Source organism: Methylotuvimicrobium sp. (assembly GCF_050611805.1).
Classification (GTDB): Bacteria; Pseudomonadota; Gammaproteobacteria; order Methylococcales; family Methylomonadaceae; genus Methylotuvimicrobium.
In genome coordinates, this window is sequence record NZ_JBNGHF010000001.1 from 115343 (window position 1) to 173013 (window position 57671).

A 57671-nucleotide genomic window follows, 5' to 3' on the forward strand; every position below is an offset into this window, starting at 1 on the left:
CGGTAGGGCTTACGCTATTCACGGCATTTAGCCGAATGAGCCCGCAAAACGACAGTAACTATGCCTTGTCATACTCTGACTTTATCGAAGACATACGGGCCGGCGTCGTTGCTGAAGTCACGATTAACGGCGAGGAAATCAATGGTCGCCGGCGTAACGGGGAAAGGTTTATGACCTATAACCCTAACGATGCCAAGATGATCGACGAATTGTTGGAATACGGCGTCAAAATCAAAGTCACATCACCGCCGAAACAATCGATGCTGATGCAGATATTTATCTCATGGGCACCCATGTTACTGTTGATCGCAGTCTGGGTTTATTTCTTCCGAAGACAGCAAGGCGGCGGTATGGGCGGCCAGATGAATTTCGGTAAAAGCAAGGCGAAGTTGCTTGAGGAAAACCAAATTAAGGTCAAATTCACTGATGTTGCCGGCGTTGAAGAAGCCAAGGAAGACGTCGTCGAGATGGTCGATTTTCTGAGAGACCCCGCCAAATACGAATTCCTCGGCGGTCAGATACCGCGTGGCGTTTTGATGGTCGGTCCTCCGGGAACCGGTAAAACGCTGCTGGCTCGAGCCATTGCAGGTGAAGCGGGTGTGCCGTTCTTTTCGATATCCGGTTCGGATTTCGTTGAAATGTTTGTCGGTGTCGGTGCTTCTCGCGTTCGCGATATGTTCGAACAAGCCAAGAAACGCGCGCCGTGCATCATCTTCATCGACGAGATCGATGCGGTCGGCCGTCATCGCGGCAACGGCATGGGCGGCGGCAATGACGAACGCGAACAAACTTTGAACCAATTGCTTGTGGAAATGGACGGCTTCAACGGCAACGAAGGTATCATCGTTATCGCCGCGACCAACCGCGCCGATGTACTTGATAAAGCCTTGCTGAGACCCGGCCGATTCGACCGACAAGTCACGGTTGGCTTACCCGATATTAAAGGACGCGAGCAGATTCTCGGTGTACATATCAAAAAAGTACCGCAAGCTGCAGATGTCAACATCAACGACCTGGCCCGAGGCACGCCCGGCTTTTCCGGCGCGGAACTCGCGAATCTGATCAACGAAGCGGCTTTATTTGCGGCGCGTAAAAACAAACGCGAAGTGAACATGGAAGATCTCGACAAAGCCCGCGACAAGATGCTCATGGGTGCCGAAAGAAGAAGCATGATGATGCGCGAAGAAGATAAGTTGATGACAGCCTATCATGAAGCCGGTCATGCCATCGTCGGCCGTGTCGTTCCGGAGCACGATCCGGTTTATAAAGTTAGCATTATGCCCCGTGGCGGTGCATTAGGCATCACGATGTTCCTACCGGAACGGGATTCCTATAGCGCTAGCCGGGATAAGTTGGAAAGCCAAATAGCCAGCCTATTCGGCGGCCGCGTTGCCGAAGAAATCATTTACGGTAAGAACAAAGTAACCACCGGCGCTTCCAATGACATCGAGCGTGCCACTCAATTGGCCCGCAACATGGTAACTAAGTGGGGTCTCTCCGATCGCCTCGGACCGATGGATTATGGACCGGATCAGAATCAAGGCTATTTCGGTCCGCAAAATAAAGCGATGTCAGAACAAATGGCGCGATTAATCGACGACGAAATTCGATCGCTTGTCGACAAAAACTATGAGCGTGCCAAACAGATTCTCACCGATCGCATGGACATCCTCCATAACATGGCTGATGCATTAATGCAGTGGGAAACCATCGATAAGTTTCAAATCGATGATTTAATGAATGGCAAAAAAATTGCCCCTCCGGTACCGGAAGATGATGACAAGGACGAACAACCCCCTGTCACGGTGACGCCGGATACAACGGGCGGCAGCAATATCGGTCAAAGCGGCCTGGCAACCTAGCCGCTGACAATGTCCTCCTCTATAAAGTCCTCCTGCTCGGTTCTTTCAGGTGGACTTTTTTTTAAGGATTTGGTGATAAATAATTTCCCTTTTTTATGGAAGGTTTGGTAACTCGATTGGCAGGTGTCGGCGGCAGGGCAGATTTTTGCTCCTCGGCAACTGCTGAGTTACAAGGATGTAACGAATGCAGAAAATGCAGGAGCATTTTTCTGCCCTGCGTTGCTCTAATACACGCCATCCATGGCGTAATGCAAAATCTGCATTCATGTCATCCATGGCAATCAGATTCCGCCGTCAAGCCTACATGGACGTATTCACGGCATCCTGCCAAGCGATTTACCGAACCCTCGACAAAGCTAATAACTCCAGGAAGTTATTGTTCACGAAACCCTAAGGATAATCTCATGAATAGTTTTGCAACAAAAAGCTTAACCAGCTTCAAATATGCGTTGGAAGCTAATTATTATGTCTCTCTGGCCGTCAGTATCGCAGCAGCAACCCTATCCTTTACGACTAACCAAGCATTTTTCGAGCTCAATACCGACCTTTACGGCCCTTTGAGTAATAACATCAAAATCATGATGATTTATATTGTACTAGCGGAATTATCGATGTTCGCCTATTGTTTCATGAAGCAAAGCTATAAAGAATTGACAGCCGCCGGTCTTTTTTTGATTTTGTTGAGTGGTGCTCTCGAGTTTTATGGTCGCGTCAATCACATTCCGATCGATCATACTTATCGACTGTTTTTTCTCTATGCCGGCCTTTCACATATCGCTTATGGTTTATTATCATTCCTACCCGTAAAACAGGAACACGACGATCAACATGTCGAGGAATCTCGATAAACAAACCGGCTAAATTTGTTGTTGCCACTCTCACTACGGAGCCCGAGTCATGAATAAATACTTCGCACGGCCACATTTGCGGCTTTCTGACGCGTTCTTTTGTCCGATAGCTGTGTTGCGAAAACAGTTACATAGCTTGCTATGCGCCTGTTTTCGCGCCTTGCTACCGAACAAAATAACATTGCCATTAAAACCGCAAATATGACCATGCGAAGTATATTACTAACAGGCGGCACCGGTTTTATCGGAACTCTTTTGACCAGACAATTGAGCGGTCAGGGTCACCAACTTACGGTACTTAGCCGGAACCCCGAACGCGTTCCGTTAATTTGCGGCCCCGGCACAAAAGGCCTGGGCAAATTCGAAGACATCACTCCGGACCAACGATTCGACGCAGTCATTAATCTAGCCGGCGCGCCAATTTTCGACAAACGATGGACCGAGGCGCAAAAACGTATTATATGGGATAGCCGCGTCTTATTGACGGATCGTTTGTTTGAAACACTGGAACGATTGGCAATAAAACCGGAAGTCTTGATAAGCGGTTCGGCGATTGGCTATTACGGCAATCAAGGCGACACGGTTCTCGATGAAGAGACGCCCGCCAAAGACGATTTTTCACATCGATTATGCTCGGCTTGGGAAAACAGTGCGCTTCAAGCCGAGCAACTCGATATCAGAGTTTGTTTAATACGAACGGGTTTGGTTCTAGGTCACGGTGGGGGACTGCTACAACGTATGCTCCTACCCTTCAAGCTTGGCCTGGGCGGCCGAATCGGCGCAGGCAACCAATGGATGTCTTGGATACACCGGCAAGACTGGATCAACATCGCATGCGCCATGTTGAACGACGAATCGATGCGCGGCCCATACAATGCTACGGCACCTAACCCCGTCACCAATCGAGAGTTCACCGAAACGCTGGCCGCCTACTTGAAACGTCCTGCCTTACTGCCGATTCCCGCTTGGGCTTTGAAGTTACTGCTCGGTGAAATGTCGGAACTAGTACTTGGCAGCCAACGCGTCATGCCATTAAGACTCATTAATGAACTAGGCTTCAGTTTTGAATATAACGACTTGCAATCGGCACTTACCGAGGCCTTGTCATCCCACCGTGATTGAATACTCTTTTTTGATCGAGAAGCCGTCTTAGAATAAGAAGTTATTTCAATGACTTATTATGCCTATGCAAATCACTACTAAGCAGGACGGGGTTTACAACCCATGCGCATCAAGCTAAAAACGGCCAACCCGCACCACGCTCTTTCCCAAGCTCCAGCTTCCTGAACAGGTTACCGAAGCTGGAGCTTGGCTACCAGCATATTTTCGCCTTTTTGACCTCGATGCCATTTAATGTAACTTGGTATTCTCGGCCGTCCCTCACCTAATGCTAGGTGAGGGAAGATCAGGGTATCCATCCACTGCTTGTGTCGGGCAATTTTTTTGCCTGACTATACCCGACTTTCAAGCGGCCAATTGATTGTTCGCTATCAGAAATGGTGAACTTGACCTCATTCTTTGAATTCTGTCACTTGACGCGCATACCCGGCACAGCTCCTTGATCCGGACTCAGCAACCAAATGTCCTTGCCGCCGGGCCCGGCGGCCAGCACCATGCCTTCGGATAAGCCGAAACGCATTTTCCTCGGTTTTAAATTGGCGACGACCAGTGTCAATTTGCCGACTAGGTCTTCCGGCGCATAGGCCGATTTGATGCCGGCAAAGATATTACGTGTTTCATCGCCGATATCGACGGTCAATTGCAACAACTTGTCCGCGCCTTCGACATGTTCGGCATTGACGATGCACGCGATGCGAAGATCCAGTTTGGCAAAATCGTCGAACTCAATCGCCTCGGCGATCGGGTCGAAACGTTTCGGTTTCGGCTCCTCGAATTTTTGCAAGTTTTCCTTTGAGGCTTCAACTACCGCAGCGATCTTGTCAGAATCGACCCGGATCATTAGCGGCCGGAACACGTCGATCTGATGATCAAGCAACGGCTCGGCCTTATCCGGCCAAGCCTCCGGTTCCAAGTTCAGAAAAATCTCGGCTTGATGCGCCATTGCCGGCACTACCGGTTTTAAATAGACAATCAATAATCTAAACAAGTTGATGCCCATCGAGCAAATTTCATGCAGCTCCTCGTCGCGGCCTTCCTCTTTCGCGATCAGCCAGGGTTTTTTCTCGTCGATATACTGATTGGCCCGATCTGCGAGTGCCATGATTTCGCGCATTGCCTTGCCGAATTCGCGCGCTTCATAACACCGTGCAATGCCTTCATTAGCCTCGATGAAATGATCGAACAGGTCTGGCTCCACGCAATGTTTCGAGAGCAAACCGTCAAAACGTTTATGAATAAAACCGGCGCAACGGCTGGCTATATTGACGACCTTACCGACTAGGTCGGAATTAACGCGCTGGGTAAAATCGTCGAAGTTTAAATCGATATCGTCGACGCCGGAACCGAGTTTCGCTGCAAAATAATACCGCAGATACTCTGGATTCAGGTGATCAAGATAAGTGCGCGCCTTAATGAAAGTGCCGCGCGATTTAGACATCTTTTCGCCATTCACTGTCAAAAAACCGTGCGCGAAGATTGCGCTCGGTGTTCTAAAGCCTGACCCTTTCAACATTGCCGGCCAGAACAAGGCGTGAAAATAAATGATGTCCTTGCCGATGAAATGATACAACTCGGCATCGCTTTCCTCGGCCCAAAAATCGTCGAAATTCAAGTCTTCCTCGCGCTCGCATAGATTTTTAAAACTAGCCATGTATCCGATCGGCGCATCGAGCCAGACATAGAAATATTTGCCTGGCGCATCCGGTATTTCGAAGCCGAAATAAGGCGCATCGCGCGAGATATCCCATTCCTGCAGACCATTTTCGAGCCATTCGTTCATTTTGTTGCCGACTTCATTCTGTAAATGGCCTTCGGCTATCCATTCTCGCAACATGTTCTCAAAATCCGGTAACTTGAAGAAATAATGTAGCGATTCTTTTTCGATCGGTTTTTCGCCGGAAACGACCGATACGGCATTTTTCAATTCAGTCGGCGAATAGGTCGCGCCGCACGTCTCACAGCTGTCACCGTACTGATCCTTTGCACCGCATTTCGGACAATCGCCTTTAATGAAGCGATCAGGTAAAAACATGTTTTTGACCGGATCAAAAGCCTGCGTAATGCTACGCGATGAGATATGTCCACCCTCGCGCAAACGCTTGTAGATCAACTCGGCGAGCGACTTGTTTTCTGCAGAGTGCGTACTATGAAAATTGTCGAACGCAACGCCGAATTCGGTAAAATCGGCCAAATGCTCTTCGGCGGAGCGGGCAATTAATTGTTCGGGTGTGATGCCTTCGCTGTCAGCCCTAAGCATGATCGGGGTGCCGTGCGTATCGTCGGCACAGACAAAATAGCATTGCTGATGCCGTTGTTTCTGAAACCGTACCCAAATATCGGTTTGAATATATTCGACCATGTGTCCTAAATGAATCGGACCATTGGCATAAGGTAGGGCACTGGTAACAAGAATTTTTCTGTCTGACATGGCTTTAACCGGCGAAAATATGATGAAAACAAACACGCTATTATGGCATAAAACCTGGTTTTATTGGGACTTGCAAAACGATCAAAGCAAGATACACGTTTTATACCTTTCGCATTTCAAATTTGGGCGATGGTTCGATGCTTAAAGAGGCGCCGGTGTGATCGGAAAAGGTTTTGCTACAATGCATGTATTAACGGCGTCCTTTGACGGGCACCCCGGTGCCGAATTTCAATCTACGATGGGTGTAACCTAACAAAGAGTAGTTGGCAATGGTGTAAACCGTTCGTGCCGAGTCAAGTCGAAGCGTGAAGGATTTACAACATTTTCACCAGCTTGGTAAAGCCCCAAATGCTCTTTTTAGATTTAATTGTTAATTACTTGGATAATCTAGCCAAAACCGCTAACAGTTTTGACGTGTGATATTTCCCGCATGTCCAATTTCGTTATTGACGTATAGAATGACAGGGGCCCGCGATCCGAGTCTCGACGGATACATCCATTTGGATGTTTTTAATCGAATTATCGTAAACTGCATTACACTTGTCTCAGTAACGACTTGCATTTATTCCGCTTTATGAATCAGCCTACGACGAATATCGATGTCCTTTGCGTAGGACAAGCCACTTATGACCTTATTCTTTCGGTACCGGTTCACCCCGGCGCCGATGAAAAAGTGTTTGCCGATCGCTTTGCCGGCTGCGGTGGAGGGCCTGCCGCTAATGCCGCGATAACGGTTGCTCGGCTCGGTTTCAATGCGGCTTTTGCCGGTTATTTAGGCGATGACTTATTCGGTAACAAACATTGGCAAGAATTGCTCGATGATGGCGTCGAAACCCGTTTTGTTTTTAGAGGCAAGGCACCGACACCACTGTCTGCAATACTGGTCAAACCCGACGGCCGACGCGCACTGATCAATTACAAAGGCGCAACCCAACCCTTGCCCGCCGGTGCGATCGATTATTCGAACATCGAAACCAAGGTTATGCTGTTTGACGGTCACGAACCGAATATTTCCTTACAACTGGCGCGCTATGCAAGATACAACGGTATTCCGACCGTGCTCGACGCAGGCTCGGTACACGAGGGCAGCATCGGCTTATTGGACTTATCGGATTACTTGGTTGCTTCGGAAAAATTTGCGCTGCAATACGCCGGGGGCATACCCGCCGCATTGAGTCGACTGGCGGAAATATCACCGGCTGTCGTGATCACCTTGGGCGAAAACGGCTTGATTTGGAAACGCCGTAATGAACAAGGCGAGCTGCCGGCCTATCCTGTGATCGCGATCGATAGCACAGGTGCCGGCGACGCTTTTCACGGCGCATTCGCCGCCGCATTGGCCGCAGGTCAAGACTGGCCGGATATTTTGAATTATGCCAGCGCGGCCGGTGCGCTATGTTGTACCAAGACCGGTGCCAGACCCGGATTACCGACGCAGGAAGAAGTGCAAGATTTCTTACGTTAGATTTGCTTTATTCGTTATAGCTGGATTAGCTGTTTGACATCGCTTTTTTTAAATCATAGCATGCCCGACATGCACAATCTCCGTGTCAAACGAATGCTTTCCATCCACTTTACCGATGCGAGCAGCACATGAACAAACCCGTTCTTGCCACGATTGCCCTATCGGTTCTCACGGCGCTTATTTTCATTTTTTACTGGAAAAACGAGGACTCGGCACCAGCCTTCGTCGAAACCGGTCGGCAATCTTCCGAAGAACGACAAAACGATGGTCGCCGCGGCGCCTTGGTCGACCAGATCGTCTTTACCCAGCAAGGTGATATCGGACAGGTGGTCAACCTGATCGAAAGCGGCAGCCATCATATTTTCACGCAGGCTATCACCAGCACCACGGTTTTTCAGCGTCTTCGCGATTCGAAAAACGCCGACTACGATATTTCCTACGGCAGCTCGGTGGAACTGACCCTCAATCCGACAGGTCCGCATTTCGCCAATGGCGAACTCAATCCCTTTCATGTTCCGGCGATACGCGAAGCCCTCAATCAACTGATCAACCGCCGCTATATTGCCGAAGAAATCTACGGCGGATTGGCTGTCCCACGTTTTCTCCCACTGAGCACCGCATTTCCGGACTATGCGCATTTGGCCGACGTTGCCAGAGCTTTAGAACTGCGTTATCAACACGATCCCGAAGCCGCCAAACACATCATCGATAGGGAAATGCAGTCTTTGGGCGCTCAATTCGAACAAGGCCGCTGGTGGTATCAAGACCGGCCGGTACGTTTGCGTCTATTGATCCGAACCGAAGATGCACGCAAAAATATCGGCGACTATATTGGCGCGCTGCTCGAGAATCTCGGGTTCGAAATCAGCTACCTCTATCGCACCGCCGGCGAAGCTTCACGCATTTGGCTTGCCGGCGATCCCCATGCCGGCCATTGGCATCTGTACACTGGCGGTTGGGTTGCCAGCCGGATCGAGCGCGATCTAACCGATAATTTCAGCTACTATTACACCTCCAAAGGCCGCGCCGACCCTTTATGGCAGGCTTATCGCCCTTCGGCCGAATTCGACGAGATTGCCGATCGTTTGCAACGCCGCGATTACCGCACTTGGCCTGAGCGTCGGGCTTTAATGAGCCGGGCATTGCAATTAGCGCTGGAAGATTCTGTACGGGTATGGCTGGTGGATCAAATCAATGCCTGGCCCCGGGCTCATAATGTGAGATTGGCGGTCGATCTAGCCGGCGGTGTTTCCGCCTCTGCACTGTGGCCCTATACCTTACGATTCGACGATCAAGTCGGCGGAAACATGGTCATCGGCTCGCCCGGCTTGTTAACCGAACCTTGGAATCCAGTCGCCGGCAGTAACTGGATCTTCGACCAAAAAATCATCCGCGCCCTGCAAGACCCGCCTTTGTTGCCGGACCCATTTACCGGTCTGTATTGGCCCCAGCATATCCAGTCGGCCGACGTCACAGTCCAATATGGCGTACCATTGATCATCAGTCACGATTGGCTGACGATACACCGAGCCGAAACCATAAACGTTCCCGGCAATGCCTGGATTGACTGGAATAGTCATGACATGCGCTTCATCACGGTCGCCGAAAAATACCCCGATGGCCTTGAGGCACGCGGCCGCATTCGTATTCGATATAAAGATGATTATTGGCAACGGCGCTGGCATGACGGAACTACGTTATCCCTGGCCGACTTACTGCTGCCTTGGATTCTTAGCTTCGAACGGGCCGATCCGAATAGTCCGTTATACGACAGCGCCCATGTGCCCAATTTCGAATCCTTTCAGGGTCATTTCCGTGGATGGCGTATCGTCTCGAAACAACCGCTGATCATCGACATCTATAGCGATCAAATCCATCCCGACGCCGAGGTTACGGTTGCCGACAAGAGCCCTAGCGTCTTACCTTGGCATACCTTGGCTCTGGGCATTTTAGCCGAACAAAACGAGCGTCTGGCCTTTTCCTCGCACAAAGCCGACCATCTGCAAATCGACTGGTTGAGCCTGGTGTCCGGCCCTAGCTTGCCGATCATGCAACAATTGCTCGAGTCGGCTAGGCTTGAAGGTTTTATTCCTTTTACCTCGCTGCTGAAACACTACTTGAGTCCCGACGAAGTAGAAACGCGTTACAAAGCACTAAGCGACTGGTATGCCGAACGCGGTCATTTTTGGATCGGCAATGGGCCTTTTTATCTGCATTCGGTGCATCCGCTCGAAGGCAGCATCGTGCTGCGCCGTAACGAAGATTTTCCGGACCCCGCCGACAAATGGCTGCGCTTCGCTCAACCGGAAATCCCCGAATTAGTCATGGGCGGTCCGATCCTCGTTAAAGCCGGTCAGCCTGCGACATTCGACTTGCAAGTCACATTTCAAGGAAAGCCCTATCCGCAGGACGCCATCGACGAAGTCATCTTTTTATTGTTTGACGGCGATGGCAAACTTTCGCTTAAAGGTAAGGCTGAACCGTCCGAGAACGGCATTTGGCGAGTGACTTTGACGACAAGGCAAATTTCTCGACTCGGTGCTGGCGCCAATAGTCTGGAACTGGCGGTTAAATCCAACCGTATCGCGCTGCCGTCGTTCGCCTCTCACGGCTTCGCAACCTTACCCGCCGACGAATCGATTCCCGAAGGTATCGAACCATGAAACTTAGCCAAGACCCAAGTATTCCGAAGAAAGCTGAGGGATTGCTTCGCGATCTCAAACTGATGCTGTTGTTGACCGGCAAACGCATTATTGCGTTGGTGCTAATGGTTTTGATCGGCGTCTATCTCACCATATTGATTGCCAACATGGGAGGGCGCGTGGACGAATTGCGCCTGGTGCAAATCCGTAGCGAAATTTCCGAAGCCGTGCGCGGCGACTTGTCTTTCCGCGAACTCGACAGCGCGGAGCGTAATCAACTGATACAACGCCGCGTAGACTTGGAAGTTCAAAGACTTAACCTGGACCGACCTTTTCTGCTGCGTAGTTTCAGTTATCTTTACCGCGCGATGCGCCTAGATCTAGGGCGCGCCGAACAGATGCACAGCGACAAGGGCTCGCGCGAAGTCCATGCCATCATCCTCGAGCGCTTGCCGGCCACCTTGCTGCTGTTCGGCACGGCCAATCTGTTGATTTTTTTCTTGTCCGTCTATATCGCCTTATGGCTGTCCCGGCACTACGGCAGTTTCATGGATCGCATCGTCATTGTTTTGGCTCCGACTTCAGCGGCACCGGCTTGGTTTTATGGCATCTTTTTGATTCTATGCTTTGCTTTCCTTTTACCGATTCTGCCTGCCGGCGGCATGGTGCAAGCACCGCCGCCGGAAAACAATTGGAACTATACGCTCAGTGTGTTGAAACACATGGCTTTGCCGGTTCTGGCCATGCTGCTGTCGCAAATTTTCATTTCAATCTATTCCTGGCGAACCTTCTTTTTAATTCACTCCAGCGAAGATTACGTGGAAATGGCCAGAGCAAAAGGCCTGCCTTCCCGGATGATCGAGCGTCGCTATATCTTGCGGCCGACGCTCGCGCCGGTCATTACTAGTTTCATGCTAATGCTGATCAGCATGTGGAGCGGCGCAATCATTTTAGAACGAACCTTCAGTTGGCCGGGTCTCGGCACTTTGATCTTTCAAGCTATCGGCCATCATGATACGCCGGTCATCATCGGTTCGGTGGTGATCTTCGCATATTTGCTGGCCTTCTCCATCCTGGTGCTGGACATCGTGTACGGCATCGTCGATCCGCGCGTACGTATTGGAGCCTCCCGATGAGATACTGGAGCGAACGACTGTGGGAACTGCGCCGTTATCCTTCCGCGTTACTCGGCATGGCGATCATTTTCTGTTTAGTCGGTTTATCGATTGTTACGGTTATCGCAATACCCTATGACGAAGCCCTCGATCGTTGGCGCGGAGGCGACTATTGGCGCATGCATCCGCGAAATGCCGAACCGGTATGGCTGGATCGACTGAAAGGCGGTAATAAGCCTAAAACGTTGATTATTTCCAGCCATGACGCCGAAACCGAATCGGTGACTTTCTCCGGCGGTCGACGCTTGAGAATACCCTTACATTTCGACTATGATTTTTCCGCGTTTCCGAGTGAAATCAACTTGTTTCTGAAGTCGGAAAAGCACACCCGGGAACCCTTTGCCCGACTGACTTGGCATACCCCCGACGGGCGCGAAATACCCTTAGGAGGACGTCGTATCACGGCCAACGACCGTTTTTCGCTATCCCAGGATTGGGCATTGGAACGCCGTCTGGGCCAACTCCCCCATGTGGGTTTGCTGGCGCGGCCCGATACCGATTCCCCTGAAGTTTTGTCCGGACGCTACACGCTGGTCTTGGATGCCGTATTATTCGACGAAGCCGCCGAAATCACCGCCGAACTGGTTGTTTATGGGCGCGTTCACGGCCTCGCCGGTACTGATCATCAGCGCCGCGATTTGCTACTCGCGCTGCTGTGGGGTACGCCGATCGCGCTGGCTTTCGGCCTCTTGGCGGCTGTCGGCACGACGCTGACGACCTTAGTGATCGCAGCGGCCGGCGTCTGGTTCGGCGGGCGCCTCGATGCCACCATCCAACGACTCACCGAAATCAACATGATTTTACCGCTTTTGCCGATACTGGTCATGGTCGGAACGCTCTATTCAACCAGCATTTGGCTAATGCTGGGCGTCGTGGTGCTGCTCGGCATCTTCAGCGCCAGCGCCAAAATGTACCGGGCAATGCTGCTGCCGATACGCGAGTCTCCGTACATTCAGGCCGCGCAAGCCTACGGCGCCAGCGATAGCCGCATCATTTTGCATTACTTGGTCCCGCGCATTCTGCCGGTGCTGATTCCTACCTTCGTAACGCTGATCCCGGCCTTCGTTTTTCTGGAGGCCTCGTTGGCGGTGCTAGGGCTCGGCGATCCGGTGCTGCCGACTTGGGGCAAGGTGCTCAATGACGCGCAAAACGAAAGCGCTCTGTACAATCACTATTATTATTGGGTGCTGGCTCCGGCTTTGCTGCTGATGCTGACAGGTCTGGGTTTTGCCTTGCTCGGTTTTGCGCTGGATCGCGTGTTCAACCCCAGGCTACGGCGGATCTAATGATGACAGAACCCCTGCTCAAAGTAGAAGATCTGAGGCTTGCCTATCAAACCGAACGCGGCGTCGTCACTGCAGTAGACGGCTTGAACTTCGAAATCCGGCGTAATGAAGCGCTAGTGGTGCTTGGCGAGTCGGGCTGTGGCAAAAGCTCGTTGGCCAAGGCCCTGTTGCGGGTACTGCCGCGCAATGTCTATCAATATTCGGGCCGAGTGCTGCTTGACGGTGTCGACATCATGGCCCTAAATCCCGAGCACTTTCGCAGGGACGTTCAATGGCTGCGTATTTCTCTAGTGATGCAGGCTTCGATGAACGCCTTGAATCCGGTCGTGCGAGTCGGCGAGCAAGTTGCCGAACCGTTGTGGGTGCATCGCGGCTGGTCCCGAAATAAAGCTATGGCCCGTGCCGGTGAAGTGTTCGAGCTGGTAGGCGTCTCCGGCGATTTTCTGAAGCGCTATCCTTTCGAACTTTCCGGAGGCATGCGCCAACGGGTAGTGCTGGCGATGGCCTTGGTCGCGGAGCCGGAACTGGTGATCATGGACGAGCCGACTTCGGCGTTGGACGTTCTGACGCAGGCCGGCATCATGAATCGATTGAAACGCATCAAGCGGGAACTAGGCACCAGCTTCATGCTGATTACTCACGACATCGCCACATCCAGCGAAATCGCCGATCGTGTCGCGCTGATGTATGCAGGACAGATCGTGGAACTTAGCAGTGCCGCGCAGTTTTTTTCTAAACCGGCCCATCCTTACGGAAAACTGTTGATGGATAGTGTCCCGCACCTACATCAGACCCGGCAACCCGGTCACATTCCAGGTCAACCGCCGAACCTGATGCTACTGCCTTCGGGCTGCCGTTTCGCCGATCGCTGTCCGGCCCGATTCGACCGCTGCGATGAAAACCCTATGCCGATAGCCTTATCGGAACGAAACCAAGTCCGTTGTTGGCTTTATGCGGACCCTACCGAAACAACCAAGCCTCGGGAGTTGGTTAATACTCCGACTTCCGTTTTGGAAACACAGCTGTTAAGCAAAGAAATTTTGGTTACTGCACAAGACCTGCATACCTGGTTCGAATTGAAGCAATGGGGATTTATCCGGGCGGGCTATGTCCGCGCGGTGAATGGCGTAAATTTCCATCTCTATCGCGGCGAGGCGGTTGCCTTCGTCGGCGAAAGCGGTTGCGGCAAAAGCTCCTTGGCGCGCACCTTACTCGGTCTGCATAAGCCGACTCAAGGCGAAGTCGTCTTCGAAGGCCGCCATATGCATGACTTAAATAAGCATGAACTCAAGCAATACCGGGCGCGTGTCGGCTATGTGCAGCAAGACCCTTTCGGCGCGCTGCCGCCCTTCATGACAATCCGTCGCGCCTTGAGCGAGCCGCTGATCATTCACGGCTTAAGCGACCCGAAGGAACGTGAAGCACGCATTCGCGCTGCACTGGAGGAAGTGCGCCTGTCGCCGGCCGACGATTATTTGCCGAAGTTTCCGCACATGCTCAGCGGCGGTCAGCAACAGCGGGTCGTCATTGCCCGGTCGTTGATTTTACAACCGGCGATGATCATCGCCGACGAGCCAGTCTCGATGTTGGACGCCTCGGTACGCGTCGAGATCCTACGTCTGCTGCGAACGATACAAAACAAGCGCGAGCTGACGCTTGCCTTCATCACACACGATTTATCCACCGTGCGGCATTTCGCCGACCGCATTTTCGTCATGTACGGAGGCCGCATCGTCGAAGCAGCCACTGTCGACGATCTGCTCGATTTTCCTCAGCATCCCTATACGCAAGCCTTGCTGGCTGCCACCGCCGACCCCGATGCCGAGAATGCCGCTCAAGAACGCGAACTACCGGGCGGCGAACCGCCCAGTCTGTTGCACCCGCCGCCGGGTTGCCACTTTCATCCACGCTGCCCGCATGCCATCAAAGGGCTGTGCGATGTAGAAGAACCGCCGGAACTCGAACCTCGCACCGGGCACTATTCGGCGTGTTGGTTGCATGAAGAAAAATAATGCTGCAATACTGTTTGAGTTTAATTCCTCAAGCGAACACTAATAGCCTAAGCTATCGAAAAAACCATTTTTAATTAATTGCTGTGTTTCCGGTTTTTAAACTCAAAATATTTTCCTGATTACTTAGAACGTTCAGCCAATTTGACTTGACTCAGGGCGCCCGCCTGGGTCCCGTTAGGCCGCGCCGAGCACTGGCGATTTTGCCGAGAATAGCCCGCTAGGGGAGCGGCAGGGATGCCGCTCGTTTTCGGAGGGCTAAGGATAGCCCTTCCGAAAACCCTCGGCAAAATCGTCAGCGCGCAGGATGCAGCGGCCTCCGGGTGTCTTTTCTTTTGGATACTTTTCTTTGGACAAGCAAAGAAAAGTATCGCGGTTGTCGGTCCGCGAACCGACTCCATATAAGCGTCGCGATAGCGACACAAAACCTACTTCGGACTTCAAATAGGCTGAAGCTTATACGTAATCAGGAATATTTTTGAAATTGTTGGTTCATAGGCTACTAATCGCCAGGTGTAGGGTGCGCATCGCGCACCTGGGTCGGGCTCTTGACGGTTCGGTACCGTGGAAAGGTGCGCGATGCGCGCCCTACAAGATTGCACTTACTCTTCCCAAGCCCGACCGTCACGCGCCAACAATGCGACCGACGCGACCGGCCCCCAACTTCCTGCGGAATAGGGTTTTGGCGCAATTTTTCTACGCGCCCAAGCATCTTGTATCGAATCGACCCATGCCCAAGCCTGTTCGATTTCCTGCCGACTCAGGAACAAGGTCGGATCGCCGCGCATCGCTTCCAAAATCAGCCGCTCGTAACCGCCGAAAAACGGACTGTTTTTGAACGTTTCAGAAAAGCTCAAATCGAGTTTATTCTGTTGTAACGTGATACTGCCGCCTATACCGGGTACCTTATTGAGCATTTCGATTTCCACGCCTTCTTTCGGCTGTAAATGAATGATCAACTTATTCGGCGGCAATTCGCGGTAACTGTCCTTGAAGATATTGTGCGGCAAGCGCTTGAAATAAACGACGATTTCGGTGCGCTTATTTTGCATGCGCTTTCCGGTACGCAGATATATCGGTACGCCGGCCCAGCGCCAATTATCGATATCGACGCGCACCGCGACGAAGCTTTCGGTGGTACTCTCCTTATCGGCACCTTCCTCCTCGGTATAGCCCGGCACGGCTTGTCCTTTCATGTAACCGGCGGTGTATTGCCCTCGCACGGTCACTTCTTCGACATTGTCGGCGGTAATCGGACGCAAGGCTTTCAACACCTTGATTTTCTCGCTATGAATGCTTTCGGCTTCCAGCGACGCGGGTGGTTCCATTGTGATAAAGGTCAGGATCTGCAATAAATGATTTTGCAGCATATCCCGTAGTTGCCCGGTTTTATCGAAATACTCCCAACGGCCCTCGATTCCGACTTCCTCGCCAACGGTAATTTGAATGTGATCGATGGTATTGTGATTCCAATTGGTCGTAAAAATCGAATTGGCAAACCGTAAGGCCAACAGATTCAGAACCGTTTCCTTTCCTAAATAATGATCGATACGGAATACCTGATCCTCGTTAAACACTTCAGCAACGGCATCGTTGATTTCCCGATTGGATTTCAGATCGTTGCCGATCGGTTTTTCCATCACCACTCGCGATTCTCGAGTCAAAATTTTCGCTTTATCGAGACCCTGGCAAATATTTTTGAACAAAAACGGCGCAACGGCTAAATAATTGACCAGTACCCTGGATTTAGAATCGATAACTGCATTCAATTGTTTATATTGATCGAGCTGAGTTAGATCGATCATGAGATATTGCATTCGAGCCGAATAACGCTGCCAGACTTCATCGTCGATCGTCTCGTTCAGATAAGACTGTAAACTTTTCCTAGCGACTTTAACGAAACCGCCCTCTTCGAGAACATGACGGTCAATACCGATGATACGAGTCTCGGGCTCGATCAATTCGGATTTTTCGAGCCTATATAACGAAATTAATAATTTGCGCGTCGATAAATCGCCTAATGCGCCATATATGACCAGGTCACACGGTTTGAATTTTTGATTTGATTTCATTGAATTTGATGAAGAATAAACCGATTTTCGGCTACTTAATTAGATTTGAAAAAAATGAAAGAAAAACTGAAACCGCTTCCCTACGTTCATTTATCTTTCCATTTGATATTGCAACCGATGCTCGGAACTTGCTGCGGATCGATGGCTTTTTCGGCCAGTAAGTTATCCAAGGCCGCGCGTAAATCGCTACCGGTCAACGGCACATCGTTTTTAGGGGTCGACCCGTCCAAGCGTCCGCGATAAACACAAGATAGGGCTGCATCGAATACATAGATATCCGGCGTGCAAACAGCTTGATAGGCTTTCGCAACAGACTGGCTTTCATCGTAAAGATAAGCGGCGAAAGGGTTGCCCCATTCCCGCATCATTGTTTGCATTTTATCCGGCGCGTCCTGCGGATAATTGACGATATCATTAGCGCTGATCGCAATCGTGCTAATGCCCTGTGCTCGATACTCCTCAGCAATGGCGATCAATTGATCTTTGACATGCAGAACATAAGGGCAATGATTACACATGAAGAGAATCACCGTACCTTTTTCACCTTTCAATTCTTGAAGGGTTTTAGTCGTTCCGGTCACGGTATCGGGTAATTCGAAATCCGGAGCACGGGTTCCTAAAGGCATCATATTAGATTCGGTCGCTGCCATTCTATACACTCCTATGTTTTGCTTGGATAATCTTAAATCATATCGAAAGCGGAATTATAAAGCCTTAACCCAAGCATGAATAGCTACGCCGCTTTGCAAATGACGGGTTTTACTTTATGACCCCTTTAGCAGGCATAGTTGAATTGTCTATGAAATATCCGGTCCTATTGGTTTTAATCCCTTCATTTAATGAAGAATCGTTCAACTTTGTTAGCTGCGGAGATGGATAACTGACACTTTTTGAGCTATCTTGGCGGCCGACGATTTCATCCCAATTCCAAAAATGACAGTAACGATGGACTATGACCCATACGAAACATTATGCCAAGACTGCAGACTAGTCGAGCTATGTCTTCCTTACGGCTTACCGAAAACCGAGCTGGAACAGTTCGAGACAATCGTAAAAAACAAAGCGCCACTGTTAACCGATCAATATCTCTATCAACAGGACGAAAAATGCCAAAGTTTATTCGTCGTTAAAACAGGATCGTTCAGAAGTTTTATATACAGTGAGGATGGCGCGGAACAAACAATTGGATTTTATTTACCCGGGGAATTAATGGGGTTTGACGCTTTTCAGCATGGGCGCTTCACAAGCTCGAGCATAGCGCTTGAAACGAGCAAGGTATGCGAATTGCCACTATCACAGCTTAATAAGTTATGCCGGTTGATTCCTAGTTTGCAATCTCAAATGCTGCGCGTTTTAGGTAAGGAAATCGAATCCGATCATAATCTGATTTTGTTATTAGGTCATCGTTCCGCCAAAGAAAAAATGGCGACCTTTCTATTAAGGCTATCGCATCGATACAATGCCTTAGGGTTTTCGAAAACCGAATTCAATTTGACGATGAAACGGCAAGATATCGCTAATTTTTTAGGTATCACTAACGAAACCGTTAGCCGCTTGCTTGCCGAACTGAACCATCAAGGAATCATTACCATCAATCGACGCAACGTCAAAATTAACAATATGGACTCTTTAAAAGTCATTGTCGAATAATTGTTATTGAACCGAAGCTACCGCATAATCCCTTAAAGAGTAGCGGAAACCTCGGTTCAACTCGCAACGGAAAGTCGTTATTTCAACATCATTTGCGCTGAATTTGCAGAGTCGGACGGCCGGCTGGGACCTTGACCGGATTCGCTGCAAGCGGCTAAAGCTGAAACTGCAATAATGGCTAAAAACAAACGGCTAATAATTTTCATAATAAACTTTTCTCAATTGTGAGTTAAAACGTATTGTTCCTTGCTCAATCGAATCGATCGATCAATAAAACTTAACACCCTTACGGGTAGAGCCATTATTGCATCATTAGTTAATCGCTGATTGATATGGATCAATTGTTAAACGCTTTTGGTCGGCTTTTGTTCCTCGGCAACACCATCTTCTACAAGCGATCCCTGCCGCCGACACCTGCCAATCGAGCAACCGAATCCTCCCTAAAATCATAGGTATCTACACAAGTACTTGCTCCTTCTCCCTTGAGGGAGAAGGTTGGGATGAGGGGTATATAAGTGGTTGTTTTACTCTCACCATCCTAATCTTCTCCAACAGCAGAGGGAGCCAGGCTAGCTTGTAACTCATTGTATTTATAATATAAAAAACTTGTGTAGATACCTATACCCTAAAATAGGGAAGTTATTTACGACCAAACCTTTAGGTCCCGGGTAGTGAAAATTCGATTTTTACACGCGATACAAAGGTTCCAACTCATTTTCTACCGGCTTATCGCTGAATTGCTCTCTAGCTTTATGCTCGGAAAAAGCCTGGAATAACTTTTTACCTTGCCAGTCTAGCCGGTCGGCACTATAAAGACATGCATTCAAGTGCATGATCTCGTCTCTTAACCTGGCCTCGCAATGATTGGCCAAGTCACCTAGACTGGCGACCTTGTATTTTTCCCGACCCCAACCGATCAAGGCATTCTTAGCCGCTTGAGAATCGTTTTCGGCACAGGCTTTTTTCAAGGATTTGACATATACAGACAAGGACTGTTGAATCGGGTCTTGCACTTTTCCTTCGGACTTTACCGGACGGCGTAAGCCAAAATAAAGTCCGGTTGCCAGCCAACCGACTGCACAAAACAGCGCCGCCCACATCCAATAATCGGATTGCCTGGATGACTGCGGTGGGCTCTTGGAACTTGCGGTTTCTGCCTGAACTTTAAACTCGGCATCCGATGCGGGGGGCGGCAACTCGTTTGCCGTCATTGCGCCTTCGGCAATCACCGTTATTTCCGGTAATTTAGCGATTTCGACTTGTCCGGTGCGGGTATTGAACCACGGTATTTCGATCGCCGGCAGTGTGTATTGGCCGGCTTTTCCGGGAATGAACGCGATTTTTTCTTCGCGTAGCGCCTTGATGCCTTCGGGACCTTTATTCTCGTTTAAAACAGGCTGATCCGGGTAAGTTTTCAGCTCGGCTTGTTTCGGCGCCTTATGCAACTCGGGCAATTGACCAACCGTCGCGCCTTGAGCGGCAATGCGTAGCGTTCGAGTGAGCGGTTCGCCGACTTTCATTCGAGCGATATCGCCGGACCATTCCTGACTCAAACTCAACTTATCGGCAGCCAACCAATGACCGCCGGTAAACGTTTCCGGTATCGGTCTTATCTCGAGCGTAACGGGTTTTGAGTTAATACGTTTCAACTGAGTACTTTGGCGATTAAAAAACCCGTTGAACCGAGGCTGGCCTCCTGTAATCACTTCGGCATCGAGTTGCAAGGGCGCTATTATCATAGTACCGCTTTGCTGCGGAAAAATCGCATATTTACGCTCGGTGACTTGATAACCGATACCGCCGATTTGAGTTGTGTAATTGCTGTCCTCGCCAAGCTTTTCGATGATGGCATTATCTAATTCCGGTTCGGATAACCGGGCTTGCGTGATCGACACTCGGCGATAGAAACGCAAGGTATAGAGAACTTGGGATTGGACATAAGGATTTTCCGGCGTGGCCTCGACTTCCAAAAACAGATCGTCATCAGCGGCCTGAATCTCACGGCTACCGGCTTCGGTCACCATCAAGGAAACTTCATTGCTACGATCTTTGCCGAAAGTAATGGCCGGTATCGTCAATTCGCCCGCGCGTTTAGCCATGACCGACAATTTCCATTGCTGCGTCTTACTGTATTGACCGTTAATGATCGATGTACTACTGCTTTGACTCCGGCCGAGTATCTCGAAATCTTTTTCGAGCGGTGCGAAGTCGGGCTGATCGTCCGGCGTTTCATCGGCAATAAAAGTAATCTGGAACGATTCGTTCAAGCCGACCGGGCTACGATCGACCGTTACATCGATGTTTGTGGCCTGTGCCTTGAAAGCCGCGAATAGACTAAACACTATCAGCATCAAGAAGCTCTCCATCGAGAGCCTTTTTTTTGTCGCTATCCTCATCGTCGTCACCAAGCTTCGTCTTGTTGCTTTTGCCGGCCGCGGCGGCCGTATTGATATTGGAATTTACGTTTCAATAAACCGGCCGGATCATCCGGAATACGTTTCAGCCATTGTTCGCTGGCTTGTTTAGCTTCATCGGCCGGCTCGGTTTCTTGGGTTGCCGCTTCTTCTTTTCCTTGATCGTCGGGCGTTTCGTCGTTTTGCTCTTGAACTTGACCTTCATCCTGTTCCGGATCGTCTTGTCCTTCTTCAATGTCTTGAGGTTCGGGCGATGAACGTTGCCGGTCTTGACCGTCCTCTTGTTCTTTTTGATCTGGGGGTTCGCCTCCGGACTCTTCCGAATGCTCGCCTTGTTCGCTTTGTTCGGACGATGGCTCGGAATCTTGCTGTTGATTCTTATCGTTTTGGCCTTGTTGCTGTTCTTGCTGTTGTTTTTCCAATTCTTTTTCGACAACGGATTTGTTGAAAGCTGCGTCTTCGTGATCAGGATCGAGCTTCAACGCTTCCTCATAGGCCGTGACGGCATCGGCCAAACGTCCCGATTGCGCTAGTGCATTGCCTCGGTTGTAATGAGTGCGCGCGCTATCGCTATCTTTGAGTGTTTCAAGAACTTGTTCGTACGATCCTGACTTATATTCGGCGACGGCCTTCCATTCAGGATCATTAAACAAACCGGCCGCTCGTTCGTAGTCTCCGGCATCAAAAGCCTGTTGCGCTTGTTGATTCGGCGTTTTCCACAAACTTTGCCAATCCTGCGCCTCGGCCCGGTTCGAAAAAGGCAAAACCAGCAGCATCGCAATCGATAATACGCCTTTTCGGAAACTCAATGCCGCCAACGGCAAAATCAGTAACAGTAGCCAAGGGCCGCGTTCCGCCCATAATTCCAGTAATAAGTCATCGTCCCCAGTATCGCTTTGAACTTGCCGGTTTTCAAATGCACTCAGCAGGGTTTCTATATCGCTGTCGTTCGGGCTGATCGTCCGGTAAATACCGTTACCGAGCGCGGCTAATTTGCTCAATGCGCCGGCATTCAATTTCGGAACGACAATGCTGCCTTGTCCGTCCTTGACGAAACCGCCGCTCGGCGCACCGATCGGCGCACCTTCGGACGTGCCGACTCCGAGTATCGATAAGGAATAAGCGCCCAGATTTTTTACCGCGGCTTCGGTTTTATCGACATCGGCGCCATCGGTTACCAAGAGAATATGGCCTTTTTGCATACCAGCTTGTTTCAGCAAATCGACCGCATGATTTAGCGCCGCAACGGAATTGCTGCCTTGTACCGGCATGATGTCGGTCGTCAATGCCGACAATTGACTGGCAATCGTTTGCGTATCGGCTGTCAACGGAGTCACGGTAAAGGCATCGCCGGCATAGACCAATAACGCGGTCTGGCCGTCCTTGCGTTGTTTCAGGATGTCGGCGATTTTGAAACGGGCGCGTTCGAGCCGGCTCGGTTTTAGGTCGGCCGCATCCATTGAGCGCGATAAATCCAAGCCGATCACCAACGCCGAATCGTCGCGGAAAACAGGGGAGGGTAAGCGTTCCCAGGTGGGTCCGGCCAAGGCGAAGATAGCAAGCAAAGCCGCCAATGCTCCGGCGGTCAAGGTCATTCTGCTGCGATTTTGTACTTTGTCCTGCAGGATATAGGGCAGCAATGGCTCGTCGCAAACCGTCGACCAATTACCCCGCTGTAGTTTATGTCTTAGCGTCAACAATAAGGCCGCAAACCAAGGTATTATCGCCAACAGCCACCACGGCCGGATAAAATGAAAGTATTGCCAGTCGCTCATGATACTCTCAATCTTGCCGTCGCGATGATGCCGGCCAAAACTAGGGAAATTGCCAGCGGCCAATGGAATAATTCGCTACGAGGCCGAAAATACTGTTTGTCTTTCTCGACCGGTTCCAGTTGATCAAGAATATCGTAGATTTGCTCAAGCTCTTCGGTGTTTCTAGCGCGAAAATAACGTCCGCCGGTTTTTTCTGCAATCTCGGTCAAGGTCTTTTCGTCTAAGTCCATCGATGGATTGACTTTACGGGAACCAAAAAAACTGCGCACTATCATTTCGTCGGCACCGATGCCGATAGCATAAATTTTTAGATCATGTTCGGCAGCCAATTCCGCCGCTTTCAACGGCGTGACTTCACCTGCGGTATTCGCGCCGTCGGTCAGCAAAATCAATACGCGGCTTGTATCATCTTGGTTTCTTAGTCTTTTAACCGCCAAACCGATCGCATCGCCGATCGCCGTCATTTCGCCGGCCAAACTAATCACCGATTCGTTTAATAAAGTTACGACCGTTTTACGGTCGAAGGTCAAAGGCACTTGTAGATAAGCCTGAGTTCCGAACAAAATTAAACCGATTCGATCGCCGGTTCGGCGCGCGATGAAATCGCCGGCGACCCATTTCGTCGCCGTGAGCCGGTCGACTCGTTGTTTGTTGATGATAAAGTCCTGTTCTTCCATGCTCCCCGATAAATCGACCGCAAGCATCAAATCACGTCCGCTGATCGTTTGTTCGACCGGTTCGCCGAGCCATTGCGGACGCATGCCGGCAAATACCAACAAGATCCAAGCTATTACCGCAATCACCAGCGGCCAGCGCGCTGATTTTATTGATGCCTGCGCTGCGCACACCGAAAAATCTTCCAAGAAAGGAACTTTCAATGCTGCTTGTTGTTGCGGCGAATCTTGCGGCAGCAACCAGCGGACCAATAAAGGCAAGGGCAGTGCCGTAATCAACCAAGGCCATTCAAAATGTATCATCGTTTGTTTTGTTTTTGAGCCTTCAGCCAACGCTCGCACAGTTCGAATAATTCCGAGACATCGGTTTCCGGAGGTAATTCATTACGGTACGGAATTTCGATCAATTGCCGGCCAATGCCGTTACTAAAGGGTTTGTCCGGCAGCGAGGCGTCCAGATAGTTCAACCAAGCTTGTCCTGTTAAACCCGCACTTTGCTCTCGCGTTGCCAAGCTAATCGTTACTCGGCGAAGCAACATCGACAGGTGACTGACCTTTTCGGCAGGATCCAGGCTCGGGTCTTGTTTTAAATCCGCCAATAATCGGCGCGCCGATTTCAGCGCGGTTTTACGAGTCAAACGCCGAATCAACCAAACCATCGACACGAGTAAAATCACAACCCCCAAAGCCGCCAACCACCAGCCGAGCGCGGGTGGCCAAAAACCGATCGGTTCCGGCAGATGAATGTCGCGTAACGGAAGCGGCTGCGGATTCATTAACGTAAACTCTGCACCGGATCTTGTACGGTGCTGCATTGAATAAAAGTCATTCGGAATTTTTTCGCAAGGTTTTCCAAATAGCGGCATCGCGCATTGAAACGTTGCTGATAATCGCTCAAACGATCCCGGTCCCGAGTATCGATGACCACATCGCGCCGGCTATCGGTCAGTCGAAAATGTCCCCCCGAAGGCAGGCTGCTTTCCAACGGATCGTAGACTTGAATCAATACGACATCGTTGTGTTGGGCGAGCCGCCTTAAATGATGTTCAGCATTGCTTTCAAGACCGCGAAAATCGCTGATGATATAAATCAAGCTGCCGGGCCTCGCGTGTTGCGACAATCTTGCCAAACCGAGTTCGAAATTGAATTCGACCGGGTGGCCTTCGCCGGTTTGCACCAGGCTGTGAAAAAACCGCAAAACCGCATGCCGGCCATGTTGCGGCTTCATCTCCATACAGGTGCTATCGGAAAAGATTTGCCCGCCGATGCGATCGCCGTGTTGCTGTGCGGTCCAAGCCAAGAGCCCGGCTAACTTGGCTGCCTGTACCGATTTGAACACGCCTCGTGTCGCAAATTGCATCGCCATGCGTTTATCGACCGCAATAAATACCGGCCGTTCCCGCTCTTCGCGAAACAACTTGGTATGGGTTTTTCCGGTACGGGCCGTCACTCGCCAATCGATGCTGCGAATATCGTCTCCAGGTTGATAAAGCCGCGCCTCATCGAATTCCATACCGCGTCCCTTCGAGCGCGATACATAGCCTCCGGTTTGCCGGGAGCGGATCGACCAACGATGCAACTTAAGCGACCCAGCCGTTTGTGCCAGATCGACCAAGCTTTTCAAACTTACCGCGACTCGTTCGTAGGCAGCTGAAGAGGGATTATCGGTTTTGTTTGACAGCATCAAGGAACAGCAATCCGGTTGATCAATTCGCGAATGAAATAATCGGGTGTAATTCCTTCGGCTTCAGCCTCATAGGATAGAATCAGGCGATGCCGCAAGACATCGAAAGCAATATCCTGGATATCCTCGGGGCCGACGAAATCGCGTTGCGCCAGCCATGCCTTTGCTCTCGCGCATCGGTCCAATGCAATACTTGCCCTTGGACTTGCGCCGTATTGCAACCACGAGGCCAAATCCTTGCCGTAGGCGCCGGGATTGCGGGTCGCCAAAACGATTTGCAGCAAATAATCTTCAAGATTATCGGCCATGTAGATAGCCAAGACTTCCTGACGGGCTGCAAATAAATTTTGTTGCTTCAACGGTGTAAAAGACTCTGTTGTACCGTTCTTAGCGTTTTTAGCTTCGTTTCTTGCGAGATGCAAAATACTTTTTTCGTGTTCGGCTTCAGGATAATCGATTTTGATATGCAATAAGAACCGGTCCAATTGCGCTTCCGGCAAGGGATAAGTGCCTTCCTGCTCAATCGGGTTTTGCGTGGCCATGACCATGAACAAGGCGGGTAGGGGATAAGTCGCGCCGCCGACGGTAATCTGCCGTTCGGCCATCGCTTCGAGCAATGCCGCCTGCACTTTGGCCGGCGAACGATTGATCTCATCGGCCAAAATCAAATTATGAAACAAAGGCCCTTTTTGAAATTCGAATGTACCTTGTTGAGGCCGGTAAATTTCGGTACCGGTCAAATCGGCAGGCAATAAATCCGGCGTAAATTGCACGCGATGAAAATCGCCTTCGATACCCTTGCTGAGTACATTGATTGCCCGTGTCTTGGCTAAGCCCGGCGCACCTTCAACAAGAATATGACCGTCGCTCAACAACGCAATCAGCATTCTTTCTATCAATACATCCTGTCCGATAATTTGCTTACCGATAAAGCTTTTTAGCTTTTGCATCGCACTTTGATTAGTAATGTCTACGCTCATGATCCTGAATGAATGAAATTTAAAATCCTAAATTTTATACTTCGCGCGGCCACATTTGCGGCTTTCTGACGCGCTCTTTTGTCCGGAAGCGGTGTTACCTACATGGAAGTAGGTAAGGGGCGTGAGCAGGAGCGGAAGCTTTGCAAAAACAGTTACATAGCTTGCTATGCGCCTGTTTTCGCGCCTTGCTACCGAACAAAATAGCATTGCCATAAAATCCGCAAACATGACCGCACGAAGTATACAAGGCATGCAGTTAATACCTTACCGAATTGCTTTAACAATTTTTATGCCGAAAGGTTCCCATTGTATCTGTATGAGGACTAGCATAAAAGTGGGTAACTTTGCGAATAAACGGTGAGTTTCTTGTGTATTGCTGTGTATAAATTAACCAGGTCGATTTTATCCACAAACCCTCCACATCTTGAACCGAGGCTTACAAGCAGTTTAGTCATAGAACTAAAGTATTGATAAAAAATATTAAAAAAGGCTTATCCACAGATTTTAGCTTGACTAATAGTAACAGTAATTTTAAATCTTTTAATTTGTTATGATTATAGGCAACCGATTCTTTCAAAATCATGTCCCAATACCGCAAAAATCCACTTAAAACTACCGAACTACCCTCAGGCATTCCCTTCATCATCGCCAATGAAGCCGCCGAACGGTTTAGCTACTACGGCATGCGCGCTATTTTGGTCGTGTTCATGACCCAATATTTAGTAGATGCATCGGGACAACCCGATCTGATGTCCGAGCATGAAGCCCAAGGCTATTTTCATTTATTCGTTTCGGCGGTTTATTTGATGCCTTTGTTCGGCGCGTTACTGGCCGATAGCGTGTTCGGTAAATACCGAACCATCCTTTATTTATCGCTGTTTTATTGTTTCGGTCATTTGACCTTGTCGATCGACGATACCCGTTTAGGACTTTTGATCGGACAAGCATTGATAGCGTTTGGAGCAGGCGGTATCAAACCTTGCGTGTCTTCACACTTAGGCGATCAATTCGGTCACACGAACAGCCACTTGATGACCAAAGTCTTCGGTTGGTTTTATTTTTCAATTAATCTCGGTGCTTTTGTCGCGATGCTGTTGATTCCCTGGCTACTGCATAACTATGGTTCGTCGCTTGCTTTCGGCGTACCCGGGGTATTGATGTTGTTGGCCACGATTATTTTTTGGGTAGGACGTTATCGTTTTGTACATATTGATCCGGCCGGCATGGGTTTTATCAAGGACATGCTTAGCTATGATGGTGTGAAGATCCTTGGCAAATTGACCTCGATCTATGTATTTATCGCGATTTTCTGGTCTCTATTCGAACAAATTGGCTCCTCATGGGTTTTACAGGCACAAAAAATGGATAGAGTCATATTCGGTATCGAGATACTACCATCACAGATTCAGGCGGCTAACCCTTTGCTGATCATGATCTTGGTTCCTTGTTTTTCCTATGGCTTGTATCCATTCTTGAATCGTTATTTCGATTTGACTCCCTTAAGAAAAATATCGATCGGCTTGTTTTTAACCGTATTTGCATTCGCGATACCGTCGTTGATTCAAATGCAATTAGATGAAAGGCTAACGCCGCATATAGGTTGGCAATTGTTGGCGTATTTGTTATTGACCGCGGCTGAAGTCATGGTTTCAATCACTTGTCTGGAATTTTCCTATACGCAGGCACCGAAATCGATGAAATCTTTTATCATGGCTTATTATTTCGTGTTTATCGCCGCCGGTAATTTATTGACCAGTGCAGTCAATTTTTTAATGATGCCTTCAGACGGCTCCAGCCAATTAACAGGAAGTGTTTATTTTTGGTTTTTCACCGGACTGATGTTAATTACCGCATTACTATTTTTAGTGGTAAGCCGGCGCTATCAGGAACAAACTTTTTTACAGGATGAGCAAAGCAGTAAAGAGTGACTTATAATTAGGGACGGGCATGAAATAACTTCGACAAATGTGGAAGAGGGTTCGGTGGCTCGATTGGCAGGTGTCGGCGGCAGGGCAGAAAATTGCATTCACCCAGCACCTAAATTCCATAATTCATTGTCTATGGTTAATTATCTATGTAATCAATCAAGGCCAATAAGCTATGGAAGTTAGGTGTGGGTTTACGGCGTCCTGTCAAGCAAGCCTCCCCCCACTATGCGTAATACTTGTAAAAGTTATTTTGTGAATATTCCTTAATAATATTTCACTATTGAATTGCTTTCATTCGATTTGCTGTGCTATGTGATTGTCCGGTAATAACAAAACGATGAGAATACCATAATGCGAATTTCAATTTTTATACTGGCTATTTCGGTCTCGACTATCACTCACGCCGATGCTTTTAAATGTGTCGATGCCTTGGGAAAAACCATCTATCAAGCCAAGCCTTGCGATGAAAATCACCAAAGTGTCCAGATCAATTTTAAAACCGGCGGCGCGATTGATAAAAGCGAGCAACTCAAGAGAGAAGCTCAGCAACTTGAATTGCAAAAACAGCAGGAATTAACCGAGCAGCAATTACAGCAAAAACAAGAACAGTTCTTAGCGAATGCCAAAGAAGAAACTGAAATTAATCAAACCTTAATTAAGAATAATCCGGTTCAATTTACTCCTTATGCTATTCCGCCTTACGAATACGACAAATTAAAGCCCTTGGTGCAAAACTTTCAATCACGCCTCCCGGAAATTGAGCGTATGAGAAGGTTGGCCGCACAAAAACAACTGGCATCGGGACTTTGCGATCGTGTCGAATCCTCGGAGCTCAATGTTAGAAGTACTTCGGAAAACTTGGTTTTTTTGGTGGATTGTAGTAACGGCGAATCGGCTTATTTCAATGAAACCGAACTCCAGTAATCTTAATGTCTAACAGTAAAACAATTTTAATCACCGGTTGTTCGTCCGGAATCGGTTATACGACAGCGCTTCTACTCAAACAACGAGGTTATCGTGTCATTGCTTCGGCTAGGCAACAACACGATGTTGACCGACTCAGACAGGAAGGCTTTGAAGCAATAAGGATCGATCTTGCCGATAGTGCGTCGATTCGACTAGCCGTTTCCGAAATGTTGATCATGACCGAAGGTAGAATCGATGCATTGTTTAATAATGGTGCCTTCGGCCAACCGGGCGCGGTCGAAGATTTAAGCCGTGATGTATTACGGTTTCAATTCGAAACTAATTTTTTCGGCACGCACGAATTGACCAACTTGCTCATACCGATCATGCGCCGGCAAGGGCAGGGCAGAATTATTTACAATAGCTCGGTATTGGGGTTTGTCGCCATGACTTACCGAGGCGCATATAACGCCAGTAAGTTTGCATTAGAAGGTTTAGCCGATACATTACGACTAGAGCTTAAAGGAACCGGCATTCATTTATCAATCATTGAACCCGGACCGATTCTGAGCGATTTTCGTAAAAATGCCTTCGCGCTTTTCAAAAAAAATATCGAACCTAGCAACAGCTTTCATAAGGAGCGCTATGCTGCAATGGAAACCCGCTTGCAAAAAGAAGGCCCTGCCGTACCTTTTACGTTGCCGCCTGAAGCGGTAGCCGAAAAAGTCATCCATGCTTTAGAGTCGCAACGGCCCAAAATCCGTTATTACGTGACTTTTCCTACTTATTTATTTGGCTATCTCAAACGTATTTTACCAATGTCCTGGCTCGATACTCTGCTACTTAAAGTTTGATGTTTAGCGATCTAGAAGAATTGTCGATTCAATGTCCTTACTGCGGCGAAACGATTTCATTATTGCTGGATATCCCTTCCGGTTCACAAAGTTATTACGAAGACTGCTCGGTTTGCTGCTCTCCTATTTACGTCCAAATCGAAGTCGATGAAAACGGTCAAGCACATGTTGCTTGCAAACGCGATGAGGATTGAATCTATAACGTAATCATATTCGATAAACTTTCTAAGCCAAGCATCAGCATTACCCTACGATTATACTTGGTTGAATTGATACGCTTTGTTTTAATTTGAGTTTGATATTACGGCAATCTACGATAGAATGGCCCACGCTAAGTAGCTTTAATTTGATGGAATTTCTGCTGCATTGCTGAATAATAGTTACTATGACAACATGAGGACAAGTTAGACATGAAATTTTTAAGAAAGGTATTGTTATCTCTGGCTATTGCTAGCTCTATGGGCGCTATTGCTACTCCTGTAATGGCTGCCGATCCAGGCAGAATTTCATATGAACCTTCAGAAGCAATCAAATTGACTTCCGAAAAAATTCAAGCCGCGATCGACGCAGTTGCAGCCGGTTCTTCGGCCGATGAAGTGGCTGCTTTAGTCAAAGATGCTCTGGATATGAGCAAAGAAATCAATGCCAATGACAAGGTTGACGTTGCTCGCGCACGCGCGAATCGTCCACTGAAAAAAGCTCGCAGCGCCGCTAGAAAAGGATCTTTGGATGGTGTCGAAGAAGCTCTGCAAAACGCTTTGAAACAATATAGCGAATTACCTGGCTTGATTTAATTATCTAAATTACAAGCTGATAGAAAGGGCGCTAAAAGCGCCCTTTTTTATGTTTTACTTTTTAGTAGTATACCTATCGCACTTCAAATTTCCGCGATGACTGCTTGCTTTTAAATTAGTGATTAAGCAGTGCGGTATTTTGTTTTGTATCAGCTTTTATTTAATCAACCTGGAGATCCGGTAAAACCCTTTTTTGGTCACGCCGGCTTAGGTATCCATGCTTTTGATGAGTATTTGTGTAAAAGGGGACTTTATACAGCGTACCATCGTGTTCTTTTACCCACTGCTCGTGTGATGTACTTTTTTGCCGTGCCTTTTTCAGAATTCAATAGCCTGAAGCTTATATGTAATCAGAAAAGGATTTAATGAAACGCCTTTAGCATATCAAGGTTTAAAAACGCTAAAGGTTGTCATGAAATGTTTGAATGGCGGAGGGAGAGGGATTCGAACCCTCGTGGGACTTGCGCCCCCCACTGATTTCGAGTCAGGGCCGTTCAGCCTCTCCGGCATCCCTCCGCAAACAATACAATTTTATCTTACCTTGTCATGTCTACTCTTAGAAGCGGAAATATTCAAGGCTATGCAATTCTAACATTTTTTGCTCTACGTTTTTTCAATTATGAAGATCATAACCTAAAGCGTTTAGGATTCGTTCATAAATAACTTGCCTATTTTTAATGCAAGGTAAGTAGGTTCGGTAACTCGATTGACAGGTGTCGGCGGCAGGGCAGATTTTTGCTCCTGCAAAATCTGCATTCATGCCATCCTTGGCAATCAGTCGCCGCCGTCAAGCCTACACGGACGTATTTACCCAGCACCTAAATTATCTATGTAATCAATCATGGCCAATAGACTATGGAATTTAGGTGCTGGGTTTACGGTGTCCTGCCAAGCGAGTAATCGTACCCTATTCCACGCTCAGTGTATTGGAAAGCAATCATTGACCATTTACTAAATGGTTTATTTAGTAGGAAAGAGAACCGTTTCAACTGCTAACGCGAACATAGCCTTTATTTTCCTATACAAAAGCTGGAAAAGATCAGACCTAGCAAGTCATCGGACGAAACAGCACCAGTAATTTCACCGAGACAATGCTGCGCTTGTCTGAGATCCTCGGCCACTAATTCACCGGCTTGATGATTTTGTAATTGCGCTTGAGAACTCTGAACGAACATCAAACCCTTTTGTAAGGCTTCGATATGCCGTCTCCGAGCTATGAAAACATTGTCGGTTTCGGATTGATATCCGACGCTGTTTTTCAAATACTGTTTGAGAAGATCAATGCCTTGTTCTTTTTTGACGGATAAATAGATCTGTGTGCCTTGTTCGGATTCGCGAATCTCAGGTTTAATGCCGATTAGATCGATTTTGTTGTAAATTTTTGTGATAGGTACATGCTCGGGCAGGCTCTCGAGTATTGATTGATGCTCGGGATCTGTGGCATCGATCATCAATAAGACTTTATCGGCTCGATTCATTTCCTCTCGTGCTCTGCGTATGCCTTCTTTTTCAACGGCATTGTCGCTGTCGCGTAAACCTGCCGTATCGATGATATGCAGCGGCATGCCGTCGATTTGTATACGTTCTTTCAACACGTCGCGTGTAGTGCCGGCAATGTCGGTCACAATCGCAGCGTCATGGCCGGCCAAGGCATTCAATAAACTGGATTTACCGGCATTGGGTTTACCGGCCAATACTATCGTCATTCCATCGCGTAGCAATCGACCTTGTCGCGCAGTCGACAAGATAGTTCGAAGTTTTTCCACCAGTCGGTCGATACGATTTTGCACCACTCCGTCACCGAGAAAATCAATTTCTTCATCGACAAAGTCGATTGCGGCTTCAACATAGATTCTGAGTTCGGTCAGTTCTTCAACCAATTCGTTAATTTGCTTCGAGAATGCACCCTGCATCGATTGTTGTGCGGAACGCGCCGATTGTTCGGTACTGCTTTCTATCAAGTCGGCAACCGCTTCAGCTTGCGCTAAATCAATTTTTCCGTTAAGAAAGGCGCGTTCGGTGAATTCGCCCGGCCGTGCCAGACTGGCGCCAAGCGATAAGACGCGTTTGAGAAGTATATCGAGAATGACCGAACCGCCATGTCCTTGCAGTTCAAGAATATCCTCGCCGGTATAGGAAGCCGGGGCAGGGAAATAGATGGCGATGCCCGTATCGATGAATGAACCGTCGCTATCGATAAACGGTGTCAATACGGCATATCTTGGCGGTAACGGACGATCGGTTAATTTAGCGGCAATAATAGAAACCGCCGGTCCCGATATCCGTACAATGCCGACGCCGCCGTTTCCGGGCGGCGTGGCAATCGCGGCAATGGTATCGTTGGTACCGATGTCCACTCAGGTTTTACTTAGCATCTTCCAGGTTTTTAGTGATGTACCATTGTTGGATGATCGACAGCGTATTGTTGACCACCCAGTACAAGACCAAACCGGCCGGGAAAAATAGAAAGAATACCGTGAATACGATCGGAAACATTTTCATGATTTTCGCTTGCAACGGATCGATCGGTGCAGGGTTTAGACTTTGCTGAATTTTCATCGTAATGCCCATCAGGATCGGCAAGATAAAAAACGGATCTTGCGCCGATAGATCCTGTATCCACAACGCAAACGGAGCTTGACGCAATTCAACGGTTTCGACCAATACCCAATACAAAGAAATAAAGACCGGAATCTGCACCAATATCGGTAAGCAGCCTCCTAAGGGATTTACTTTCTCCCGTTTATACATGTCCATCATTTCTTTGTTGAAACGCTGTCTGTCATCGGCAAAACGTTCTTGCAGTTCTTTCAGACGGGGTTGAATTTTGCGCATTTTTGCCATTGATCGGAAGCTGGCTTGCGACAATTTAAAGAACAGCAGTTTGATACATAAGGTCACACCGATAATAGACAAACCCCAGTTACCGACAAAACCATGAATTTGATTCAGTAACCAGTAAATCGGTTTGGCAATAATCGTTAACCAAGCGTAGTCGACGGTCAATTCCAAGCCTTTGGCGATTTTTTCCATCATCGGTTGGATTTTCGGGCCGGCAAATAATTTTGCGCTAAACTCCATATCGGAGTTCGGCTCGACCGTAAACGCGGGAGAATAGGAACCGATTACGTAACGCCAGTCTTTGAGGTCTTTAGTATAAAACGTGTTTTCTTGATCCTTGGGCGGAATCCATGCCGCAGCAAAATAATGCTGAATCATCGCACTCCAACCGCCTGTCGTTTTGACATTCAGTTTATCGCTCGCCATGTCGTCGAAACTGACTTTTTGATACTTATTTTCTTCGGTATAAACGACGCCGCCGGCATAGGTTCTAATAAAAGTATGCCCTACTTCATCTTTATACGGAACTCTTAACAATTGCTTATATTGCCGGCCGGTCCAAGGTTGTGTCGAATCGTTTGAGACTGTTTGATTGACACCAATGGCATAACTGCCGCGTTTGAAGGTGAGCGTTTTAGTGACAGTCAGCCCTTCATTATTGGTCCATGTCAACGGTACAGTGATAGTGTCTTGATCTTTACTTAAATAGTATTGATCTTTTTCATAGTTAAATACGCTATGGTGAGTCGCTGCATTTGCCGAACCCTCTCCGGCAATCAAACCGCTTTGCGCCAGAAATAATTTTTCCGGGGTGCTATCGAATAAGCGGATCGGACTAAGGTCTTTTTCCGGTTTCGAAAAGCCGAACAGATTCCAAACCCATTCAACAGCGGTGTTTTCTTTTTCACGAGGGTATTTCAGCAAATCAAGGTTGCGAATCGTGCCGCCTTTGGGATCGATTTCCAACGCCAGAACATCGGTTGTTACACTAATAATAGCGTCCGGTTCGGTTACCTCAGTAACTATGGGTTTTGCTTCAGCGCGTGACTCGGCTTGCGGTTCGCCGGTTGCCGTGGGCAAGTCTTCCTTAAGGTCTTGGGACGTTTGTTGTGCGACGGGAGTTTCGCGTTTTGGACCGTAATCGATTTGCCATGCGTCATAGAGCATATAGATCAGCATTGCAAAAGTAACGACTAATATAAATCTAATGTTATCCATTCTTTTTACCAAATTTTTTCTGGAACAGGATCAAGCCCGCCTTCGTGAAAAGGGTGACACTTTAATACTCTTCGGAATGTAAGATAGGTGCCCCGGGCGGCTCCATGTTGATGGAGCGCCACTAAGGCATAGCAGGAGCAGCTGGGATAAAAACGACAGTTTTTACCTAACAATGGACTTATAAAGTATTGGTATAACTTTATAATTGCTATGAGTAAGACTCGCATCGGTTTACCAACCTAAGCCAATGCCTTGCCAATGACTTTTGTAATTGTTCCGGTGATGCATTGAGTGCATCTTTTCGGGCCATGACAACAACATCAATATTGATCAATTCGTGTTGTTGTAGTCTAAAGCTTTCCCTGGCAGTCCTTTTGAGCATATTTCTGTCCACAGCCTTTTTAATGATTTTTTTCGCAATTGCCAGACCCAGTCGAGGATGATTAAACTCATTCCTAACCGCTAGTAATGTGAAATAAGCATCACTCGATTTTACCGGTCTGGTAAAGACTTTTTTATATTCAGAAGGCTTCCTTAACCTTAACTGCGGCGGGAAACTAAATACCTTGTTCGTCAATCACTTAGACTGTTAGTTTGGCACGGCCCTTGGCTCTACGGGCGTTAATGACTTTGCGGCCGCCTTTAGTCGCCATTCTGGCACGAAAACCGTGAGTTCTTACGCGTTTAATTTTACTGGGTTGATAGGTTCTTTTCATGGCCTGTAATCCTGGTTCAGATGATTGTTAACAAAAACGGATAAAAAAGATCCGGGATGATAGAATAAACGCCGGTTTATGTCAATTATGTCGGCACTGATTTGATTGCTGTATAGTGGCATATTTTTTTTATAATATCATCTATTTACTCTTCGCTACCTTCTTAAATAATGAGTGTACTCTGGAACAACTGTCTCGCTAAACTTGAAAATGAAATTTCTTCCTCGGAATTCAGCACCTGGATTAGACCCTTGCAGGCAATCGAAACCGATGGACAAATCAAGTTATTAGCGCCGAACCGGTTTGTGCTGGATTGGGTAAAAGAACATCATTTCGCCAAACTGGAAGAGGCGATACAGCAATTTTCCAACGGCTCCTTAAGCTTACAATTGGACATCGGCTCAAAGAAAGCCATGCCGGCTCCTGCACCGCAGCATACTAAAGCACCCGATACTAAAAAATCACGCCCTAACTTTCTTAATAAAGCATTCATTTTCGATAACTTTGTCGAAGGTAAATCTAACCAATTAGCAAAAGCGGCTTCTATTCAAGTCTCCGAAAATATCGGCAAGGCATACAATCCGTTATTAATTTACGGCGGCTCCGGTTTAGGTAAAACACATCTGATGCATGCGATCGGTAATGCGATCTTGCAACATAATCCATCGGCGAAAATCGTTTATCTGCATTCCGAAAAATTCGTGCAGGATATGGTCAAGGCTTTACAACAAAACGCGATCGATACTTTCAAAGAATATTATCGAGGTGTCGATACCTTGCTGATTGACGATATTCAATTCTTTGCCGGCAAGGAACGCTCTCAAGAAGAGTTTTTCCATACCTTCAACACGTTGTTGGAAAAAAAACACCAGGTTGTTTTAACCTGCGATAAATATCCGAAAGAAATCGTCGGTTTGGAAGACCGTTTGAAATCGCGCTTCGGCTGGGGATTACCGGTTGCAATCGAGCCGCCGGACCTTGAAACCCGTGCCGCTATTTTAATGAAAAAAGCCATGATGGCGGGTGTCGATCTACCTCAGGAAGTCGCGTTTTTCATCGGTAAAAGGATTCCTTCGAATGTACGAGATCTCGAAGGCGCACTACGACGAGTCATTGCCAATGCGCAATTTACCGGACGCGAAATTACCACCGAATTTACCAAAGAAGCATTGCACGATCTAATTTCCTTACAAGATAAGCTCGTCAATATCGATAACATACAAAAAACCGTCGCCGAATATTTTAAAATTAGGGTTGCGGATTTATCGTCGAAAAATCGCAGGCAATCCATTACCCGACCACGGCAAATTGCTATGTGTCTGGCTCGTGAATTAACTTCGCACAGCTTTCCGGAAATCGGCGAAGCATTCGGTGGGCGCGATCACACCACGGTTATTAATGCTTGTAAACGCATTGCCTCCTTGCGCGACTCGGATGTAAAGCTTGAGGAAGATTATTTAAACCTGTTGAGAACATTGTCGCATTAACGGTGTTTAACTTGTGGATAAGTATAGTCTTTAGCATAAGAGAATAGTTATCCTCTTTTTATCAAGCGCTTATCCACAGCTTTAAACTCCGGCTTTATACAAGGTAAGTTATTGATAAATAAGATATTAAATGACTTATCACGCTTTTTTTATAGGCTAATAGTAAATATAAATAAATATCTTATATGAAATATATTATTAATAGAGAACGGCTATTGGTTCCATTGCAGCAAATTGTCAGTGTGATTGAAAAAAGACAAACCATGCCGATTTTGTCAAATGTGTTGATGGTTTTTCGTCAAGACAGCCTGGTAATGACCGGTACCGATCTTGAAGTTCAAATTGTTACCGAAATTGCGATAGAAAATTCGACTTTTGCCGAAATTACTTTACCGGCCCGAAAGTTTCTCGATATCTGCCGCTTGCTGCCAACTAGTGCCGATATCAAATTAGAAGTCGCCGACGACAAAGTTAAGGTGCTTTCCGGACGTAGCCGTTTTATTTTAAGTACACTGCCTGCCGAAAATTATCCGGAATTTTCAGAAACCGAGTTAGACCATCGGTTTACCATCAATGCCGGACTTTTTAAAAAAGCGCTCGAAAAAACCGTTTTTTGCATGGCGTCTCAGGATGTACGCTATTATCTCAATGGGTTATTACTCAACATTTCTAATTCGCGTATCAAACTCGTTGCATCCGATGGACATCGTTTATCGGTTTTCGAAGACAACTTGGAAAATCCAGCAGGATATGAAGCACGCATCATCCTGCCAAGAAAAGGGGTCATGGAATTGGTGCGTTTATTGGATGATCCTGAAATTGAGCTTGCGGTTGAATTTTCCAGTAATAACATAAGGGTTACGATCAATAATACGATCTTTTCAGCTAAATTGGTCGATGCCAAATACCCCGACTTCAATCGTGTCTTCCATCAAGATTTTTTAACGCCGATTCATATTCAACGCCAGTTATTAAAAGATGCCTTGACTCGGGTAGCGATTCTATCGAACGAAAAATACAAAGGCGTAACTTTCGACCTTTCTTCGGATTCCTTGAAAATTAGTGCGCACAATCCTGAACACGAAGAAGCCGAAGAGGAAATTGTCACCGATTATGTTGGCGAACCGCTTTCGATTGCGTTTAACGTGCAATATGTGCTCGATGCGATTTCCAATATCGATTCGGAAATTTCCGAGTTGACGATTGCACGTAATTCCAGTTGCTGCATCATTGACGAACCGGAAACAAGGTCTTATCGATTCATCGTGATGCCGATGCGTCTATGATCTTTGCTTTATGCACTTTTGGGGAACTTTATCAACGGATAAATGAAGCCTTTTAAATCAACTGAATCAGTTATTGCCTCGGCATGCTTTTTTATGGCCAACTTTTCACTAACTTCCTGAAATTTCTAAATCGCAGTCATTATCAAATGTGGAAGCGACAAAAAACCGAGCTTGTTCATCTAACCGGTGTTAACCGGGTGCTTTTTTGACTAGCAACTAATAACCGATGAGTTTACAAAAGCTCGACATTTTTAATGTTAGAAATATTCGGCAAGCCAGTCTGCAACCATCGCCCGGACTCAATTTAATTTATGGGGCTAATGCAAGCGGTAAGAGTTCTGTCCTTGAAGCCATATTTATTCTTGGCCGCGCACGTTCTTTTCGAACCACCCATATCAAACAAGTCGTAAACTTTGATCGAAACGACTTAATCGTATCGGGCAAAGTGCTGCAACAGGGCGGGCGCAGCAGTTGCCAACTAGGAGTACAATTCGATGGAAAGGTTTCTGAAATACGAATTCAGCAATTACCTAATCAACCCCGGCATTTGCTTGCTTATGCCTTGCCTATTCAATTGATTGAGCCTAAATCTTATCGTCTATTGGATACCGGGCCCCAAATTAGAAGAGAATTTATCGATTGGGGGACTTTCAATGAAAACGAACAATTCCTCTTGGCTTGGCGGCAGTATAAAACCGCATTGAACCAACGAAACGCCTTAATCAAACAAAGGCAAATGCATTCCATCCAAGTCTGGAATAATGAATTGGTTAATTACGGTACAATAGTCGATCAATATAGACGGGCCTATTTACAAAGGCTTGAGCCGGTTTTTCAAGAATTTGTCAGTCGATTTCTCGGCACTGAAACTGTTCAATTCAATTATTTATCGGGGTGGGATAGCGTTAAAGGTTTTCGCCAATCCTTGGATGATGACCTCGATCGTGATCTACGCTATAAAATGACGCATAGTGGTCCGCATCGTGCCGACTTAACTGTTTCAGTTAACAATCGACTCGCCAAGGACTTTGTATCGCGCGGTCAATTGAAATTGTTAGTCTTATGTTTAAAGCTTGCGCAAGTACAATTATTGTCGACACATCAGAGTAACAATGTGTGTGTTTTAATTGATGATTTTACTGCTGAATTGGATACAACCAAAAGAACATTGCTAATAGAATATTTACAAGCAATGGATGTTCAGGTTTTTATTACAGCCACTGAGCTGTCTGAGTATGGTGATTTGAGTAAACTTAAAAACTATAAAATGTTCCACGTGGAACATGGTGAAATTAAACAAGCGTAATGTTTCACGTGAAACATTGGTACATTGAGAAGGTAGTAAACACACATGAGCGAAAATATTAAGCAGTACGATAGTACGAATATTCAGGTACTAAAAGGATTGGATGCGGTCAGAAAAAGGCCTGGCATGTATATCGGCGATACCGATGACGGTACCGGGTTGCATCATATGGTATTCGAAGTAGTTGATAATTCAATTGATGAGGCCTTAGCCGGGTACTGCAAAGAAGTTAAGGTTATCATTCATAATGATGGTTCAGTGACGGTGTCTGACGACGGAAGAGGGATTCCAGTCGATATTCATAAAGAAGAAGGGCGATCTGCAGCGGAAGTCATCATGACGGTGCTGCATGCTGGCGGCAAATTCGATGACAACGCCTACAAGGTCTCGGGCGGATTACATGGCGTAGGTGTTTCTGTGGTAAACGCTTTGTCCGAGGAGTTGAATCTGGAAATCAGGAAAAACGGAAAGCTCTATAAACAAAAGTATCTCATGGGTGAACCGCAAGCACCATTGACGGAAATCGGTCCGACCGAGGGTAGCGGAACTAAAATCAATTTTAAACCGAGTGATCAGACTTTCGGCGATGTTGAGTTTCATTATGATATTTTGGCGAAAAGACTCAGAGAATTATCGTTTTTAAATTCCGGAGTCAGAATTTGTCTGGAAGATGAACGCACCAATAAACAAGACGTCTACGAATTCGAAGGCGGTATCAGTGCATTCGTTGAACATTTAAATAAAAATAAAACACCGTTATTTCCCGATGTGTTTCACTTTAGCGCCGAAAAAGAGGGTGTAACCGTCGAAGTCGCGATGCAGTGGAACGACTCATACCAGGAAAATATTTTTTGTTATACCAATAATATTCCGCAACGGGACGGCGGCACGCATTTAGCCGGATTTAGAGGGGCATTAACCCGTACCATCAATCAATACATCGAAAATAACGGTTTAGCAAAAAAAGAAAAAGTCTCGACGACCGGCGACGATGCAAGGGAAGGGTTAACGGCAGTGCTTTCAGTTAAAGTCCCCGACCCTAAGTTTTCCTCACAGACCAAAGACAAATTAGTTTCATCGGAGGTAAAACCCCTGGTCGAATCGACGATGAACGAGAAATTGCAGGAGTTTTTGTTGGAAAAACCGCAAATCGCAAAAGCGATCGTCAATAAAATCATCGATGCGGCCCGAGCCAGAGAAGCGGCCCGTAAAGCACGAGAAATGACACGCCGTAAAACCACGCTGGATATCGCCGGATTACCCGGTAAACTGGCAGATTGTCAGGAAAAAGATCCGGCTCTGTCCGAATTGTTTATTGTCGAGGGTGACTCGGCGGGCGGTTCGGCGAAACAAGGCCGCGATCGTCGCACGCAAGCGATATTGCCGCTAAAAGGTAAAATCTTAAACGTCGAAAAAGCCCGCTTCGACAAAATGATCTCGTCAGAAGAAGTAGGCACCTTGATCACCGCGCTTGGTTGCGGTATAGGCAAGGACGAATATAACCTTGCCAAACTCCGTTATCACCGCATCATCATAATGACCGACGCCGATGTTGACGGATCGCACATACGAACCTTGCTATTGACGTTCTTCTACCGGCAATTACCGGAAATCATCGAAAAGGGCTATATCTATATTGCCCAACCGCCGCTGTATAAAGTAAAGAAGGGTAAACAAGAGCATTACGTCAAGGACGATGCGCAATTGAACGATTACCTGATACAACTGGCCCTAGACAAAGCAGCGCTGCATACAGATGACAGCGCACCGCCGATACAAGGCCAAGGTTTGGAGAAATTGGCGAAGGAATACACCGAGGTACTAGCCATCATTAATCGCTTGACTAGCCGTTATGACGATGTGTTTCTCGAACAATTGGTCTACATGGAGCGCGTAAGCGATGAAATCAAACAAGACAAGGAACGCTTGGCGGCATGGGTCAGCCAATTGGCCGAACGCCTATACAACCCGCAAAGCAAAATGGTCTTCACGCTGGAGCTTGATTACCGGTCGGCCGGCGATTACACGATAACTGTCAACAAACGGCATCACGGCAATACCAAAACCTTCATACTGCAAGCGGCATTCTTCGATAGCAAGGATTATCAGAAAATCGCGCAATACGCCGAGGATACCGCCGGAATGTTCGGCGAACAATCTAATATCCGGATGGGAGAGCGTCAGCAGTCTATCGAAAATTTCAAACAAGCGTTCGACTGGATGATGAAAGAAGTCAAAAAAGGCCAGCACATCCAGCGCTACAAAGGACTAGGCGAAATGAACCCTGAACAACTCTGGGAAACCACACTCGACGCCAATAGCCGCCGCATGCTGCAAGTCCGCATCGAAGACGCAATCGCCGCCGACGAAATTTTCACGACGCTAATGGGCGACATCGTTGAACCGCGTCGGGATTTTATCGTCAAGAATGCGCTGGATGTGACGAATTTGGATGTGTAGGTGTTTTCGGTCTTAATGGTTGATTGTTAAATTATAAGAAAACGGATATCAGACGAAATGGGATGATATATAGAAACCATTTAATTACTTGTTAGGGGTTCAACCCGCCTACAAGAAGAGAAGAGATCTATTCATGAAATTTGTAGAAACATTAGTGTATTCATTCATGGAATTATGGCTATTAGGCTTAATAGCCTTTCTTATTGCTCTTTATACAGGAACGAGAAAATTAAAAAGCAAAAAAAATAGAAGCCAACTTGTACTGATTTTTGTACAAGCTTGGTTTGTAACATTTGTCGCAAAGCTAATTTTTTCATACATAGGCCAATCTATGCAATGGTCTGCTTCTCCACAATCTGGCTTCGCACAGAACCTATTGCCTCTAGGGATAGGCGCTTATGTTGCTCGACAACTTATTCTTTTAGAATTTGGCCTGGAACCTTATAAACTTAAGCGCCTTGAATATATAGGTGCATTCTTAGTGGTTTCTTTTATTTTGGGATCAATAACTCCAGAAAAATCAAAGGAAACATCCGACTTTAACGAACCAGAACTAACAGTTATAGTTAACCGCCAGGCATCTGAGGGCGTTACTCAAGATCATATGAATCAGAAATTTCTTGATAACTTTGAATCGTACTCTATTCAAAGAATTAGAGAAAAATTTGCAGATCATTATAAAGCAAGGAGTTTACCCGTCCCCGAACTAAAAGTTCGTGCAGAATCAAATTACATTATCCTTGGTACCACAAAGCTCGCTATAACTAGAGTTTTTGAAGAAGGTGTTTCTAATGCTGCCCTAATTTTAGGCATAAAAGGAGATGAAATACTCAGGGTTGGCTGCTTCTCCAGAAGCACCTATCAGGTTGAGGTTTCCGCAGGCGAGTGCGGTAAAAAAATAGAGCAAACATATGACGTTTCTTTCAAATAAAACCCCTAACAAGGCAATGTCCAGCACACCGCGCACTCCCGTGTGCCGGACTCGTGCAAGCTTCGCTTGCACTCGCTAGTGTAGGCGGCGTTATGCCTAATGAGAGATGAGTCGTGAGTCTTAGCAAAAAGGTAGTTCGGGAGATTACTGGTTTCACTTTTTCCAAGATCGGAACAGACCCTGAAAACTGGATGAAGCGAGCTATGGATTTCAAAGAGGCAGCAATATTGATTGCTAAATCTGAAGAATATTCTCCACCGTTTCCGTTTTACTATAACTCTGGTATAGCACTAGAATTGGCCTTGAAATCAATAGCCATTGCAAAATCAAAAGTTTACGAAGCTAATCATCGTCTAAACGATTTGTGCACGCTGGTTGGGCTAAATATAACTAAGGATCAAGAGTGTACTCTAGAGCTTTTATCCGAGCTTATTATCTGGAGTGGGAGGTATCCCGTGCCCAAAAAAGAGGGGCAATGGAACAACTATTATGATGTGGTGCACGAAAAGCACGTTGTGCGTGAAAACGAAGGAAATGTATATAGAGCGCTTGCAAATAGAGATAGATTCCCAACAGTAGAAAATTTCCTTACTCTATGGAAACTGTGTGAAATTGAATATAAATCATCATTTGCAAAAAAGGCATAACACAGCGTGCTGCTAGGGATAAACCTACGCTACGCTTCGGTTTACTCCAGAGCACGGCGTTAAATACCCTATTCGTGCCACAGAAATCGTAGGAGTCTAACCAACAGATAACGAATATAATAGACCTATCGTAATGCGATATCTGCACGAAGTTCATTACCCACCCGCGCTGGAAAAAGCTGGCTGGGACATGTAGCAACAAGTCCGTGAAGTAATCGGCTTCATCGATGGCCGCATTTATGTGAAGGGCAATCTCAGCAGTCGTGGCAAGCGGGCGGATTACATTCTTTACTACAAGCCCAATATCCCGGTCGCGATGATCGAGGCCAAAGACAACAAGCAGTCGGCGATAGCTGGTATTCAGCGAGTATCCCGGATGGAGTTTACGAAATCCGGTGTAAAGGCGGCTTGGATTATCCAGGATTGCAGTACATATCATTCGGGCTACTCACTTCATTGTTATCTGTTAATTAGAGGTAGAAGATGTCCACAATAATCAGTAAAGAAGATGCCCATAAATTGATCGATCAACTTCCTGCTCATGCAACATGGGATGATCTAATGCATGAAATATATGTCAGAGAAACGATCGAGAAGGGGATTGAAGATAGTAAGGCCGGAAGAACAAAAGATGTTGCGGAAATAAGAAAGAAATATGGATTGCCTGAGTGAAAGTTCATTGAACCGAAACGGCCGAGGCGCATCTGGATGCCATATATGCATACATCGCACAAGACTCGAAAACCTATGCGCTGCACACGGTAGATCGTATTACAAGGTGATCACAACAAATTAGTGAATTTCCATTGTCTGGACGCAAAGTTCCTGAATATGAGCTTGAACAAATCAGGGAGGTGTTCTCCGGACCGTACAGAATCATATACCACATTAGAGTGGATAGAATTGATGTGGTCGCTGTGATTCATGGAGCAATGAATATTCTGTAAGGCGAAAATAAGAAAGGCCGAAGGAGGTAAACCGAATAGATTCAAGCAGTCCGGAATTCAGAAATCCATACCGGATAAATACGAAGGGTATTGGCAAACGAGAATTTAAAATTAAGCGTTATATTGACACACAGCCATGAATAAACACGAATTTGCAATTTGCATCAATAATCGCGGCTATGAAGTTTCGCTTGAAACGCGCAAGCTCTACGAAGTGCTAAATGACTCCGATGCTGAAAAGCATCAACAAATAAGAGTGATTGATGAGTCAGGCGAAGATTATTTATACCCTGCTTCATTATTCGATCGGATCTCATTACCGACTCAAGTCGTTGAGCATATTTTACATGCGCCAGCCTAACAAAACGCTCCTGCGGGCTCTGCTGAGATAGAGCGATTCCATGAGCGCGATATCGAAGCGTTTCCAAGCTCGGTAGGATTGGGTGAGGAACGAACCGAATCATTCGCGATTGATGCGGTTCACTCTGTTCACCGCATCCTACTAGCTTTGACGGGCACCCCGGCGCCGAATTTTGATCTACGATAGGTATAATCATTATTTTTCCTCAAGTTTGAAATTGCCTCTGCTTGAAATCGAGGGGTTAAAATTGCTCAAAAGATTGACTCTCATTACCCAAAGTGGAATGATTAAAAAATGTTTTTATCCTGTCTTTCCACCAGATAAAAATGTTATTGAGGTGATGGATAGGCTCTCCGAGAATCAAGATTAACCCAGACCTCAACCATAGAGCGGGAGCTAAGGAATTTTGTGTTGGACAACAGAATTTAGGTCAACTTTTAGTGGGATATGAATATGAAACGTGCATTTACTCTCGAATATTGGTTAGATGATGGATGGTATGTTGGCAAACTTAGGGAAATACCTGGGGTTTTTAGCCAAGGTGAGACACTAGAGGAGTTGGAAGAAAATATTGAAGATGCTTATAAACTTTTAATGGAAGAAGAGGTGAAAACTAACCACCCAGTATCACAAATAAAAGAAGTCTTGGTCGAAGTAGTGTGAAACGAGGAAACTTTATTAGAGAGTTGGTTGAAGCAGGCTGTTACCTTAAGCGTCATGGTAATAAGCACGATATTTATGCAAATCCTGCAAATGGTAAACAAACTCCGGTTCCAAGACATTCCGAAATAAAAGAGAGTCTTTGTCGGCTTATCGAGGGGCAATTGGGGATATGAAGCTGTCTATGCTTAACCTGGTACTCTTGCAGACTCCGCTACCGCTCCGTCGCTGAGCTTTGCACTATGCCGATTGAACGAATTGGCGAACAAGCTAAATTAAGTGAACCTTAACTCATCACATAAATGACGTTTCAGTTACTGATTGTCAAGAACCGGTAAATGACATAGCATAAGCCCCATGTCGACACCCTTCAAAAAAGCCTTAGTTATTTTTATCGTGATCCTGCAATCGATCGCGCCGTTGGTGCATGCGCATCCGATGGTCGACGAGTTGTCGGACGGCGTTCACATGCCGGGCTTTGAGCAATTCAACGTAGGGAACGACGATGATGTATTGGCGTTGTTCGACTCGTCCGTGATCGATTTGGACCAAGGCATTGAAACCGAAACGACGCTGCTGTCCGATTGGCTTCCTTTTGCCGTAGTGTTCGTTGCTTTAGTGTTTCCCGAACCGGATGAATGTCTCGGTTTCGAAGTTGCGTTTTCTCCACCGCCGAATGTGATTTCCGGCCGAACCTCTTCTTCTCCTCAAGCGCCACGCGCGCCGCCTGTGCAGCTGTAAACAGTTTATAGATTGTCGGATTCGCTGAGTATCCGACTTGTTGTTTCAGTTGCGGCCCTGCTGCCGCATATTGCGGAGCTCAATATGATTCCCCTCAAGCCTTTAACAGGCGCTTTGCTGTGTTGCTGCCTACTTTCTACATTCTTTGTATGGGCGGACAGCGAAATGATCGTCGATCATTTCGATCCAATTGAAATCGAGCCGACCATGACTTTGGCGGAATTGATCGATACCACTGCCGAACGATATCCCGACGCCGCATGGCTTAAAGCGTTGGAAGACGAAGCGAAAGCGCTTGCGCAACGCGGGCAAAGTTGGATAGCAGGACCTGCTACCGCGGATTTGTTTTTTTTGGAAGCGACCAGCGGTACTTTGCATATTCTCGATGCAGTAGTAAGCGTGCCGTTGTGGAACTTCGGGCAACGCGATGCCGAACAAGATCTCGCCCAGCGTGCCGATGACAGCAGGCAATCGCAAAGCCGGGCGCTCAAATTGCGTGTCGCTGGATTAGTTAGGTCGGCTTTATGGGATATCGCATTGACCGATGTGCGTCATGACCAGGCAAAAACCGATTATGAATTAACCGGAAAATTGGTCGGCAAGGTCAAGCGGCTTTATGAATTGGGTGACTTGGCCCGGGCCGATTTATTGCTCGCGCAAAGCGAATTGTTGCAGAAACGGTCGGTGTTGACCCTGGCGGAATCGGAAGTCATGCATGCCCGAAAGCGCTATACGAATTTGACGCGGACCGAAAAGATTCCGGCCGAATTCCACGAACCCTTGGTTGCGCTGAAAACAATCGAACAGCAGCATCCCGCCTTGGCCGCGCTCAACAGTCAAATAGCCCGTAAACAAGCCGAACTCGAAGCGATACGTTTGACCGGCTCGGGTCAAACTCAGGTTTCGGTCGGCATCAACAGCGACCGGGGTAATAACGACCCGCGCAGTAACTATACCGAAAGTTTCGGCGTCGGTATTTCGGTCCCGTTCGGCGGCAGCGCGCATCAGGCGCCTAAAATTGCCGCAGTCAATGTCGAGTTAAATCGTCTGATCGCCGAACGTGAGCAACTGTTTAGAGATTTGAAACTCGCCTATCACGAAGCCGAGCATGCCTTGGAAGTCAACCGCGCCGAACAGGCAACCGCCGATGAAATGAAACAACTGGCGGAAGAGCATTTGGATATGACCGAATTAAGTTTCTCAGTCGGCGAAATCAATCTGATCGAATTATTAAGAATCCGTGCCAGAACCCAACAAGCCATCCTTAACGCCAAAGAGCGTTCGGTGATCTTGCAGAGGGATATCGCACTATACAATCAGGCCGTTGGAGTGTTGCCATGAAACGAATCTTGTTATCAATATGGGCCGGTCTGTTTGTTTTACAGGCCTCAAATAATAGTTGGGCGGCAAACGCGTGCGAGGATGTCGGAACGAATACGGCGGGTGAGAATCATTGTTCGCCGGTTTCGGCACTGGTCGTTCTCGAGCTGAGCGAAGAGCAGATCGCTAATTTGGATATTAAACTCGCCGCCTTGGAAAAGGCCGACGAAATACCGCTTCTGACTGCATCGGCGCGGGTGATCGTTCCGCCGGAAAATGAACAAATCGTCAGCACCACCGTAGCAGGATTGGTGAACCGCATTCATGTTGCAGAAGGCGACGCCGTGCAGCAAGGTCAAGTATTGGCGCAATTGAACAGTCCGGAACTCTTGATGTTGCAGCGTGACTATCTGAAACGGGTCAGCGAAGCGCAATTAGCCGAGGCGGTCTATCGGCGCGATCGGAAATTACAGCAGGAAGGAATTATTCCGCAGAGCCGCTGGGAGGAAACGCTTAGCCGCTTCAACGTCGCCAAAGCAAGGGCGCAAGAAGCCAAACAAATGTTATTGATTACCGGCTTGACCGAAACGGAGGCTGGTCAATTGCTTGCGTCAAGACGGCTGAACAGTCTGCTGGAAATTAGCGCACCGATAGGCGGCACGATACTGCAGCGCATTGCTTCGGTTGGTGAACGTCTAACCGCGAATGCACCGTTGTTCCGCATTGCGAATCTCGAACAACTTTGGCTGGAGCTGTCGGTCGCTCAGGATCGTATCGACGTCTTAACGGTCGGAGACAAGGTTAAAGTCGCCGGTACGGAAGCGATCGCCGAGATTGTTTTGCTGGGCCGGCATGTCGATGAACAGACTCAATCGGTACTGGCGCGTGCCGTGTTAGTAGGACCTCAAACCGAGTTGCGTCCGGGGCAGTCAGTCAATGCGCAAGCGGTTAAGCGAATCGAGACCGCTGCGTTCAAACTGCCGCAAACTGCGCTGGCGCAAAGCGAAGGACGGGACTATGTATTCGTGCGGACCGGACAGGGCTTCGATGTCAAGCCGGTCAAAGTCATCGGTCGGCACGAAGATGCGGTCTTTATCGTAGGTGCGTTGGACGTTAGCGAAACGGTTGCGGTGCGAGGCGCCGCGGCATTGAAAGCGCTTTGGCTCGAATCCGGGAGTGCTGAATGATGGGTCACTTGATTCGATTCGCACTGGCTCAACGGATACTGATTGTTTTGTTTGTGCTGCTGCTGGTCGGCGGCGGTTGGTATGCATGGCAAAGGATACCGATCGATGCGTTTCCGGAAGTCTCGCCGACCCAAGTCAAGGTGATCGTCAAAGCGCCGGGTATGACGCCGGAAGAAGTCGAGACGCGGATTACCGCACCGATCGAGGTCGAGCTGCTGGGTATTCCTAATCAGACGATGCTGCGCTCTATCGCTAAATATGCGCTAACCGATATCACGATCGATTTCGAAGAGGGCACCGATATTTATTGGGCGCGCCAGCAAATCGCCGAACGCTTGAATACCTTGTGGGTAGACTTACCAGAGGGTATCGAAGGGGGGATTGCGCCGATGACGACGCCTTTGGGCGAGATGTTCATGTTTACCGTATCGGGCGCAGGTTTGGATCTGATGGAACTGCGTACCCTATTGGATTGGGTGATTCGCCCGGCACTTCGCACCGTGCCGGGCGTTGCCGATGTCAATTCGTTAGGCGGTACGGTACGGAGTTTCGAAGTGGTGCCCGATGCGCTCAAAATGGCTGCCCGAAATATTACGGCCGACCGTTTGATCGATGCCTTGAAGACCAACAATCGTAACGACGGAGCGGGGCGTCTACATGAGGGAGAGGAAACATTGATCGTGCGCGCGGAAGGGCGCATTCAGCAATTATCGGATGTGCGGGCGATCGTGATAGATACCGTTGCCGGCACGCCGATTACGATTGGGGATGTTGCCGAGGTTCGTATCGGCGCACTGACCCGGTACGGTGCGGTCAGCCGTAACGGAGAAGGCGAAGCGGTAACCGGTTTGGTATTGAGTCTGCGCGGTGCTAATGCCCGGCAAACGATTTCTCTTGTCGAACAAAAACTGAACGCCATCAAAAAAACCTTGCCGGACGGCGTGAAAATCGGCGTCTTTTATAACCGAGGGGTATTGGTCGGACAAGCAGTCGATACCGTCATCACTGCTTTGACTCAGGCGATCGTATTGGTGTTGTTGATGCTAGTGTTGTTTCTCGGTAACTGGCGTGCCGCGTTGACCGTGGCATTGGTATTGCCTTTGGCGGCATTGTTTACGTTCATCATGATGAAAACGATGGATATGTCCGCTAATTTGATGAGTCTCGGCGGATTGGTCATTGCGATCGGAATGTTGGTCGATGCGGCGGTGGTCGTCGTCGAAAATATTATCACGCAATTGGCGCACAAAGAAAAAGCCGAGCGTCTCCCGCGATTGCATGTTATTTACCGGGCGACAAGTGAAGTGGCGGTATCGGTCACCTCGGGCGCATTGATCATCATCATCGTGTTTGTGCCGCTGTTAACCTTACAAGGTTTAGAGGGGAAATTATTCGCGCCGGTTGCCTTAACGATTGTGTTTGCCTTGGCCGGTTCCTTGATATTATCGCTAACCGTGATTCCGGTGCTGGCTTCTTATTTGTTGAAACAGGTGTCGCAAGAAGAACCTTGGCTGCCTCGGCAAATACTCAAAGCCTACCGGCCGGCATTGCTGTGGTGCTTGGATAACGGCAAATCGGTATTTTTCGGCGCGGGGGCGTTATTGCTGCTGGCTTTATTGTTGTTTAACCAAATTGGCAGTACCTTCATGCCGACCATGGATGAAGGCGATATTATCGTGCAATTGGAAAAACTGCCTTCGATCACGTTGGAGCAATCGGTGGCGCTCGACGGACGTGTGCAAAAAGCGTTGTTGGAAAAAGTACCGGAAATTGCCGAAGCGGTATCCAGGGTCGGTTCCGACGAACTCGGTCTCGATCCGATGGGCTTAAATGAGACCGATACGTTTCTGATATTAAAACCTAAGGATCAATGGCGGATGGACGGTAAGGAAGCGTTGATCGACGAGATTCGTACGGTGCTCGATCAACTGCCGGGTATCGCCTATGGTTTCACGCAGCCGATAGAAATGCGCGTATCGGAAATGCTGACCGGGACCCGAGGCGATGTCGCGGTCAAATTATTCGGTCCGGATTCAGCCGTTTTGAATCGAAAAGCCGAGGAAATCGCAGCGGTATTGAGAAGTCTAAAAGGTTCTAGCGACGTCTTTTTGAAACAAAACGAAGGCATGCAGTTTCTACAATTAAAGCTGGATCGTGCGGCGATCGGACGCTTCGGTTTGGATATCGATGTGGTCGAGAATCTGTTGAGAGCGCAGATCGAAGGCTTGAAGCTGGGTATCGTTCAGGAAGGTCAAGTGAGGACGCCGTTACTGTTACGTGGCGCTGGTAGTTCGGCGAATTTCGCTAGTTTACCGATTGCGTTGCCAGGAGGCGGCTATGTGGCGCTGTCGGCATTGGCGAAACTCGATCGCAGCGAAGGACTGGTGTCGATAGAGCGTGAAAAAACCCAGCGCTTCGCAGTCATTCGCAGCAATGTCGAAAACAGAGATTTAGTCGGTTTCGTCGACGAAGCGCGAAACCAGGTTGCGCAACAAGTCGAATTGCCAACCGGCTATTCAGTCGAGTTCGGCGGACAATTTGAAAATCAGCAACGGGCTGCGGCAAGGCTGGCGATCGTCGTGCCGGTTGCTTTGCTGCTCATTTTTCTGCTGTTGTTCGCGACCTTCGGGTCGGTGCGTCAAGCGACTTTGGTATTATCGAACATCCCGCTGGCGATGATCGGAGGCGTCATTGCCTTGTGGTTGTCCGGCGAATATTTATCGGTACCGGCTTCGGTAGGGTTTATTACGTTGTTGGGTATCGCGGTCTTGAACGGCGTGGTGATGGTGACCCATTTCAATCAATTATGCATAGCCGGCATGCAAGTCGGGCAGGCTGTCGTAGTTGGGTCGATGCGGCGTTTACGGCCGGTCTTGATGACAGCCGCAACCACGGCATTCGGTTTGTTGCCGATGTTGTACGCAACCGGGCCGGGTTCCGAAATTCAGCGGCCGTTGGCGGTCGTTGTTATCGGCGGTTTGTTGTCATCGACCTTTTTGACGCTGTTTTTACTGCCAATATTGTTTCAACGTTTTGGTATGGCAAAGGAGCTTGATGATGAGTAGCCCTGAGTTTTTAGTCACATTGAATGTCGCACCGGATCTTGAGGAAGCGGTCGTCGATTGTTTATTGACGCTGGAATCCGAACACGGTTTCAGCAGTCTGCCGGTCTATTCGCACGACCACCGCAATGTCGGTTTGTCTTTGGCCGAGCAGGTGACCGGCCGTCAACGCAAAATCCGTTTTCAAATGTATCTTGCCGAACCGGGCTTGGAGGAATTATTGGATAAATTGCGCGGCGAATTTTCGGGTTCGGGCATCAGCTACCGGGTATCGCCGGTACTCGATAGCGGTGTGATTTAATTCCTATCGGCACCTCCATATGCCGGTACAGAAATTTGCAGTGCGAAGGGATCGCGTAAGTCGGGCTTAAACAGCTATATTCGGAATAAGTAGCTATTTCATTTTCGCAATCGATGGTTGTTTATAACTATTTCCTGCCGAAACTATTGTCTTATCTTTCCGGTATTCTTCGCTTAGAATGGCGTATTAATAAACCTTAATAACCGTAATAAAATAAATTGCCGATCATGTAGTTTCTAAGATTCGGTAAATCAATAAACGGATAGCCTATATGCAAGAACTGATGAAATTTTTATTTGGCAGTGCAGATTTAATGCCGCACGGTAATTGCTTCCTGTGGCAACCCGGCTTGCTATGGCTAACTGTAACGGCGAATACCGTGATTGCCTTGGCGTATTTTTCAATTCCGGTTGCGCTGCTTTATTTCGTTTATAAGCGTAAGCAAGTCGAATTCAAAGGCATATTATTGCTATTCAGCCTGTTCATTTTTTCCTGCGGCGCAACACATGTCATGCATGTCGTAACGATCTGGAAACCCGTTTACGGATTGTCGGGCATCATCGATGCATTGACTGCCGGTGTCTCTGTGGTAGCGGCCGTAATGCTTTGGCCTTTGATACCGAAAGCGCTATTGATTCCGAGCCCATCGGAATTATTGAAAGCCAACTGTCTATTACAGGACGAAATTCGTTATAACTTACAAGCACAAAATGAACTCAAGCGGCTCAATCATGATTTAGACAAAATGGTTGAGTTGCTGCAACAGAGTAACCAGGCCTTTCAGGAAAGCGAACAACGTTTCAAGCATGTCGTCAACGTCACGCCGACCGCGATATACACGTTGCTATATACCGGTCATGACCGTTATCCCTATAGAACGACATTTATAAGCGACGCCTTTTTAAGCATTACCGGGTTCGCACCTTCCGATTGGTATAGTAATGATGCCTTATGGATCGATCGGTTGCATCCGGATGACCGAGAGCAGACTATCGAATTAATGGAACAGCTGAAAGAAACCGGACAATTGAATCATCAATACCGGTTTCGGCATAAAGACGGCTCCTATCGTTGGATACATGACAGATCGATTATGACCCGAACATCGACTGGGGATATCGATGAAGTATTCGGTGCATGGATGGATGTGACCGAACATAAAGAAGCCGAAGAAGAACTGCAACTGGCGGCGATTACTTTCGAAAGCTTGCAAGGGATCATGATTACCGATCCTGATGCGACAATTTTACGCGTCAATCAAGCATTCACGACAGTGACCGGTTATCCGGCCGAAGAAGTGATCGGCAAAAATCCGAATATTCTGCATTCCGACCGGCACGATCAATCATTTTATGAAGGCTTATGGCGGCAATTGCAAATCGATGGTCGATTCGAAGGCGAGATTTGGGATCGCCGCAAGGACGGTTCGATTTTTCCGATTTGGCAATGCATTACCGCGGTTAAAAACAACCGGGGCGAAACCACGCATTATGTTGCGGTGTTTACCGATCTGAGTGAGAAGAAAAAATTCGAGGAATATATTTCGCAATTGGCTTTTTACGATCCGTTGACTGATTTACCGAATCGCAGACTGTTACTCGAAAGAATCGAACAGGTATTGATACAAGCCAAACGAAAAAATACTTATGCGGCGATTCTGTATATGGATTTAGATCGTTTTAAGGTGTTGAATGACTCGATGGGGCATCAAACCGGCGATGAGTTGCTGGTCCAAGTAGCCAAACGTTTGAAGCAATCGATACGACAAGAGGATACGCCGACTCGACTCGGCGGCGACGAGTTCGTTATCTTGGTACATACCGATACCAATCGTCTAGATGAGGCGACTCAAAAAATTTTAAATCTTGCCGAAAAAATTATGCGTAAGTTGAACGAGCCCTATTTAATCAAAGGTAACGAGCATTATTTTAGTTCCAGCATGGGTGTTACCTTATTTTCCGGGCAGTGCCAATTGGCGGCGACCCATTTATTGCAACAGGCCGACACAGCGATGTATCGTTCGAAAGAGAAAGGCCGTAATACCATCAGTTTTTTCGATCAAAGCATGCAAGAAGCTGCCGATAAACGTTTGCAGATCGAAAATGCACTACGAATGGCGATAGAGCAACAGCAATTTACGCTTTATTTTCAACCTCAGGTCGATAGAACCGGCCGGATAATCAGCGCCGAAGCGTTGATTCGTTGGAATCATCCTAATAAAGGACTGATTGCGCCCAACGAGTTTATTCCAATCGCCGAGGAAACAGGGATGATACAGCAAATAGGCGCTTGGGTTATCGAGGCGGCATGTAGACAGATTAAACAATGGCAACAAGCCGGTAGGGGCTATGCTTATGTTTCGATTAATGTGAGTTCGCAACAATTTCGGCAAAAAGATTTCGTGACTAATGTGAGGCGAGCCATTGTGCAAGCCGATATCGAATCAAGTCAGTTAATGATTGAAATAACAGAAAGTGTGTTGATGCAGGATATCAACGACACTATAGAAAAAATGCAGGCATTGATGGAATTGGGTATCGCTATTTCGATCGACGATTTCGGTACCGGCTATTCGTCGCTGGCCTACTTGACGCAATTTCCACTTAGCCAATTAAAGATCGATCAGCGTTTTGTCAAAAATATTGATGTCGATAAGAACAGTGCCGTCATTGTCGAAACTATCATTGCCATGGCAGGTAACTTGGGTCTGAAAGTCATAGCCGAAGGAGTTGAAACCGAACGGCAGTTGATGTTTTTGGTTGATAAAGGATGCGTCGGATTCCAAGGTTATTTTTTCGGTAAGCCGGTTCCGGTCGATCAATTTGGGATGAACATTGAGTGAATGGGGGGTCGAAAGTAATAGTCTATTGAAAATGTATAAGTCAAATAGGAAAATTCAGCACAAAACAAAGTTAACCCTATGAGCCACTAAGTTAATTCATTGATGCTTGTCAATTATCGATTAAGTCTTGCACGGTAACGTTTCCGTCATTTAACAGTCACTAAATCTTCATCATTTTTTCACATCTCCTCACTATAGTGACCGCTCAACTTAACCTTGATTAAGCGAAGAGAGAGGCATTACATGAGCGATAATAAACAAACGATGATTGAGATCGATAATGGCGACGAGCCGATGAGCAATCATTCGGATAACCTGCATTTCGAAACGATTTTAGAAAAAAGACTGTCGCGCCGCCAAGTGCTGAGCGGCAGTTTAACTGCAGCAGTAGCCGGCGTTTTTGGTGCTTCCGGTATGGTTAATATGGCCGAAGCGGCTCGTCCGGGTTTGTTGCCGCCGCGCGTGGGCAAACCTCCATTTGCATTGAAGCCGACATTGGGTTTCGACGCTATTCCTATCACGCGTTCCGATACAGCAACCATTCCGCAAGGTTATAAAGCGCAAGCGCTGATTCCTTGGGGTACGCCGATCACCGGTAGCTATCCGGCCTTTGATTCAGTCAACAGCAATACCGGCGAAGAGCAAGAACAACAAGTCGGCTCCCATCACGACGGCATGCATTACTTCCCGATGCAAGACGACCCGAACGGTCACGGCCTATTGTGCGTGAACCATGAGTATGTCGATCAACGCGTATTTCATGCAGCCGGCGCAACTTTCATTGCCGGTCAACGGCCGACCGACGAAGTCAGAAAAGAAATCGCCGCACACGGCGTCAGTGTGGTCGAGATCCAAAAAAATGCGATCAGCGGCGAGTGGGGCGTAGTCAACGGTTCGTATAACCGCCGCGTCACGGCCGGCACGCCTGCTGAAATTCGCGGCCCAGTACGCGGCAGCGAATTGGTCAAAACCAAATACAGCCCGGACGGCACGATGGCGCGCGGCACGATCAATAACTGCGCGAACGGTTACACGCCTTGGGGCACTTACTTGACCTGCGAAGAAAACTGGGCGGGCTATTTCGTCAGTCGCGTGCAATTGGCTCGCGCGGAAGCTTTGTTAGACTGGTTCGAAGACACGCAACCGGGTAATTATCCAATCGTAAACGGCATCAGGAAAACATCGTTTGTACAAGGCCGCTATTTTGCGCGTTTTTATCCGGAAACCAACCGTATCATCGGTATTTTCGACGAGTTCTTCGATCAAAAAGTCACCAACTTGGTCTACTCGCAAATCGGCAATACTTTTAACGATACGGATCGCGTGTTGGAAGGCGAATTCGGCGCCTTGTTGACGCAAGCCGGTATTGCCGAAGACTTGTCGTTGAGTCGGCCGAGAGAACAAAGCCGTTATGGCGTGCGTACCACCAGCAGCCGCTACGGTTGGGAAACCGCGCAAAGCGGTGAAGATCAATACATCCGCTTCGATGCCACGCCTAAAGGCGCCGATGCGACTGAAGATTACCGCAACGAGCCGAATACGCAAGGCTGGATTCTCGAAATCGATCCATTCGATCCGAACAGCACGCCGATCAAACGTACCACGATGGGCCGTTTCGCACACGAGGGAGTTGTGTTCGCACCGCCTCAACTTGGCCAGCCGCTTACTTTCTATATGGGCGACGATGCACGGAACGAATACTGCTATAAATTCGTTACTAAAGCGCGTTACAGCAAAAATGCCAACGGCGACATGCTGGACGAAGGCATATTGTACGCCGCCCGTTTCAACGACGACGGCACCGGCGAATGGCTGGCGTTGGATATCAACAATCCGAAATTTCAAGCCGCGGCTGCCGCTGCCGGCGTCGAATTCGCGGATCAAGCCGATGTCTTGGTCAACACGCGTCTAGCTGCTGATGTTGTCGGTGCGACGAAAATGGACCGTCCGGAATGGGGTGCCGTGCATCCGCAAACCCGGGAAGTGTATTTCACTTTGACCAATAATAGTTCACGTACGGATGAAAATGGTAATAATCCAATTGATGCCGCTAATCCGCGAGGACCGAATCCGTACGGTCACATCATTCGTTGGCGCGAGCAAGGTAACCGTTCTTGGGCGACCAAATTTGAATGGGATATCTTCGTCTTGTCGGGTCCGGAAATCGATAGCCAAGTCTTGCCGGAACAAGGTGGACCTGCATTGACGCAAGAAAATATTCACGCCAGTGCAGACGGTTTGTGGATCGACCAATTCGGTACGATGTGGATTCAGACCGACATGAGCGGCTCGCAACAAGCTTCAGGACCGTTCGGGAATAACCAAATGTTGGCGGCAAATCCTGAGACGGGTGAAATCAAACGATTCTTATCCGGTCCATGGGATCAAGAAACCACAGGCGTCGTTTCGACACCGGACGGCAAAACCTTGTTCGTCAACTTCCAGCATCCGGGCGATCGCTCGCAACCGGGTGTGTTCACCAGTAACTGGCCGGACAGCGGCGCGGTTTACGGACATCCTGGCGATGTTGAAGTTGTGCCGAATCCTAACGGTCCTCGTCCGCGCTCGGCGACATTGGTCGTTACGCGTGAAGACGGCGGCGTGGTCGGTTTATAAAGAGCTCGTGAGTTAGTCATTTTCTAAAGGAAAGACTCGTGGGCAAGGACGCCCATTTTTTTAAAATGCTTTTAGTCGAGAGATACAATGGGCATCAGCGTTACGCAATTAGTCATCATCATGGTCATCGTGATTCTTTTATTCGGTACCAAACGCGTTAGAAACTTGGGTTCCGAT

48 protein-coding genes and 1 tRNA gene (2 of these 49 running past the window's edge) are annotated in these 57671 nt (G+C 47.8%); 33 read left to right on the forward strand and 16 right to left on the reverse strand.

Features of this window, described 5'->3' with window-relative positions:
* From ftsH to ACRJJO_RS00510, 3 genes are all read left to right on the forward strand, one after another.
* On the forward strand, nt 1-1862 hold the 3' portion of the coding sequence (ftsH, locus tag ACRJJO_RS00500) for an ATP-dependent zinc metalloprotease FtsH (RefSeq protein WP_431064043.1). 37 nt of this gene lie to the left of the window's left edge; 1862 of the gene's 1899 nt are visible here — the last part of the coding sequence; its start codon lies off the left edge, out of view; it ends in the stop codon at nt 1860-1862.
* A gap of 404 nt (nt 1863-2266) precedes the next feature.
* On the forward strand, nt 2267-2710 hold the full coding sequence (locus ACRJJO_RS00505) for a hypothetical protein (RefSeq protein ID WP_431064044.1): 444 nt from the start codon (nt 2267-2269) through the stop codon (nt 2708-2710).
* A 201-nt stretch (nt 2711-2911) separates the two neighbouring features.
* On the forward strand, nt 2912-3832 hold the full coding sequence (locus tag ACRJJO_RS00510; protein ID WP_431064214.1) for a TIGR01777 family oxidoreductase: 921 nt from the start codon (nt 2912-2914) through the stop codon (nt 3830-3832).
* Nucleotides 3833-4238: 406 nt separating this feature from the next.
* On the opposite strand, the gene metG is transcribed toward ACRJJO_RS00510, so the two are convergent.
* Nucleotides 4239-6257 carry a methionine--tRNA ligase gene (gene metG, locus ACRJJO_RS00515; RefSeq protein WP_431064045.1) on the reverse strand — a complete coding sequence of 673 codons (2019 nt, stop codon included), beginning with the start codon at nt 6255-6257 and terminating at the stop codon, nt 4239-4241.
* Nucleotides 6258-6831: 574 nt separating this feature from the next.
* On the opposite strand from metG, the gene ACRJJO_RS00520 reads away from it, so the two are divergent.
* The 5 genes from ACRJJO_RS00520 (at nt 6832) to ACRJJO_RS00540 (ending at nt 14837) form a co-directional block, all read left to right on the forward strand.
* Nucleotides 6832-7722, forward strand: coding sequence for a carbohydrate kinase family protein (locus ACRJJO_RS00520; protein ID WP_431064046.1), 891 nt, complete (start codon nt 6832-6834; stop codon nt 7720-7722).
* 128 nt (nt 7723-7850) lie between these two features.
* A complete protein-coding gene (locus ACRJJO_RS00525; protein ID WP_431064047.1) occupies nt 7851-10385 on the forward strand; it encodes an ABC transporter substrate-binding protein in 2535 nt (844 codons plus the stop codon).
* Nucleotides 10382-11500 carry an ABC transporter permease gene (locus ACRJJO_RS00530; RefSeq protein WP_431064048.1) on the forward strand — a complete coding sequence of 373 codons (1119 nt, stop codon included), beginning with the start codon at nt 10382-10384 and terminating at the stop codon, nt 11498-11500. Before ACRJJO_RS00525 ends, ACRJJO_RS00530 begins: the two co-directional genes overlap by 4 nt.
* Nucleotides 11497-12825 carry an ABC transporter permease gene (locus tag ACRJJO_RS00535; protein WP_431064049.1) on the forward strand — a complete coding sequence of 443 codons (1329 nt, stop codon included), beginning with the start codon at nt 11497-11499 and terminating at the stop codon, nt 12823-12825. Before ACRJJO_RS00530 ends, ACRJJO_RS00535 begins: the two co-directional genes overlap by 4 nt.
* Entirely contained in the window at nt 12825-14837 is a 2013-nt protein-coding gene (locus ACRJJO_RS00540) for a dipeptide ABC transporter ATP-binding protein (RefSeq protein WP_431064050.1), read from the forward strand. The genes ACRJJO_RS00535 and ACRJJO_RS00540 overlap by 1 nt, the downstream gene beginning before the upstream one ends.
* A 599-nt stretch (nt 14838-15436) precedes the next feature.
* Here the strand turns inward: ACRJJO_RS00540 and zwf are convergent.
* Together zwf and ACRJJO_RS00550 are read right to left on the reverse strand one after the other, a co-directional pair.
* Complete coding sequence (gene zwf / locus ACRJJO_RS00545) at nt 15437-16906, reverse strand: glucose-6-phosphate dehydrogenase (RefSeq protein ID WP_431064051.1); 1470 nt, start codon at nt 16904-16906, stop codon at nt 15437-15439.
* Nucleotides 16907-16992: 86 nt separating this feature from the next.
* Complete coding sequence (locus ACRJJO_RS00550; protein WP_431064052.1) at nt 16993-17556, reverse strand: thioredoxin family protein; 564 nt, start codon at nt 17554-17556, stop codon at nt 16993-16995.
* A 295-nt stretch (nt 17557-17851) separates the two neighbouring features.
* Between ACRJJO_RS00550 and fnr the strand changes: the two genes are divergently transcribed.
* Nucleotides 17852-18556, forward strand: coding sequence for a fumarate/nitrate reduction transcriptional regulator Fnr (fnr, locus tag ACRJJO_RS00555; RefSeq protein ID WP_431064053.1), 705 nt, complete (start codon nt 17852-17854; stop codon nt 18554-18556).
* 77 nt (nt 18557-18633) lie between these two features.
* On the opposite strand, the gene ACRJJO_RS00560 is transcribed toward fnr, so the two are convergent.
* The 7 genes from ACRJJO_RS00560 to ACRJJO_RS00590 all read right to left on the reverse strand — a co-directional run bounded on the left by ACRJJO_RS00560 (nt 18634) and on the right by ACRJJO_RS00590 (nt 26083).
* Nucleotides 18634-18762, reverse strand: coding sequence for a hypothetical protein (locus tag ACRJJO_RS00560; RefSeq protein ID WP_404358868.1), 129 nt, complete (start codon nt 18760-18762; stop codon nt 18634-18636).
* Nucleotides 18763-19242: 480 nt separating this feature from the next.
* Nucleotides 19243-20907: a BatD family protein gene (locus tag ACRJJO_RS00565; protein WP_431064054.1), complete on the reverse strand. Its 1665-nt coding sequence runs from the start codon at nt 20905-20907 to the stop codon at nt 19243-19245.
* Nucleotides 20908-20957: 50 nt separating this feature from the next.
* Complete coding sequence (locus ACRJJO_RS00570; protein ID WP_431064055.1) at nt 20958-22745, reverse strand: VWA domain-containing protein; 1788 nt, start codon at nt 22743-22745, stop codon at nt 20958-20960.
* Entirely contained in the window at nt 22742-23722 is a 981-nt protein-coding gene (locus ACRJJO_RS00575) for a vWA domain-containing protein (protein WP_404358878.1), read from the reverse strand. Before ACRJJO_RS00575 ends, ACRJJO_RS00570 begins: the two co-directional genes overlap by 4 nt.
* Nucleotides 23719-24195 (reverse strand): DUF4381 domain-containing protein, encoded by a 477-nt coding sequence (locus ACRJJO_RS00580; protein WP_431064056.1) that lies wholly within the window; start codon nt 24193-24195, stop codon nt 23719-23721. The genes ACRJJO_RS00575 and ACRJJO_RS00580 overlap by 4 nt, the downstream gene beginning before the upstream one ends.
* Entirely contained in the window at nt 24195-25103 is a 909-nt protein-coding gene (locus ACRJJO_RS00585) for a DUF58 domain-containing protein (RefSeq protein ID WP_431064057.1), read from the reverse strand. Before ACRJJO_RS00585 ends, ACRJJO_RS00580 begins: the two co-directional genes overlap by 1 nt.
* Nucleotides 25103-26083 (reverse strand): AAA family ATPase, encoded by a 981-nt coding sequence (locus ACRJJO_RS00590; RefSeq protein ID WP_431064058.1) that lies wholly within the window; start codon nt 26081-26083, stop codon nt 25103-25105. The genes ACRJJO_RS00585 and ACRJJO_RS00590 overlap by 1 nt, the downstream gene beginning before the upstream one ends.
* Before the next feature lie 581 nt (nt 26084-26664).
* Between ACRJJO_RS00590 and ACRJJO_RS00595 the strand changes: the two genes are divergently transcribed.
* The 5 genes from ACRJJO_RS00595 to ACRJJO_RS00615 all read left to right on the forward strand — a co-directional run bounded on the left by ACRJJO_RS00595 (nt 26665) and on the right by ACRJJO_RS00615 (nt 30565).
* Nucleotides 26665-28011 (forward strand): POT family MFS transporter, encoded by a 1347-nt coding sequence (locus tag ACRJJO_RS00595; RefSeq protein WP_431064059.1) that lies wholly within the window; start codon nt 26665-26667, stop codon nt 28009-28011.
* A gap of 351 nt (nt 28012-28362) precedes the next feature.
* Nucleotides 28363-28935 carry a DUF4124 domain-containing protein gene (locus ACRJJO_RS00600; RefSeq protein ID WP_431064060.1) on the forward strand — a complete coding sequence of 191 codons (573 nt, stop codon included), beginning with the start codon at nt 28363-28365 and terminating at the stop codon, nt 28933-28935.
* Between the two features lie 5 nt (nt 28936-28940).
* Nucleotides 28941-29771: an SDR family oxidoreductase gene (locus ACRJJO_RS00605; protein ID WP_431064061.1), complete on the forward strand. Its 831-nt coding sequence runs from the start codon at nt 28941-28943 to the stop codon at nt 29769-29771.
* Nucleotides 29771-29965, forward strand: a complete 195-nt coding sequence (locus ACRJJO_RS00610; protein WP_431064062.1) for a CPXCG motif-containing cysteine-rich protein — start codon at nt 29771-29773, stop codon at nt 29963-29965. Before ACRJJO_RS00605 ends, ACRJJO_RS00610 begins: the two co-directional genes overlap by 1 nt.
* A 216-nt stretch (nt 29966-30181) precedes the next feature.
* Nucleotides 30182-30565 carry a hypothetical protein gene (locus ACRJJO_RS00615; protein WP_431064063.1) on the forward strand — a complete coding sequence of 128 codons (384 nt, stop codon included), beginning with the start codon at nt 30182-30184 and terminating at the stop codon, nt 30563-30565.
* A 426-nt stretch (nt 30566-30991) separates the two neighbouring features.
* Here ACRJJO_RS00615 and ACRJJO_RS00620 read toward each other — a convergent pair.
* The 6 genes from ACRJJO_RS00620 to rpmH form a co-directional block, all read right to left on the reverse strand.
* Nucleotides 30992-31081, reverse strand: a tRNA-Ser gene (locus tag ACRJJO_RS00620).
* A gap of 494 nt (nt 31082-31575) precedes the next feature.
* Nucleotides 31576-32922: a tRNA uridine-5-carboxymethylaminomethyl(34) synthesis GTPase MnmE gene (mnmE, locus tag ACRJJO_RS00625; RefSeq protein ID WP_431064064.1), complete on the reverse strand. Its 1347-nt coding sequence runs from the start codon at nt 32920-32922 to the stop codon at nt 31576-31578.
* 7 nt (nt 32923-32929) lie between these two features.
* Nucleotides 32930-34624, reverse strand: coding sequence for a membrane protein insertase YidC (yidC, locus tag ACRJJO_RS00630; RefSeq protein ID WP_431064065.1), 1695 nt, complete (start codon nt 34622-34624; stop codon nt 32930-32932).
* A 5-nt stretch (nt 34625-34629) separates the two neighbouring features.
* Nucleotides 34630-34851, reverse strand: a complete 222-nt coding sequence (yidD, locus tag ACRJJO_RS00635; protein ID WP_404358895.1) for a membrane protein insertion efficiency factor YidD — start codon at nt 34849-34851, stop codon at nt 34630-34632.
* The gene (rnpA, locus tag ACRJJO_RS00640) at nt 34833-35201 is read right to left on the reverse strand and encodes a ribonuclease P protein component (RefSeq protein ID WP_341326968.1); all 369 of its coding nucleotides are present in this window, start codon (nt 35199-35201) and stop codon (nt 34833-34835) included. Before rnpA ends, yidD begins: the two co-directional genes overlap by 19 nt.
* Nucleotides 35202-35205: 4 nt before the next feature.
* A complete protein-coding gene (gene rpmH, locus ACRJJO_RS00645; protein WP_084685550.1) occupies nt 35206-35340 on the reverse strand; it encodes a 50S ribosomal protein L34 in 135 nt (44 codons plus the stop codon).
* A 170-nt stretch (nt 35341-35510) separates the two neighbouring features.
* Between rpmH and dnaA the strand changes: the two genes are divergently transcribed.
* From dnaA to tatA, 19 genes are all read left to right on the forward strand, one after another.
* Nucleotides 35511-36827 carry a chromosomal replication initiator protein DnaA gene (gene dnaA / locus ACRJJO_RS00650; protein WP_404358899.1) on the forward strand — a complete coding sequence of 439 codons (1317 nt, stop codon included), beginning with the start codon at nt 35511-35513 and terminating at the stop codon, nt 36825-36827.
* Between the two features lie 185 nt (nt 36828-37012).
* A complete protein-coding gene (dnaN, locus tag ACRJJO_RS00655) occupies nt 37013-38113 on the forward strand; it encodes a DNA polymerase III subunit beta (RefSeq protein ID WP_431064066.1) in 1101 nt (366 codons plus the stop codon).
* Between the two features lie 226 nt (nt 38114-38339).
* Nucleotides 38340-39419: a DNA replication/repair protein RecF gene (gene recF / locus ACRJJO_RS00660; RefSeq protein WP_431064067.1), complete on the forward strand. Its 1080-nt coding sequence runs from the start codon at nt 38340-38342 to the stop codon at nt 39417-39419.
* Between the two features lie 45 nt (nt 39420-39464).
* The gene (gene gyrB, locus ACRJJO_RS00665; protein WP_125217643.1) at nt 39465-41879 is read left to right on the forward strand and encodes a DNA topoisomerase (ATP-hydrolyzing) subunit B; all 2415 of its coding nucleotides are present in this window, start codon (nt 39465-39467) and stop codon (nt 41877-41879) included.
* Between the two features lie 133 nt (nt 41880-42012).
* Nucleotides 42013-42810 (forward strand): hypothetical protein, encoded by a 798-nt coding sequence (locus ACRJJO_RS00670; protein ID WP_431064068.1) that lies wholly within the window; start codon nt 42013-42015, stop codon nt 42808-42810.
* Between the two features lie 113 nt (nt 42811-42923).
* A complete protein-coding gene (locus ACRJJO_RS00675) occupies nt 42924-43457 on the forward strand; it encodes a hypothetical protein (protein WP_431064069.1) in 534 nt (177 codons plus the stop codon).
* Nucleotides 43458-43940: 483 nt separating this feature from the next.
* Nucleotides 43941-44129 (forward strand): hypothetical protein, encoded by a 189-nt coding sequence (locus tag ACRJJO_RS00680; RefSeq protein ID WP_431064070.1) that lies wholly within the window; start codon nt 43941-43943, stop codon nt 44127-44129.
* A gap of 119 nt (nt 44130-44248) precedes the next feature.
* Nucleotides 44249-44404 (forward strand): type II toxin-antitoxin system RelE/ParE family toxin, encoded by a 156-nt coding sequence (locus tag ACRJJO_RS00685; RefSeq protein WP_431064215.1) that lies wholly within the window; start codon nt 44249-44251, stop codon nt 44402-44404.
* 136 nt (nt 44405-44540) lie between these two features.
* Nucleotides 44541-44765: a hypothetical protein gene (locus tag ACRJJO_RS00690; RefSeq protein ID WP_125217637.1), complete on the forward strand. Its 225-nt coding sequence runs from the start codon at nt 44541-44543 to the stop codon at nt 44763-44765.
* 453 nt (nt 44766-45218) lie between these two features.
* A complete protein-coding gene (locus ACRJJO_RS00695; RefSeq protein WP_431064071.1) occupies nt 45219-45428 on the forward strand; it encodes a type II toxin-antitoxin system HicB family antitoxin in 210 nt (69 codons plus the stop codon).
* On the forward strand, nt 45425-45601 hold the full coding sequence (locus tag ACRJJO_RS00700; protein ID WP_431064072.1) for a type II toxin-antitoxin system HicA family toxin: 177 nt from the start codon (nt 45425-45427) through the stop codon (nt 45599-45601). The genes ACRJJO_RS00695 and ACRJJO_RS00700 overlap by 4 nt, the downstream gene beginning before the upstream one ends.
* Nucleotides 45602-45782: 181 nt before the next feature.
* The gene (locus ACRJJO_RS00705) at nt 45783-46166 is read left to right on the forward strand and encodes a hypothetical protein (RefSeq protein WP_431064073.1); all 384 of its coding nucleotides are present in this window, start codon (nt 45783-45785) and stop codon (nt 46164-46166) included.
* Nucleotides 46167-46250: 84 nt separating this feature from the next.
* On the forward strand, nt 46251-47507 hold the full coding sequence (locus tag ACRJJO_RS00710) for a TolC family protein (protein WP_431064074.1): 1257 nt from the start codon (nt 46251-46253) through the stop codon (nt 47505-47507).
* The gene (locus tag ACRJJO_RS00715; protein WP_431064075.1) at nt 47504-48673 is read left to right on the forward strand and encodes an efflux RND transporter periplasmic adaptor subunit; all 1170 of its coding nucleotides are present in this window, start codon (nt 47504-47506) and stop codon (nt 48671-48673) included. Before ACRJJO_RS00710 ends, ACRJJO_RS00715 begins: the two co-directional genes overlap by 4 nt.
* Nucleotides 48673-51738 carry an efflux RND transporter permease subunit gene (locus ACRJJO_RS00720; protein WP_431064216.1) on the forward strand — a complete coding sequence of 1022 codons (3066 nt, stop codon included), beginning with the start codon at nt 48673-48675 and terminating at the stop codon, nt 51736-51738. The genes ACRJJO_RS00715 and ACRJJO_RS00720 overlap by 1 nt, the downstream gene beginning before the upstream one ends.
* The gene (locus ACRJJO_RS00725; RefSeq protein WP_125220696.1) at nt 51731-52036 is read left to right on the forward strand and encodes a DUF3240 family protein; all 306 of its coding nucleotides are present in this window, start codon (nt 51731-51733) and stop codon (nt 52034-52036) included. Before ACRJJO_RS00720 ends, ACRJJO_RS00725 begins: the two co-directional genes overlap by 8 nt.
* 283 nt (nt 52037-52319) lie before the next feature.
* Nucleotides 52320-54878, forward strand: a complete 2559-nt coding sequence (locus ACRJJO_RS00730; RefSeq protein ID WP_431064076.1) for a sensor domain-containing protein — start codon at nt 52320-52322, stop codon at nt 54876-54878.
* 243 nt (nt 54879-55121) lie between these two features.
* Nucleotides 55122-57494, forward strand: coding sequence for a PhoX family protein (locus tag ACRJJO_RS00735; RefSeq protein ID WP_431064077.1), 2373 nt, complete (start codon nt 55122-55124; stop codon nt 57492-57494).
* Nucleotides 57495-57581: 87 nt separating this feature from the next.
* Nucleotides 57582-57671: the 5' portion of a twin-arginine translocase TatA/TatE family subunit gene (tatA, locus tag ACRJJO_RS00740; protein WP_431064078.1), read on the forward strand. Its footprint extends 126 nt past the window's final position; the window shows 90 of its 216 coding nt (coding positions 1-90); the start codon lies at nt 57582-57584; its stop codon lies beyond the right edge, outside the window.

Bases quoted from the DNA above. Each gene is read 5' to 3' on its own strand.
- ACRJJO_RS00615 (WP_431064063.1), top strand. From the start codon at position 30,182: ATGAAATTTTTAAGAAAGGTATTGTTATCTCTGGCTATTGCTAGCTCT.
- dnaA (WP_404358899.1), top strand. From the start codon at position 35,511: ATGAGTGTACTCTGGAACAACTGTCTCGCTAAACTTGAAAATGAAATT.
- ACRJJO_RS00715 (WP_431064075.1), top strand. From the start codon at position 47,504: ATGAAACGAATCTTGTTATCAATATGGGCCGGTCTGTTTGTTTTACAG.
- ACRJJO_RS00525 (WP_431064047.1), top strand. From the start codon at position 7,851: ATGAACAAACCCGTTCTTGCCACGATTGCCCTATCGGTTCTCACGGCG.
- ACRJJO_RS00580 (WP_431064056.1), bottom strand. From the start codon at position 24,195: ATGAATCCGCAGCCGCTTCCGTTACGCGACATTCATCTGCCGGAACCG.
- ACRJJO_RS00610 (WP_431064062.1), top strand. From the start codon at position 29,771: ATGTTTAGCGATCTAGAAGAATTGTCGATTCAATGTCCTTACTGCGGC.
- ACRJJO_RS00695 (WP_431064071.1), top strand. From the start codon at position 45,219: ATGAAACGTGCATTTACTCTCGAATATTGGTTAGATGATGGATGGTAT.
- ACRJJO_RS00600 (WP_431064060.1), top strand. From the start codon at position 28,363: ATGCGAATTTCAATTTTTATACTGGCTATTTCGGTCTCGACTATCACT.
- ACRJJO_RS00690 (WP_125217637.1), top strand. From the start codon at position 44,541: ATGAATAAACACGAATTTGCAATTTGCATCAATAATCGCGGCTATGAA.
- ACRJJO_RS00735 (WP_431064077.1), top strand. From the start codon at position 55,122: ATGAGCGATAATAAACAAACGATGATTGAGATCGATAATGGCGACGAG.
- rpmH (WP_084685550.1), bottom strand. From the start codon at position 35,340: ATGAAAAGAACCTATCAACCCAGTAAAATTAAACGCGTAAGAACTCAC.
- ACRJJO_RS00575 (WP_404358878.1), bottom strand. From the start codon at position 23,722: ATGATACATTTTGAATGGCCTTGGTTGATTACGGCACTGCCCTTGCCT.
- gyrB (WP_125217643.1), top strand. From the start codon at position 39,465: ATGAGCGAAAATATTAAGCAGTACGATAGTACGAATATTCAGGTACTA.
- ACRJJO_RS00535 (WP_431064049.1), top strand. From the start codon at position 11,497: ATGAGATACTGGAGCGAACGACTGTGGGAACTGCGCCGTTATCCTTCC.
- ACRJJO_RS00530 (WP_431064048.1), top strand. From the start codon at position 10,382: ATGAAACTTAGCCAAGACCCAAGTATTCCGAAGAAAGCTGAGGGATTG.
- ACRJJO_RS00565 (WP_431064054.1), bottom strand. From the start codon at position 20,907: ATGCTGATAGTGTTTAGTCTATTCGCGGCTTTCAAGGCACAGGCCACA.
- ACRJJO_RS00595 (WP_431064059.1), top strand. From the start codon at position 26,665: ATGTCCCAATACCGCAAAAATCCACTTAAAACTACCGAACTACCCTCA.
- fnr (WP_431064053.1), top strand. From the start codon at position 17,852: ATGGACTATGACCCATACGAAACATTATGCCAAGACTGCAGACTAGTC.
- ACRJJO_RS00670 (WP_431064068.1), top strand. From the start codon at position 42,013: ATGAAATTTGTAGAAACATTAGTGTATTCATTCATGGAATTATGGCTA.
- ACRJJO_RS00720 (WP_431064216.1), top strand. From the start codon at position 48,673: ATGGGTCACTTGATTCGATTCGCACTGGCTCAACGGATACTGATTGTT.
- ACRJJO_RS00505 (WP_431064044.1), top strand. From the start codon at position 2,267: ATGAATAGTTTTGCAACAAAAAGCTTAACCAGCTTCAAATATGCGTTG.
- metG (WP_431064045.1), bottom strand. From the start codon at position 6,257: ATGTCAGACAGAAAAATTCTTGTTACCAGTGCCCTACCTTATGCCAAT.
- ACRJJO_RS00540 (WP_431064050.1), top strand. From the start codon at position 12,825: ATGATGACAGAACCCCTGCTCAAAGTAGAAGATCTGAGGCTTGCCTAT.
- ACRJJO_RS00730 (WP_431064076.1), top strand. From the start codon at position 52,320: ATGAAATTTTTATTTGGCAGTGCAGATTTAATGCCGCACGGTAATTGC.
- ACRJJO_RS00570 (WP_431064055.1), bottom strand. From the start codon at position 22,745: ATGAGCGACTGGCAATACTTTCATTTTATCCGGCCGTGGTGGCTGTTG.
- dnaN (WP_431064066.1), top strand. From the start codon at position 37,013: ATGAAATATATTATTAATAGAGAACGGCTATTGGTTCCATTGCAGCAA.
- ACRJJO_RS00710 (WP_431064074.1), top strand. From the start codon at position 46,251: ATGATTCCCCTCAAGCCTTTAACAGGCGCTTTGCTGTGTTGCTGCCTA.
- recF (WP_431064067.1), top strand. From the start codon at position 38,340: ATGAGTTTACAAAAGCTCGACATTTTTAATGTTAGAAATATTCGGCAA.
- ACRJJO_RS00585 (WP_431064057.1), bottom strand. From the start codon at position 25,103: ATGCTGTCAAACAAAACCGATAATCCCTCTTCAGCTGCCTACGAACGA.
- yidC (WP_431064065.1), bottom strand. From the start codon at position 34,624: ATGGATAACATTAGATTTATATTAGTCGTTACTTTTGCAATGCTGATC.
- ACRJJO_RS00705 (WP_431064073.1), top strand. From the start codon at position 45,783: ATGTCGACACCCTTCAAAAAAGCCTTAGTTATTTTTATCGTGATCCTG.
- ACRJJO_RS00605 (WP_431064061.1), top strand. From the start codon at position 28,941: ATGTCTAACAGTAAAACAATTTTAATCACCGGTTGTTCGTCCGGAATC.
- ACRJJO_RS00510 (WP_431064214.1), top strand. From the start codon at position 2,912: ATGACCATGCGAAGTATATTACTAACAGGCGGCACCGGTTTTATCGGA.
- zwf (WP_431064051.1), bottom strand. From the start codon at position 16,906: ATGAAATCAAATCAAAAATTCAAACCGTGTGACCTGGTCATATATGGC.
- ACRJJO_RS00520 (WP_431064046.1), top strand. From the start codon at position 6,832: ATGAATCAGCCTACGACGAATATCGATGTCCTTTGCGTAGGACAAGCC.
- ACRJJO_RS00560 (WP_404358868.1), bottom strand. From the start codon at position 18,762: ATGAAAATTATTAGCCGTTTGTTTTTAGCCATTATTGCAGTTTCAGCT.
- ACRJJO_RS00725 (WP_125220696.1), top strand. From the start codon at position 51,731: ATGAGTAGCCCTGAGTTTTTAGTCACATTGAATGTCGCACCGGATCTT.
- ACRJJO_RS00550 (WP_431064052.1), bottom strand. From the start codon at position 17,556: ATGGCAGCGACCGAATCTAATATGATGCCTTTAGGAACCCGTGCTCCG.
- yidD (WP_404358895.1), bottom strand. From the start codon at position 34,851: ATGCGAGTCTTACTCATAGCAATTATAAAGTTATACCAATACTTTATA.
- ACRJJO_RS00590 (WP_431064058.1), bottom strand. From the start codon at position 26,083: ATGAGCGTAGACATTACTAATCAAAGTGCGATGCAAAAGCTAAAAAGC.
- ACRJJO_RS00680 (WP_431064070.1), top strand. From the start codon at position 43,941: ATGTCCACAATAATCAGTAAAGAAGATGCCCATAAATTGATCGATCAA.